Source organism: Agrobacterium sp. 719_389, from assembly GCF_900188475.1.
Taxonomy (GTDB): Bacteria; Pseudomonadota; Alphaproteobacteria; order Rhizobiales; family Rhizobiaceae; genus Agrobacterium; species Agrobacterium radiobacter.
In genome coordinates this window covers 226085-278536 of sequence record NZ_FYEM01000009.1, presented here as the reverse complement: position 1 = coordinate 278536, position 52452 = coordinate 226085, and the positions used below count along the sequence as shown (strand labels likewise).

At 62.5% G+C, this 52452-nt stretch carries 50 protein-coding genes (1 of these 50 running past the window's edge); 38 read left to right on the top strand and 12 right to left on the bottom strand.

From position 1 onward, the window contains the following. A partial coding sequence (locus CFB10_RS18115) for a saccharopine dehydrogenase family protein (protein WP_088567169.1) occupies window positions 1-1040 on the bottom strand: 1040 nt, incomplete at its 3' end. Between the two features lie 145 nt (window positions 1041-1185). Between CFB10_RS18115 and CFB10_RS18110 the strand changes: the two genes are divergently transcribed. Next, on the top strand, window positions 1186-1617 hold the full coding sequence (locus CFB10_RS18110) for an Lrp/AsnC family transcriptional regulator (RefSeq protein WP_003509206.1): 432 nt from the start codon (window positions 1186-1188) through the stop codon (window positions 1615-1617). 117 nt (window positions 1618-1734) lie between these two features. Here the strand turns inward: CFB10_RS18110 and CFB10_RS18105 are convergent, their stop codons facing one another. Next, window positions 1735-2103 (bottom strand): helix-turn-helix domain-containing protein, encoded by a 369-nt coding sequence (locus CFB10_RS18105; RefSeq protein WP_026363504.1) that lies wholly within the window; start codon window positions 2101-2103, stop codon window positions 1735-1737. Window positions 2104-2245: 142 nt separating this feature from the next. Here CFB10_RS18105 and CFB10_RS18100 point away from each other — a divergent pair, with 142 nt between their 5' ends. After that, window positions 2246-3085 carry an SDR family oxidoreductase gene (locus CFB10_RS18100; protein ID WP_020009691.1) on the top strand — a complete coding sequence of 280 codons (840 nt, stop codon included), beginning with the start codon at window positions 2246-2248 and terminating at the stop codon, window positions 3083-3085. A gap of 23 nt (window positions 3086-3108) precedes the next feature. On the opposite strand, the gene CFB10_RS18095 is transcribed toward CFB10_RS18100, so the two are convergent. Continuing rightward, the gene (locus CFB10_RS18095) at window positions 3109-4749 is read right to left on the bottom strand and encodes an alpha/beta-hydrolase family protein (RefSeq protein WP_026363505.1); all 1641 of its coding nucleotides are present in this window, start codon (window positions 4747-4749) and stop codon (window positions 3109-3111) included. 361 nt (window positions 4750-5110) lie between these two features. Between CFB10_RS18095 and CFB10_RS18090 the strand changes: the two genes are divergently transcribed. The 11 genes from CFB10_RS18090 (at window position 5111) to CFB10_RS18035 (ending at window position 13832) form a co-directional block, all read left to right on the top strand. Further along, a complete protein-coding gene (locus CFB10_RS18090) occupies window positions 5111-5623 on the top strand; it encodes a hypothetical protein (RefSeq protein ID WP_020009693.1) in 513 nt (170 codons plus the stop codon). 3 nt (window positions 5624-5626) lie between these two features. Beyond that, the gene (locus tag CFB10_RS18085) at window positions 5627-6886 is read left to right on the top strand and encodes a DNA-packaging protein (RefSeq protein WP_020009694.1); all 1260 of its coding nucleotides are present in this window, start codon (window positions 5627-5629) and stop codon (window positions 6884-6886) included. A gap of 564 nt (window positions 6887-7450) precedes the next feature. Then, on the top strand, window positions 7451-8089 hold the full coding sequence (locus tag CFB10_RS18080) for a hypothetical protein (protein ID WP_020009695.1): 639 nt from the start codon (window positions 7451-7453) through the stop codon (window positions 8087-8089). A 58-nt stretch (window positions 8090-8147) separates the two neighbouring features. Then, window positions 8148-8456: a Dabb family protein gene (locus tag CFB10_RS18075; protein ID WP_003522330.1), complete on the top strand. Its 309-nt coding sequence runs from the start codon at window positions 8148-8150 to the stop codon at window positions 8454-8456. Window positions 8457-8725: 269 nt separating this feature from the next. Then, the gene (locus CFB10_RS18065) at window positions 8726-9892 is read left to right on the top strand and encodes a phage portal protein (protein ID WP_020009697.1); all 1167 of its coding nucleotides are present in this window, start codon (window positions 8726-8728) and stop codon (window positions 9890-9892) included. 194 nt (window positions 9893-10086) lie between these two features. Then, a complete protein-coding gene (locus CFB10_RS18060) occupies window positions 10087-10407 on the top strand; it encodes a DUF6107 family protein (RefSeq protein ID WP_003509186.1) in 321 nt (106 codons plus the stop codon). Window positions 10408-10435: 28 nt separating this feature from the next. After that, on the top strand, window positions 10436-11044 hold the full coding sequence (locus CFB10_RS18055) for an HK97 family phage prohead protease (RefSeq protein WP_020009698.1): 609 nt from the start codon (window positions 10436-10438) through the stop codon (window positions 11042-11044). Between the two features lie 30 nt (window positions 11045-11074). Next, entirely contained in the window at window positions 11075-12343 is a 1269-nt protein-coding gene (locus tag CFB10_RS18050) for a phage major capsid protein (RefSeq protein WP_020009699.1), read from the top strand. 188 nt (window positions 12344-12531) lie between these two features. After that, the gene (locus CFB10_RS18045) at window positions 12532-13101 is read left to right on the top strand and encodes a head-tail connector protein (RefSeq protein ID WP_020009700.1); all 570 of its coding nucleotides are present in this window, start codon (window positions 12532-12534) and stop codon (window positions 13099-13101) included. 3 nt (window positions 13102-13104) lie between these two features. Then, window positions 13105-13440: a phage head closure protein gene (locus CFB10_RS18040; protein ID WP_020009701.1), complete on the top strand. Its 336-nt coding sequence runs from the start codon at window positions 13105-13107 to the stop codon at window positions 13438-13440. Further along, window positions 13437-13832, top strand: a complete 396-nt coding sequence (locus tag CFB10_RS18035) for a DUF3168 domain-containing protein (protein WP_020009702.1) — start codon at window positions 13437-13439, stop codon at window positions 13830-13832. Before CFB10_RS18040 ends, CFB10_RS18035 begins: the two co-directional genes overlap by 4 nt. 7 nt (window positions 13833-13839) lie before the next feature. Here CFB10_RS18035 and CFB10_RS18030 read toward each other — a convergent pair whose 3' ends face one another. Continuing rightward, window positions 13840-15039, bottom strand: a complete 1200-nt coding sequence (locus CFB10_RS18030) for an MFS transporter (protein WP_020009703.1) — start codon at window positions 15037-15039, stop codon at window positions 13840-13842. 90 nt (window positions 15040-15129) lie between these two features. Here CFB10_RS18030 and CFB10_RS18025 point away from each other — a divergent pair, with 90 nt between their 5' ends. The 21 genes from CFB10_RS18025 (at window position 15130) to CFB10_RS17925 (ending at window position 34988) form a co-directional block, all read left to right on the top strand. Next, window positions 15130-15537 (top strand): phage major tail protein, TP901-1 family, encoded by a 408-nt coding sequence (locus CFB10_RS18025; RefSeq protein ID WP_020009704.1) that lies wholly within the window; start codon window positions 15130-15132, stop codon window positions 15535-15537. Further along, on the top strand, window positions 15537-15896 hold the full coding sequence (locus CFB10_RS18020) for a gene transfer agent family protein (RefSeq protein WP_020009705.1): 360 nt from the start codon (window positions 15537-15539) through the stop codon (window positions 15894-15896). Before CFB10_RS18025 ends, CFB10_RS18020 begins: the two co-directional genes overlap by 1 nt. Beyond that, window positions 15893-16102, top strand: coding sequence for a rcc01693 family protein (locus tag CFB10_RS18015; protein ID WP_020009706.1), 210 nt, complete (start codon window positions 15893-15895; stop codon window positions 16100-16102). The genes CFB10_RS18020 and CFB10_RS18015 overlap by 4 nt, the downstream gene beginning before the upstream one ends. A gap of 68 nt (window positions 16103-16170) precedes the next feature. Then, entirely contained in the window at window positions 16171-16752 is a 582-nt protein-coding gene (locus CFB10_RS18010; RefSeq protein ID WP_020009707.1) for a phage tail tape measure protein, read from the top strand. A gap of 48 nt (window positions 16753-16800) precedes the next feature. Continuing rightward, complete coding sequence (locus tag CFB10_RS18005; protein WP_020009708.1) at window positions 16801-17439, top strand: TIGR02217 family protein; 639 nt, start codon at window positions 16801-16803, stop codon at window positions 17437-17439. Further along, window positions 17436-18320 carry a DUF2163 domain-containing protein gene (locus tag CFB10_RS18000; RefSeq protein ID WP_020009709.1) on the top strand — a complete coding sequence of 295 codons (885 nt, stop codon included), beginning with the start codon at window positions 17436-17438 and terminating at the stop codon, window positions 18318-18320. The genes CFB10_RS18005 and CFB10_RS18000 overlap by 4 nt, the downstream gene beginning before the upstream one ends. Further along, entirely contained in the window at window positions 18317-18751 is a 435-nt protein-coding gene (locus CFB10_RS17995; protein WP_020009710.1) for an NlpC/P60 family protein, read from the top strand. The genes CFB10_RS18000 and CFB10_RS17995 overlap by 4 nt, the downstream gene beginning before the upstream one ends. Before the next feature lie 16 nt (window positions 18752-18767). Next, window positions 18768-22568 carry a glycoside hydrolase/phage tail family protein gene (locus tag CFB10_RS17990; RefSeq protein WP_020009711.1) on the top strand — a complete coding sequence of 1267 codons (3801 nt, stop codon included), beginning with the start codon at window positions 18768-18770 and terminating at the stop codon, window positions 22566-22568. A gap of 34 nt (window positions 22569-22602) precedes the next feature. Continuing rightward, complete coding sequence (locus tag CFB10_RS17985; RefSeq protein WP_026363506.1) at window positions 22603-22809, top strand: hypothetical protein; 207 nt, start codon at window positions 22603-22605, stop codon at window positions 22807-22809. Window positions 22810-22946: 137 nt separating this feature from the next. After that, window positions 22947-23201: a hypothetical protein gene (locus tag CFB10_RS17980; RefSeq protein ID WP_003497070.1), complete on the top strand. Its 255-nt coding sequence runs from the start codon at window positions 22947-22949 to the stop codon at window positions 23199-23201. Window positions 23202-23294: 93 nt separating this feature from the next. After that, window positions 23295-23966, top strand: coding sequence for a response regulator transcription factor (locus CFB10_RS17975; protein ID WP_020009713.1), 672 nt, complete (start codon window positions 23295-23297; stop codon window positions 23964-23966). Then, a complete protein-coding gene (locus CFB10_RS17970) occupies window positions 23956-25356 on the top strand; it encodes a HAMP domain-containing sensor histidine kinase (protein WP_020009714.1) in 1401 nt (466 codons plus the stop codon). The genes CFB10_RS17975 and CFB10_RS17970 overlap by 11 nt, the downstream gene beginning before the upstream one ends. A 105-nt stretch (window positions 25357-25461) precedes the next feature. Next, a complete protein-coding gene (locus tag CFB10_RS17965; protein ID WP_020009715.1) occupies window positions 25462-25890 on the top strand; it encodes a lipA protein in 429 nt (142 codons plus the stop codon). Window positions 25891-26050: 160 nt separating this feature from the next. Continuing rightward, window positions 26051-27214: a c-type cytochrome biogenesis protein CcmI gene (gene ccmI, locus CFB10_RS17960; RefSeq protein WP_020009716.1), complete on the top strand. Its 1164-nt coding sequence runs from the start codon at window positions 26051-26053 to the stop codon at window positions 27212-27214. After that, window positions 27211-27723 (top strand): cytochrome c maturation protein CcmE, encoded by a 513-nt coding sequence (gene ccmE, locus CFB10_RS17955; RefSeq protein WP_020009717.1) that lies wholly within the window; start codon window positions 27211-27213, stop codon window positions 27721-27723. Before ccmI ends, ccmE begins: the two co-directional genes overlap by 4 nt. Next, on the top strand, window positions 27720-29711 hold the full coding sequence (locus CFB10_RS17950) for a heme lyase CcmF/NrfE family subunit (protein ID WP_020009718.1): 1992 nt from the start codon (window positions 27720-27722) through the stop codon (window positions 29709-29711). The genes ccmE and CFB10_RS17950 overlap by 4 nt, the downstream gene beginning before the upstream one ends. Next, a complete protein-coding gene (locus CFB10_RS17945; protein ID WP_020009719.1) occupies window positions 29708-30175 on the top strand; it encodes a cytochrome c-type biogenesis protein CcmH in 468 nt (155 codons plus the stop codon). The genes CFB10_RS17950 and CFB10_RS17945 overlap by 4 nt, the downstream gene beginning before the upstream one ends. Window positions 30176-30331: 156 nt before the next feature. Beyond that, window positions 30332-31900, top strand: coding sequence for a Do family serine endopeptidase (locus CFB10_RS17940; protein ID WP_020009720.1), 1569 nt, complete (start codon window positions 30332-30334; stop codon window positions 31898-31900). A gap of 301 nt (window positions 31901-32201) precedes the next feature. After that, complete coding sequence (locus CFB10_RS17935; protein WP_020009721.1) at window positions 32202-32960, top strand: response regulator transcription factor; 759 nt, start codon at window positions 32202-32204, stop codon at window positions 32958-32960. Window positions 32961-32969: 9 nt separating this feature from the next. Beyond that, window positions 32970-34379, top strand: coding sequence for a HAMP domain-containing sensor histidine kinase (locus CFB10_RS17930; RefSeq protein ID WP_034501027.1), 1410 nt, complete (start codon window positions 32970-32972; stop codon window positions 34377-34379). Between the two features lie 183 nt (window positions 34380-34562). Next, window positions 34563-34988, top strand: coding sequence for a thiol-disulfide oxidoreductase DCC family protein (locus CFB10_RS17925; RefSeq protein WP_020009723.1), 426 nt, complete (start codon window positions 34563-34565; stop codon window positions 34986-34988). Window positions 34989-35109: 121 nt separating this feature from the next. Here CFB10_RS17925 and CFB10_RS17920 read toward each other — a convergent pair whose 3' ends face one another. Beyond that, window positions 35110-35973 carry a MipA/OmpV family protein gene (locus CFB10_RS17920; protein WP_020009724.1) on the bottom strand — a complete coding sequence of 288 codons (864 nt, stop codon included), beginning with the start codon at window positions 35971-35973 and terminating at the stop codon, window positions 35110-35112. A gap of 291 nt (window positions 35974-36264) precedes the next feature. On the opposite strand from CFB10_RS17920, the gene CFB10_RS17915 reads away from it, so the two are divergent. Further along, the gene (locus tag CFB10_RS17915; RefSeq protein ID WP_026363509.1) at window positions 36265-39234 is read left to right on the top strand and encodes a bifunctional [glutamine synthetase] adenylyltransferase/[glutamine synthetase]-adenylyl-L-tyrosine phosphorylase; all 2970 of its coding nucleotides are present in this window, start codon (window positions 36265-36267) and stop codon (window positions 39232-39234) included. A 220-nt stretch (window positions 39235-39454) separates the two neighbouring features. On the opposite strand, the gene CFB10_RS17910 is transcribed toward CFB10_RS17915, so the two are convergent. The 3 genes from CFB10_RS17910 to pepN all read right to left on the bottom strand — a co-directional run bounded on the left by CFB10_RS17910 (window position 39455) and on the right by pepN (window position 45134). After that, a complete protein-coding gene (locus CFB10_RS17910) occupies window positions 39455-41791 on the bottom strand; it encodes a PAS domain-containing sensor histidine kinase (protein ID WP_020009726.1) in 2337 nt (778 codons plus the stop codon). Window positions 41792-42029: 238 nt separating this feature from the next. Then, a complete protein-coding gene (locus CFB10_RS17905; RefSeq protein ID WP_020009727.1) occupies window positions 42030-42350 on the bottom strand; it encodes a carboxymuconolactone decarboxylase family protein in 321 nt (106 codons plus the stop codon). 135 nt (window positions 42351-42485) lie between these two features. Then, complete coding sequence (gene pepN / locus CFB10_RS17900; RefSeq protein ID WP_020009728.1) at window positions 42486-45134, bottom strand: aminopeptidase N; 2649 nt, start codon at window positions 45132-45134, stop codon at window positions 42486-42488. A 441-nt stretch (window positions 45135-45575) separates the two neighbouring features. On the opposite strand from pepN, the gene CFB10_RS17895 reads away from it, so the two are divergent. Next, entirely contained in the window at window positions 45576-46511 is a 936-nt protein-coding gene (locus CFB10_RS17895) for a DMT family transporter (RefSeq protein ID WP_020009729.1), read from the top strand. A gap of 282 nt (window positions 46512-46793) precedes the next feature. Here CFB10_RS17895 and CFB10_RS17890 read toward each other — a convergent pair whose 3' ends face one another. The 3 genes from CFB10_RS17890 to CFB10_RS17875 form a co-directional block, all read right to left on the bottom strand. Continuing rightward, window positions 46794-46985, bottom strand: a complete 192-nt coding sequence (locus CFB10_RS17890; RefSeq protein ID WP_003509784.1) for a hypothetical protein — start codon at window positions 46983-46985, stop codon at window positions 46794-46796. Between the two features lie 152 nt (window positions 46986-47137). Beyond that, window positions 47138-48037: a uracil-DNA glycosylase family protein gene (locus CFB10_RS17880; protein WP_020009730.1), complete on the bottom strand. Its 900-nt coding sequence runs from the start codon at window positions 48035-48037 to the stop codon at window positions 47138-47140. A 43-nt stretch (window positions 48038-48080) separates the two neighbouring features. Continuing rightward, the gene (locus CFB10_RS17875; protein WP_026363510.1) at window positions 48081-49379 is read right to left on the bottom strand and encodes an Hsp70 family protein; all 1299 of its coding nucleotides are present in this window, start codon (window positions 49377-49379) and stop codon (window positions 48081-48083) included. A gap of 301 nt (window positions 49380-49680) precedes the next feature. Here CFB10_RS17875 and CFB10_RS17870 point away from each other — a divergent pair, with 301 nt between their 5' ends. After that, window positions 49681-50658, top strand: a complete 978-nt coding sequence (locus CFB10_RS17870) for a diguanylate cyclase (protein WP_020009732.1) — start codon at window positions 49681-49683, stop codon at window positions 50656-50658. A gap of 22 nt (window positions 50659-50680) precedes the next feature. Here the strand turns inward: CFB10_RS17870 and CFB10_RS17865 are convergent, their stop codons facing one another. Further along, a complete protein-coding gene (locus CFB10_RS17865; protein ID WP_020009733.1) occupies window positions 50681-51469 on the bottom strand; it encodes an SDR family oxidoreductase in 789 nt (262 codons plus the stop codon). Window positions 51470-51651: 182 nt separating this feature from the next. On the opposite strand from CFB10_RS17865, the gene CFB10_RS17860 reads away from it, so the two are divergent. Then, on the top strand, window positions 51652-52452 hold the 5' portion of the coding sequence (locus tag CFB10_RS17860; RefSeq protein WP_026363511.1) for a cation diffusion facilitator family transporter. Its footprint extends 120 nt past the window's final position; 801 of the gene's 921 nt are visible here — the first part of the coding sequence; its start codon is at window positions 51652-51654; its stop codon lies off the right edge, out of view.

Sequence of the window (52452 nt, the reverse complement as noted above, 5' to 3'; positions counted from 1 at the left end):
AATTTCGGCAGGGCCACTTCCTCCTGTCGAACGAAGCCCTTCTGCGGCAGGGCGCCTTCCGCGAGCAGGTCGAGAACCGTGCAGATGCCGGCGGCGGTGGTGATCTGGATGGCGCTCATCATGCGGCCGGAAACCGGGCCGGCATAGACCTTGTTGGCGTAGGTTTCCTGCAGGAAGCGGCCGTTGCGGGTGCCGCAGACGGTGACGAAGACGATGACCACATCCTGCATGGTGCCGGGCAGGGCGTTTTCGAACAGGTCCTTCAGCACATCGCGGCGATTGCGCAGGTTGAGGTCGTTCAACAGCGCCTTCATGATCGCCACATGGCCGGGATAACGGATGGTGCGGTAATTCATCGTCCGCACCTTGCCTTCCAGCGTCGCGCAGAGCGTGCCGAGACCGCCTGACGTGTTGAACGCCTCGTAGGTGACGCCGTCGAGCGAGAATTCCTCGCGCTCCTCAAGGGCGGGAACGGCGGTGAGGCGGCCTTCGACGATCGCTTCGCAGGGCTCGATATATTCGTTGATCAGCCCGTCCGTGCTCCAGGTGAGGTTGTAATTGAGCGCATTGGACGGATATTGCGGCAGAGCGCCGACGCGCATGCGCACGCTGTCCAGCTTGTCGAACTTGGTGGCAAGATCGGCGGCGACGATGGAGATGAAGCCGGGCGCAAGGCCGCATTGCGGGATGAGCGCCGTCTCGGCCGTTTCCGCCAGCGCCTTGACCCTACGGGTGGATTCCACGTCTTCGGTGAGATCGAGGTAATGCGTGCCGACGGCAACGGCCGCTTCGGCAATGCCCGCCGTCAAGTGGAAGGGGGCGGCGGAAAGCACGGCGAATTTGCCTTTCAGCAGTGCTTCCAGAGCGGGACGGTCGGTGATGTCGACGATTTCGGTGTCGACGCGCTCATGCGCCGGCACATTGGCCAGCTGATCGGCCGAACGGTCGGCGACGGTGATGCGATAATCGCCTGATGCGGCCAGCATCCAGGCGATTGCCGAACCGATATTACCCGCGCCGATAACGACAATGTTCTTCATGTTTTTGTTCCCCGCAGTAAATTCGCATGTCTGCGCACCGGATGCGCTTCAAAGACAGAATGCCAGCTTTTTTTGACGATTCGCAGCTTCACTATGTGCGGATAGCGGGTTAATATTGAGCAATTAGACGACAGGATTGGTCACTATGACGATTGCCGACAAGGACCGGGCGCTGCTCGCCCTGCTTTCCGAAAATGCCCGCATGCCGGTGGCGGAACTGGCGCGCAAACTCGGCCTTTCCCGCACCACGGTACAGGCCCGCATCGAGCGGCTGGAGGCGGACGGGGTGATTGCCGGTTATGGTCTGAGGCTTTCGGAAAGCTATCTTTCCGGGCTGGTGCGCGCCCATGTGCTGATCACAATCGGGCCGAAGGCGCTACCCGCCGTCACCGCCGCGCTTTCCGCCATCAAGGAGGTGACGACGCTGCATTCGGTGAGCGGAACGTTTGATCTGATCGCGATTTTGGCGGCCCCTTCGATCCTCGACCTCGACCGGTTGATCGACAGGATCGGCGCGCTTGACGGTGTGGAGCGGACGCTGTCGTCGATCATTCTGTCGACGCGGATTTCGCGGTAGGGATTTTGGGGAGTGCGGTGGGCGCAAAGGCCGGTGGGTGCGCGTGATACTCTCTTCTTCCCTCATCCCTGTGACAAGCACAGGAATGAGGGGCGCATGGGTATGCCGCGCCTCGATTTAAACCGTCGCCCGCCCATCATAAGCCCTCTGCGCCGCCATCACCGCGTCGATATTGCCCTCCGCCCAATGGGCAAGCGCCGCCACCGTGTCGGTCAGCGTGCGCCCCAGCGGCGTCAGCGAATATTCGACCGTCACGGGCACAGTCGGGAACACCTGCCTCGAAATCAGCCCGTCGCGTTCGAGCTTCTTGAGCGTCTGCGACAGGACCTTTTGCGAAATGCCCTTGATTTCCCGCCGCAGCAGGTTGAAGCGCACCGCCTCCACCCGCAGCCGGTCAAGAATCAGCAGCGCCCATTTGTCGGCGATCCTGTCCAGCACCATGCGGGTGGGGCAGCGGTCTTCATAGACGTCATAGATACGTTCCATGGGTTTGTTCCGTTGTTTCAGGGCCATCCCGGTTTCCGCGAGGATACCAGATAACCGAAAAGTGCTCTCTTTTCATGATTTCGCAAACGCAGTACCTATGTTTTTGAAACATGGTTTCCATTAGATACTACGGAGATTTGAGATGACAGGCAAGATACTCGTAATCGGTTCGACAGGCACCATCGGCACGCCGCTGGTGAAAGCGCTGCTTTCCAAGGGCGAAAGCGTGAAGGCGGCTTCGCGCAGCGGCAACGCCATGGGCGGCGCGGAAGGCGTTCGTTTCGATTATACCGACGCATCGACCTATGCGGATGCCTTCGACGGCGTTGACCGTCTGTTCCTCATCCTGGCGGGCGGCCGTCTGGACGCCATCGACGCGCTGACGCCTGTGGTTGAAGAGGCCGCGCGCCGCAAGGTGAAGATCGTGTTCCTCAGCGTCCTCGGCGTCGATGCCGATGATTCCATCCCCTATCGTCAGATCGAGTTGAAGATCATCGCTTCGGGCACGCCTTATGTCATCCTGCGCCCGAACTGGTTCGCGGACAATTTCCACAGCTACTGGAAGGCGGGCATTGAACACGGTCAAATCGCCGTTCCGGCAGGCGAGGGCAAGTCGAGCTTTATCGATGTTCGCGATATCGCCGACAGCGCCGCCGCCGCGCTGACCTCTGACGCCTTCAATGGCAAGGCTTTCAACCTGACGGGTCCGAAAGCCCTGGGTTACGGCGAAGCGGCCGCGCTGATTTCGCAGGCGATCGGCAAGCCGGTTTCTTACGCTGCCGTTTCGGATGAGGTCTTCATCGGCATTCTCACCGGCGCGGGCGTGCCGCAGGACTACGCCTCGTTCCTCGCCTCGATCTTTTATCCCGTGCGCGAAGGCTGGACGGCCGTGGTGACTGGCGATGTCGAAACGTTGACCGGCCATGCTCCGCGTTCACTGGAGACCTATATCGCCGACAATCTGGACCGGCTGAAGGGCTGAAGCTCCAGGCGAGCCCGCCGCGCTCACGCCGGATCGGTGGAACCGCGGCGGGCTTTGAAGAGCATCTTCAGCCGCTGAATCTCGTCCGCGTTCCAGCCCTGTGGCTCGGTCACCTCCGTCCATGCATCGATATAATGTTCCGGCGCATAGACATGGCCGTAACCGATCGGTGCGGTGGTGGCGGCGGCGACATCGAGACCGAGCTGCAGCAGGGTCACCACCGGGAACCAGCGGAAGGATGTGGAAACGTCAGGCCCGTGATGCACCATCCATTGCGGCCGCCGGTAAAGTGAGGCGGCCTCGAAGAAGGTGATGGGGTCGCTGGCATATTGCAGATAGACGATCCGCATCGGCCCCCATTCCGCATCGGGCATATGGGCGGTCGTATATTGGTTGGCGAAGCGGATGACGGAGGAATCGCGGAAACGCGGCAGCCATTCCGGCGTGCCCTTCACCCGGCCATTGGTGGCCATGCGCCATGTGGGGCTGGAAAAGGGCGGGCCGCTCCACAACGCGCCCTGGAAGGGATCGGAGAGCACATCGTAGAGATCCGAGGATTTCTGCGAGTTGAGCGAACCGAGGCTGAGGCCATGCAGGTAAAGCTTTGGCCGCGTTTCCTTGGGCAGCGTGGTCCAGTAGCCATAGACGGCCTCGAACAGGGCGCGCGCGGTCTCGACACCGTAATCCGGCTCCGTCAGCAAGGCGATCCAGCTGGAGAGATAGGAATATTGCACGGCGACGCTGGCGATATCGCCGTCATGAAGATATTCGACCGTATCGAGCGCTTCCGGATCGATCCAGCCGGTGCCGGTCGGAATGACCACCAGAAGCACCTTGCGCTCGAAACCGCCGACCCGTTTCAATTCCTCCAGCGCTAAGGCCGCTCTTTCTTCCGGCGTCGAAGCCGAGTTGAGGCCCGCATAGACCCTGAGCGGTTCCTTTGCCGGGCGATGGGTGAAGGCGGATATGTCTGCGCCATCAGGGCCTTCGGCGACGAATTCGCGGCCGCGTCGGCCGAGCGATTCCCACGCCATCAGCGAGGCGCTGCTGCCGGTCTTGAGCGGATCGGAAGGGCGCGGCACGTCAGGCTCGATCAGCGCATCCACCTGTTTCAGCGAAGAATCCGCAAATCTGAGACCGATATCGAAGATCAGCCCGTTCAGCAGCATCCATGAGAGGACGATTGCTGCCGCGATGCCGAGCACATTGGCAAGTCTGCGCGGCAGGAAATGACCGCTGCGCGCCGCAAAGAACCGGCGGATAAGCTGGAAAAGCCGGCCTGCGCCGATAAGGATGGCGGCGACCAGCACGGCAAGGCCGCCGGTCTTGGTGGGGTGGGCGCTGGGCAGCGGATCGAGCTCCATCAGAACGCGGATGGAATTCTGCCAGTCCTTCGCCTGCCATAAAAACGCGATTGCCGTGATGGCGGCGGCGAGCGCGATGAGAAAGCGAATGCCGCGCATATTGTGGCGCGAGGGCTCGGGCAGTTCCAGATAGGCCCAGACGGCATGCAGGGCGACACCGATCAGATAACCGATGGCGAAGGAAAAGCCGCATAGCACACCTTGCATCAGCCAGGTGCGCGGCAGGAGCGACGGGGTAAGTGAGGCGCAGAACAGAATAGTGCCAAAGACGATGCCGGTTGCCGAAAGGCCCGCAAACAACCGCCCAACCCATTGTTTCACCAACTTGACCCGCCCCTTCTGCTCACCATCTGGCATTGAGTGTAATATGTGACGGACGAGGGTGCAAATCCCGCGGGAAGGATAAAAATCACAGAGATAGGAAAATAATCCTTTACAGCGTGACGGTGGTTTGATAGTGTTTGGCTACGGTCGGAGATTTGCGGCTGGGCCGCGGTTGGTTCTGAAATATCAGAGCGCTGGATTTTACGAATACAAGGCTTTGCTCTCTTCCCTCATTCCTGTGCTTGTCACAGGAATGAGGGCTGTGGGGAGGCGCCGCCCGCAAATGAACCGCGTCGCATGCCCATGTTCATCTCCATTTCCCTCCCAGGCCAATCTGATGACAAATGTTCATAATTGCGACCCGGCGCTCTACGGAGCCTGGCCGGACAGGCCTGCTTATGCGGATGAGGCCGCGCCTGAGATCAAATCGCGGGCAGACAGGCTGGCCGCCGAAGATGCGGCGCGCAACGGCAGTCTGCGGCAATTGCTGAACGAGCTGACGGAGGAGATGCGCGATCAAGTCTGCCTGTATCGCAATCTTCGGCAGTCCGGCGAGGCGGGGCTTTTGCCTGATGCCGACGACACGGAAGGCAAGCAGGCCCGTGCCGATGTGAAAGTTGCAACGGATCAGCTGTCGCTCATCGTCCGCACACTGGAGCGGATCGACGCCCTGCAACGGGTGCTGGCGGAAGAACGGCAGGCGCTTATGGGCGAGGATGAAAACGATACGCAGGATTATGAGGCGGCGGTGGCGCATTTCCTCAAACGCATCGATGAGCTGGCCGAGCAGAAATGCCGCGAGAGGCTGGAGGCGATCGCGGCGTCCGGCACTTCGGCAGGGTCTGACTGAGGCATGGCGAACGTTTTGACCGAAGCGCGCCTTCACGCGCAGGTCTTCAACCTCCTGCGCGACTGGCGCTTCATCGGTAACCTGCCGCAGCAGCCGCCGGAAGGCGACTGGCGGACATGGCTGCTGATCGGCGGGCGTGGTTCCGGCAAGACCCGCGCCGGGGCGGAATGGGTGCATCATGTCGCCTCCGCCGGCAAGCAGTCGGATTTGCGCATCGCGCTTGTTGCCGAGACGCTGGGCGACGCCCGCGAGGTGATGATCGACGGCATTTCCGGCATCTGCCGCATCGCCCGCCGCCATCGCCCCGCCTTCGAGGTGTCGCGGCGGCGGCTGCTGTGGCCGAATGGCGCGATGGCGCAGGTGTTTTCGTCGGAAGACCCGGAAAGCCTGCGCGGCCCGCAATTCCACATGGCCTGGGCCGATGAGCTCGGCAAATGGAAATATCCGCAGGAAACCTGGGACATGCTGCAATTCGGCCTGCGTCTGGGTGAGGCCCCCCGGCAATTGGTGACTACCACGCCGCGGCCCATTCCGCTCTTAAAGGCGCTTCTCGCCGATCCCTCGACGCGGGTGGCGCGGATGCCGACGGCGATGAATGCGCGCAATCTCGCGCCCGGGTTTCTGAAAGCCATGCAGGACCGTTACGGCGGCACGCGGATGGGGCGTCAGGAAATCGGCGGCGAATTGATCGATGAGCGTGAGGGCGCGCTGTGGAAACGCGCCGATCTGGAAGCGATCATCGAGGCGGGAGATGAACCGCTTGCTCGCATCGTGGTGGCGGTGGACCCGCCCGCGGGCGTCGGTGAACATTCCTGCTGCGGCATTGTCGTGGCGGGGCTTGGCATATCCGGGCGTCTCAGCGTGCTGGCGGATTGTTCGGTGGAAGGTGAAACACCGGCCGGCTGGGCCCGCGCCGTCGTCGCCGCCTTTCGCCGCCACGAGGCGGACCGGGTGGTTGCGGAGGTCAATCAGGGCGGCGAGATGGTGCGCGCCATGCTGCAAAGCATCGACGCCAACCTGCCGCTGACGCTGGTGCGCGCAAGCCGCGGCAAATTCACCCGCGCCGAGCCGGTTGCGGCACTTTATGAGCAGGGCAGGGTGGGGCACGCGGCACGGTTTGAAAAGCTGGAAGACCAGATGACGGATTTTGGACCTGATGGTCTTTCGTCCGGGCGTTCCCCGGACCGGCTGGATGCGCTCGTCTGGGCGATAACGGCGCTGACGACGATGGTGGTGAGTGAACCGAAGGTGCGGGGGATGTGAGGCCGGCGACTATCGGCTCCCGCGAATGAGAGCCAATTACCGGTCGAGCGGATACCGCCTGTTTCTTCTCCCCGCCGGGGAGAAGGTGGCGCGCAGCGCCGGATGAGGGGGCCACGGTCAGGATTTGCGTAGAGGTAGAGGCATGCGGAGAGGTTACCCCCTCATCTGACCCTTCGGGCCATCTTCTCCCCGGCGGGGAGAAGAAAATTGAGGCAACCTCACCGCCTGAAATCAGACGTCTGGCGGCTGTTACTTCTTGGGGGATTGCGCCGGCTTCGGCTGGGAACCGGTTTCGCGCATCTGGCGCCACTCGTTTTCGAGACGGTCATAAACGGTCTGGGGGATTGTCGCTGTCATGGCATTCCTCCTTGAATGGTTAACGCTGCAGGATTGCGCGGTGAATGGAGTTAGCGCGCTAAGGTTCCGGAATTCAAGGAATTTTTTACCCCAAAACCACGGGGTGCGGATTAAAATCGATTAAGGTTTTTTCAAATCGATTTAGTTCCGGCGACTGTCATGTGGAAAAACCCGGCGTCATATCGCCCATCATTTTCAGGAGCAGTCATGGCTTATGACGAGGCGCGATTCTTTGCGTCGGCGCGGATTTCCATTTTCGGCGGTCGCCTGCGCACCGCCCAGCTTGCCGGCACGAAAACGATGCTGGCAGGGTTCGAAAAGGCGATGCCGGGCGGCGATCCGCGCTGGCTCGCCTATATGCTGGCGACGGCCTTTCACGAGACGGCGGCGACCATGCAGCCCGTGCGGGAAACCCTGGCGGCAAGCGACGCGGAAGCGATGACAAGGCTCGACCGCGCCTTTGCGGCGGGCAGGTTGCCCATGGTGCGCAAGCCCTATTGGCGGCCGGACACGGAGGGTAAAAGCTGGCTGGGTCGTGGCTTCGTGCAGCTGACGCATCGGCGCAATTACGAGGCCATGTCGGTGCTGACTGGCGTCGATCTCCTGGAACGGCCGGAGCGGGCCATGGAGGCGGAGGTGGCCACCGCGATCTTGATACACGGCATGGCGGGCGGCGGCTTCACTGGCCGCAGGCTCTCCGATTTCTTCAGCGACGGTCGTGAGGATTGGGATGGTGCGCGCGCCATCATCAATGGCGGCGACAGAGCCCGGCTTGTGGGCGGTTACGGGCGCGCATTTCATCAAGCGCTTGTCGCTGCCCGGATTGAACCCGGGCGGGCCAGATGATAACCCGTTACCCGGTGCCGAAAAGGCCGCCTTTTAAGTTTGCATGACAGGTGACACCGTGATCCGCCATATCGTCTTTTTCACCGTTCCCGAGGAAAACCGCGACGCCGTGCGCAGGGGGCTTTCCGGCCTGACCGCGATACCGCATTCTCTGAAGCTGGAAATCGGCGAGAACGTGAAGAAGGACCAATGGGGCAACTCGGTCGATTTCATCGTCTATGGCGAGTTTGAAAACGAGGCGGCGCTCGCCGCTTACAAAGCCGATCCCGCCTATGATCTTTCGACCCGCACGGTAAAGCCGTTGCGCGAGACCCGTGTTGCCGCCGATTTCGACAGCGATACGGCGGTGAAAGCGCCGATCCGGTAAACGTCCGGTTTCGCTGAAGTCGGCGCGAGATATTGCTGCTGTACGGACAGGGTGTCTCACGCGCGACGTCATCCTTGGGCTTGTCCCAAGGATCTGATCACGTCCAATAAAATCGAGACGTTGCAGATGCTCGGGACAGGCCCGAGCATGACGAAAGAGAGTTTTCAGGACTTCGTCAGAAATTTCAGGGTCTAGCCTGTCGGTGAAAACCCCACGCGGGCGACGCCGCAGGACTCGACGCCGCGCGCCATCAAAACAAGGACAACTCCATGCGATTTCCCTTTTCCCTGCCGTGGCTGCGCCCGGCGGATGGCAGAGCCGTGCCTGAAAGCCGGAAAATGGCTGATGGCTTCATGGCGGTCGCGGTGCAGGGCGGGCAGGCCTTCTGGTCGGGCCGGTCCTATGCCGCACTTGCCCGCGAGGGCTTCATGAAGAACCCGGTGGCGCACCGGGCCGCTCGCATGGTGGCGGAGACCTCGGCTTCCGTCAGCTGGCTGCTTTATGATGGCGAAGAGGAACTTACCGATCATCCGCTGCTGGTGCTGCTTTTAAAACCGAGCGCCCATATGGGCGGGCCGGATTTTTTCGAGGCGCTTTATGGCCACCTCATGCTGGCCGGAAACGCCTATATCGAACCGCTGACGGTGGGCGGGCGGTTGCGTGAACTGCATCTGTTGCGGCCCGACCGGGTGAGCATCGTCGAAGGGCCGGATGGCTGGCCGGTGGCCTATGATTACCGCGCCGAGGGCCGGGCATCCCGGCGCATCGCCGCCGATCGCGACGGGCTGGGGCTGCTGCATCTGAAACTCTTTCATCCGCTCGATGACCGGTCGGGTTTTGCGCCTCTCGCCTCCGCAGGCGCCGCGCTCGATCTGCACAACGCCGCGAGCCAGTGGAACAAACGCCTGCTCGACAATTCCGCCCGGCCTTCCGGGGCGCTGGTCTACCAGCCGAAGGAGGGCGGCAATCTCTCCACCGAACAATATGATCGGCTGAAGCGTGAGCTGGAGGAGGGCTATCAGGGGGCGATGAATGCCGGCCGTCCGCTGCTGCTGGAAGGCGGGCTGGACTGGAAGGCCATGGGTCTTTCGCCGCGCGACATGGATTTTCTGGAGGCCCGCAACGGCGCGGCGCGCGATATCGCGCTCTCGCTTGGCGTACCACCGATGCTGATCGGCATTCCCGGCGACAATACCTATGCCAATTACCAGGAGGCGAACCGCGCCTTTTATCGTCTGACAGTGCTGCCGCTCGTTTATCGCACGGCGGCAAGGCTCTGCGGCTGGCTTTCTCCGGTCTTCGGCCCGGGGTTGAGGCTCGAACCCGATCTCGACCGGATTGCCGGGCTTGCCGGCGAGCGGGATGCGCTCTGGGCAAGAATCGGCGCAGCCTCGTTCCTGAGCGACGACGAAAAGCGCGAAGCCGTCGGTTATTGATCGCCGCCTGGCGCGATCGAAGCCCCGGTTTCCTGTTCAATCATTTTCTGAAGAAGCGGATTCTCCCTGTGAGGTCTTCCGCCCAAGCGATTCCGAAGATTCGGAAAATCACCCATCGCAGGCGCGCAGAAAGCGCCTGCGTGCGACGCGGCGCGTCCGCCCGATAACAACATCCTAGAACGGAATGATTACCCATGTCTGAATTCGCCAATGAGGCCGGCATCTGGGCCGCCCGCATCACCGGCGCCGTGGCGGGCGCGGGTGTATCGCTCGTTTATCTCCTGCCGAAAAGCAAACGTGAGGCCGCGAGCCGTTTCATCACCGGCGTGTCCTGCGGCATGATCTTCGGCGGGCCGATCGGCCTGTGGATCGTGCAGCAGCTCGATATTGCCGGCGCGCTTTCGGGCCGGGAAATCATGGTGGCGGGGTCCGCCGCCGCCAGCATGGGGGCGTGGTGGGGGCTGGGCGTGCTGGTGCGCATCGCCGACCGTTACAGCGCCCGCCCGCGCGCCTGACACTTCCTTCACATCGCAGGAGTTTTCCATGCACGTTTATCGCGGGCCGCGTCCCGCCACGCGCAAATTCGCCAATCTGGAACTGCGCGGCATTGCCAGCGACGGCACGTTTTCCGGTTATGCCAGCGTCTTCGGCGAGGTCGATCTCGGTCAGGACGTCATCGAACGCGGTGCTTTCCGCCGCTCCATCGAGGAGCGGGGCGCGGCCGGTATCCGCATGCTCTATCAGCACGACCCGGCCGAACCCATCGGCGCCTGGCGCACCATCCGCGAGGATGAGCGCGGCCTTTATGTGGAGGGCGTTCTCGCACCCGGCGTCGCCCGCTCCCGCGAGGTGCATTCGCTGATGAAGACCGGCGCGCTGGACGGGCTGTCGATCGGCTTTCGCACCGTACGTTCCAGTAAAGAGGGGCGTTCCAGTAAGGAGGCGCGCGCCGGCAAGGCGGCCGGCTCAGGCGTCCGGCGCATTCTGGAAGCCGATCTCTGGGAAATCTCGGTCGTCACCTTCCCGATGCTGCCGTCCGCGCGGGTTTCCGACGTCAAGCACGCCCGCTTTTTCCGCGACCGCGAGACCGAGCTGGTGCGCAGCATGCGTCGCGCCGCCCGCTCGCTGTTCGACACGACCTTCAAACGCTGACTTCCGGACAATCACCCACAAGGAAACGACATGACAGACCAGATGACGAAACCGGCCCCGATGACCGTCGCGCCGCAGGTGAAGGCCGTGCCCGATACGGTGACCGCCGCCTTCGATGAGTTCATGGAAGCCTTCGAGGCCTTCCGCGAGACCAACGACCAGCGGCTTGCCGATATCGAGCGCAAGATGGGGGCAGATGTCGTGACCCGCGACAAGCTCGACCGCATCGACAGGACGCTCGACGACAACCGCAGGATCATGGACGATCTGGCGCTCAGGAAAGCGCGCCCCGCACTTGGCCGCAAGGAGGCGCTTTCCCACGACGCCGAGGAGCACAAGGCCGCTTTCGAGGCCTATATCCGCCGTGGTGAGGAAGGCGCGCTGCGTGATCTGGAGGCAAAGGCCCTTGCCGGCTCGACCGGGGCTGATGGCGGCTTCCTGCTGCCGAGTGAGACGGATGGCGAGATAGGCCGGCGTATGACGGCGATTTCGCCGATCCGCGCGCTGGCGACCGTGCGGCAGGTTTCCGCCGCCGTGCTGAAAAAACCCTTCTCGCCCGGCGGCATGACGACCGGCTGGGTCTCCGAAACGGCGGCGCGCCCGCAGACGGCAACGCCGCAGCTTGCAGAGCTTTCCTTCCCGACGATGGAGCTTTACGCCATGCCGGCGGCCACGCAGGGCCTGCTGGATGACGCCGCAGTCGATATCGAGGCCTGGATCGCCTCCGAGGTGGACATCGCTTTCGCCGAACAGGAGGCCGGCGCTTTCATCGCCGGCGACGGCGTCAGCAAGCCCAAGGGTTTCCTCTCCTACACCACCGTTGCCAATGATGGCTGGAGCTGGGGCAACATCGGTTATGTCGCGACAGGCGTTTCGGCCGGCTTTGCTTCCGCCGGGCCGATGGATGTGCTGCTCGACGCCGTTTATGCGCTGAAGGCCGGCCACCGCCAGAACGGCGCCTTCCTGATGAACCGCAAGACGCAAGGGGCGCTGCGCCGCTTCAAGGATACGAGCGGCGCCTATCTGTGGCACCCGCCCGCCGCCGCCGGCCAGCCGGCCTCGCTGATGGGCTTCCCGGTGACGGAGGCGGAGGACATGCCGAATGTGGCGGCTAACAGCTTTGCCATCGCCTTTGGCGATTTCCGCGCCGGCTATCTCGTCGTCGACCGTACCGGCGTGCGCATCCTGCGCGATCCCTATTCGGCCAAACCCTATGTGCTGTTCTACACCACCAAGCGTGTGGGCGGCGGCGTGCAGAATTTCGAGGCGATCAAGCTGGTGAAATTCGGGGTGAATTGATCGCCGACCTTGCGGCCCTTTCTTCTCCCCGTCGGGGAGAAGATGCCCGAAGGGCAGATGAGGGGGCAACGTTGCCGAATATCTCTACCCTTGCCCCCTCATCCCGCTGCCGCGGACTTCTCCCCGGCGGGGAGAAGAAACAAGCGGTGCCCGCTCGCTAATGCGACTACCTTTCTTCCGGAGACCCCATGACCTATGCCCTCATTCATCCGCCGCAGGCGGAGCCGCTGACGCTTGCCGAGGTCAAGGCGCATCTGCGTCTCGACAGCGGCGACGAGGATACGCTTCTTGCCGCAATCATCCGCACCGCCCGCGAGCATCTGGAACGCACGACAGGGCTTTGCCTCCTCCGTCAGACCTGGCGGCTTTATCTTGACCGGTGGCCGCAGGTGGGCGTGATTCTGATTGGCAGGACACCGGTGCAAGCCATCGAAACGATTCTGGTTTTTGACGGTGAGGGGCGTGCGGCAGACATCACCGCCGGTGAGAAATTGCTCGACGGCGCGGCGCCGCCGGCAAGGCTGTGGCTACGCGATCCGCCGGCCCCCGGCCGGGCGATGAACGGCATCGAGATCGATTTCATTGCCGGTTACGGCGAAGCGGGAACGGACGTGCCCGACACGCTGAAACGCGCCATGCTGATGCATGTGGCGCAGATGTTCGCCTTTCGCGGCGCAGTCACCCCGGAAAACCAGCCCGCGGCCGTTCCCGCCGGTTACGAGCGACTGGTGGCTCCTTTCTGCCGTCTGGGGCTTTGAGACATGAACCTTGTTTTTCTCGATCCCGGCAAGCTGACGGCGCGGCTGGAACTGGACGTGCGGACCGAAACGCCGGACGGGCAGGGTGGTGCAGCGGAAAGCTGGGATTTCCTGCGGTCGCTCTGGGCCGCGATCGAACCCGTTTCGGAGGCGTCCCATGAAAGGGCCTCGGCCGAGGGCGTGACGATCACCCACCGTGTCTGGCTGGCTTACCGCGCAGACATCATTGCAGGCATGCGCTTTCGCAAGGGCCGCCGCATTCTGGCGATCCGGGCGGTGATGGACCCGGATGAGACATGTCGCTTCATCGTCTGCCGCTGCGAGGAGGAAAGCCGATGAGCGCCGCAAACCCGCTTCTTCAGGCGATTTTCGCGCGGCTGACCGGCGATGCGGTGCTGACGGCGCTCATCCCCGGCGGCATCGTCGACCGGCTTCTGCCGCGGGCGGTTATGCCTTGCATCGTTATCGATGATCTCGAAAGCAGGGATTATTCGACCGCCACGGAAAAGGCCGAGGAGCATTTCCTGTCGCTGCAGATCTGGAGCGATGCCAATGGCCGCAAGGGTGCGGGAGAGATCACCGCTAGTGTCATGAGCCTGCTCGATGATGCGGCGCTGCCGATTGCCGGGGTCGATCTCGTCAATCTGCATCTTCTCTCCAGCCGCTCGCGTCGCGAGGCGAAGACCCGGAATTTCATCATCGAGATGCGCTTCAGGGCGGTGACGGAGTAGTGCCGTTTCAGGCGTTCTGCCTGTGCACGGTTTTCCACAGGACGATCAGGAGCACAAACGAAATGGCGATCAGCACGGCGGCGACACCAAGCATGGCCGCCACCCCGCCGCGATCCAGCGCCAGCGTGAAAATAACAGGTGCAACGGCAATGGCGAGGTTCTGCGGCAGGGAGATACGCGCGGCCTGAAGGCCATATTCTTCCGGGGAAAATACCGCCAGCGGCAGCACCGCCCGGCTGACGGTGAGCACACCGGCGCCGAAACCGAAAAAAATGATGAAACCGATGAAAGCCGGCATGGCCGGGGCAAAGCCAAGCAACAGCAGCAGCGACAGCAGCAGAAGACAGAAGCCGATCATGGCGGTGAGGAAGGGGCTGCCGCGTTTCCCAAGCAGGAAATCCAGCCCGCGCGCCGTAATTGCCAGCAGGCTGCGCGCCGATGCCAGCTGCACGGCAAGCGATTGCGTTGCGCCCGCCTGGACGAGCAGCAGCGGCAGCAGCGGTGACAGGCCGAAGGTTGTAAAGGCGCTGATCGTCGTCATGGCCGCCAGAAGCAGGAAGGCGCGGCGTGTATCGACCGGCGAGGGCGAAAGCGCGTCGGCTTTCTGCCGTGTTGCTTCCTTGCGGGCCGGACGGCCGGGAAGGACGAAGAGGTAGAGCGGCAGAAGCACGAAGAGCTGCAGACAGGCATAGAGCAGAAGTGTGCCGCGCCAGCCGAGATGCTGTTCCACAAGCGCGGTGACGGGCAGGAAAACCGCCCCCGAAAGCCCGGTAAACAGCATCAGAAGCGTCAGCAGCCGGCCGCTTTCCGCGCCCACACGCTCCACCACGGCGGTATGGGCAGCCGTCGTCAAGCCGCAGGTTGCGGCCAAACCCATCACGCCCCAGCCGAAAAGATAGCTCGTGACACCGCCCGAAAAGGCGAGCACGGCAAAACCGGCGGCAAAGAGGAATGAGCCGGCCACCAGCACGGGCGCCGCGCCGCGACGGACGAGCATTCTTCCCAGCAGCGGGCCGCAAAGCGCGCTGATCAGCATCATGATGGTGAGGCCGGCAAAAACGATCTCGTTGCCGATCGCCAGTTCGCCGCCGATCCGTGGCGCCAGAATGGCCAGCATGTCGAAACCGGAACCCCAGCTGATGATCTGCCCAAGCGCCAGCACGCCGATAAGGCGCACGCGGGACGTCATGGAGGCGGCGTCGGACATGGTGAGATCGCGGGGTGCGAGGTGCGGGAAACCATTTGGTAGCAGGCCCGCCGCACCCCCGCAACCGCAATTGAAACGAAAGGAAACAACATGGTGGCGCAGAAAGGCAAGGACCTGCTGCTGAAGATCGACAATGCCGGCGCCTTTGCGACCGTGGCGGGGCTCAGAACAAAACGGCTGGCCTTCAATGCGCAGGCCGTCGACGTGACGGATGCCGAAAGCGCCGGGCGCTGGCGCGAGCTTCTCGCCGGCGCGGGTGTGCAGCGGGCATCGCTCACGGCCTCCGGCATCTTCAAGGACCAGGCGAGCGATGCGCTGGTGCGCGGCGCATTTTTTGCAGGCGGCATTCCCGGCTGGCAGATCGTCATTCCCGATTTCGGTGTCATTGCCGGACCGTTCCAGATCGTCGCGCTCGAATATTCCGGCCGCCACGATGGCGAAGTGCAATTCGAGATCGCGCTGGAATCGGCCGGTCTTCTCTCATTCGGAGCGCTGTGATGCCGCAAGGGTTGCGTTACGGGCGGGCGAACCGCCATCGCGGCGAGATAGAAGCGCTGATAGACGGTGAAAGGCGCATCCTGTGCCTGACGCTCGGGGCTCTCGCCGAACTCGAAACCGCCTTTGAAGCCGATGACCTCACCGCGCTCGCCCAACGTTTCGCGAGCGGGCGCATGAAGGCGGCGGACATGATCCGGGTGATCGGCGCGGGCCTGCGCGGCGCGGGCAACGTCTTTTCCGACGAGGATGTGGCCGCCGCCACGGTGGAAGGCGGCATTGCCGGCCATGCCGCGATCGTCGCCGATCTTCTGACCGCGACTTTCGGCGGTTTGAAAGGCGAAACACCGCCGGACCCTTGAATGCCGCAGCAGGCGAAGCGACGTCGCGCCCATTCCCCTGGGACGCGGTGATCCATACCGGCCTCTTCCTGCTGCGGCTTTCCCCGGAAACCTTCTGGCTGATGACCCCGAGGGAATTTTTCGCGATGACGGGCGGCAACGCCGTTTCGCGCGGTCCTGACCGTCAGGCGATGGAGAGGATGATGCGGCGGTTTCCGGATGGCTGAGTTGATCTCAAAAACGAATGACATTTCAAAATTTTGCGGCTCCGGTTTGAATCAGAAAGGCAAGCGCGATGGCGGGCGAAAGATCGATTGCGGAGAACCGGGAAGAGGCGGAGGCGCTCTCGGAGGTGATGGGTGATCTCGAGCGGCGATCCGAGCGGTTCGGTGCGGCCTTGTCCACGGCCCTGCAGGCGGCGGCGACCGGCGGCAAGGGGCTGGACGATGTGTTGCGCGGGTTGGGACAGCGGCTGTCCGGCATGGCGCTTTCGGCCGGGCTGAAGCCGCTGGAGAGCATGATCGGCGATGCCGTCGGCGGGCTCTTGAACGGCGGCGGTTCGCTGTTCGCCTTTGCGGATGGCGGGGTGCCGGGGCGCAGCATCACGCCTTTTGCCGATGGCGGCGTGGTCTCCAGCCCTGCCTTTTTCCCGATGGGCGGCGGGCTTGGCCTGATGGGTGAGGCGGGGGCGGAAGCGATTTTGCCGTTGAAGCGCGGTTCCGACGGCGCTCTCGGCGTTGCCGCACCTGCGGGCGGCGGCGGGGCGCAGATCGTGTTTAACGTGACGGCGGCGGATGCTGGGAGTTTCCGGAAAAGCGAAGGCCAGATCGCCGCCATGCTGGCGCGCAGCGTCGGGCGCGGCCAGCGCGGATTGTGACGCGCGCTCACCTTCCCAGACCATTGAAAAGAATCCAGGAACAACGACATGGCGGCATTTCATGAAGTGCGCTTTCCGCTGCGGCTTGCGCTCGGCGTCAGCGGCGGGCCGGTGAGGCGGACGGATATCGTCAACCTGTCCAATGGCCGCGAGAGCCGTAACCAGCGCTGGAGGAACGCCAGGCGCAGCTATGACGCCGGATCCGGGATCCGCTCCGTCACCGATCTCTATGAGGTGCTCGCCTTTTTCGAGGCGCGGCGCGGCGAGCTTTACGGCTTTCGTTTTCGCGATCCCGTGGATTTCAAATCCTGCCCGCCGGGAGAGACGCCCGCCGCGACCGATCAGAGGATCGGCACCGGCGACGGAGTGGCGGCGGGCTTTCAGTTGCTGAAGACCTATGCCGATGCCGGCGGCTCCTTCACGCGGCGGATAGAAAAACCGCTCGAAGGTTCGGTCATTGTGTCGGTCGAGGGGGTGAAGGCGGAAGCGGCCGCTATCTCGGTCGATCACACGACCGGCATGGTGACCTTCCGGGCGGGGCGGGTGCCGCCCGCCGGCGCTGCAATCCGTGCCGGTTTTGAATTCGACGTGCCGGTCCGTTTCGCGATCGACCGTATCGACGTGAACCTGACTGCTTTCGAGGCGGGCCGCATTCCCTCCATTCCACTGATGGAAATATCGCCATGAAAACCATTCCCGCCGCCCTTGCCGAGCATCTCAAGGGAGATGCGACGACCACATGCCATTGCTGGAAGGTGACATTGAAGGATGGCGCGGTGATCGGTTTTACCGATCACGACGAGACGATCGTGTTCGGCGGTACGTCCTATCTTGCCGCCAGCGGCTTTTCGGCCAGCGATAGCGACAGTGAAACGGGGCTGGGCGCCAGTGCCGGGGAGGTGGCGGGCGGTTTTTCGAGTGAGGCGATTGCGGAAGACGATCTGGCCGCCGGGCGTTTCGATGGTGCCAGGGTGCAGCTTTTCCTCGTCAATTGGCAGGCGACGGACCAGCATGTGCTGCTGAACATGCGCGAGATTGGCGAGGTGACACGGGCGGGAGGGTCGTTTCGCGCCGAGCTGCGCAGCCTTGCCCATCGCCTCGGCCAGCCGCAGGGCAGGGTCTATGGGCGGCGCTGCGATGCGGCGCTCGGGGACAGGCGTTGCGGTGTCGATCTGGAGCCGTTTACCGGCCGTGGCGGCGTTGTGGCGGTGGATGCCTCGGGTGGCCTGCTGGTCTCCGGGCTCGATGTTTTCGCCGATGGTTTCTTCAGCCGGGGAAAGCTGCGCTTTATGGCTGGCCCGCTCGCCGGCAGGAATTTCGACCTCGACGGCCACGAGCGGCGTGACGGCGGCGTGCACCTGTCCTTCTGGCTGCCGCCGGAACGGCTGCCTTCGCCGGGAGATAGGTTTTCCGTCACAGCCGGCTGCGACAAGAGTTTCGCCACCTGCCGGGTAAAATTCGCCAATCATCTGAATTTTAGGGGCTTCCCGCATCTGCCGGGGGCGGATTTCGCCTATTCCTATGCGAGCGGCGGTGAGAGCCATGACGGTGGGGCGCTGTTTCCATGAGTGATACCGGTGCAAGAGTGCTGGTGCTGGCGCAAGACTGGGTCGGCACGCCCTATCGGCATCAGGCCTCGTTGAAGGGTGTCGGCTGCGATTGCCTTGGCCTCGTCAGGGGCATCTGGCGCAGCGTTTACGGCCACGAACCGGAATTGCCGCCGCCCTATGCGCCCGATTGGGCCGAACGCGGCAGCGAGGACAGGCTGATGGCGGCGGCAAGACGCCATTTTCTGGCGGTTCCGCGCATGGAGGAGGCAAGGTCGGGAGACCTGCTGCTGTTTCGCTGGCGGGCCGATGCGGCGGCCAAACACCTCGGCATTCTGGCCGGGCCGCAGCATTTCATCCATGCCTATGAACAGGCGGCGGTGGTGCGTTCGGCGCTGGCGCCGGGCTGGAGGCGGCGCATCGCCGGTATCTTCCGTTTTCCCGATCCCTGAAAATTTCGAGGCGAGCATGGCGACAATCGTTTTTCAGGCGGCGGGTGCGGCGCTCGGCGGCATTTTCGGCCCTTTGGGTGCAATGATCGGCCGGGCGGCCGGGGCGCTGGCGGGCAATGCCATCGACCGCACCCTTCTTTCGAACGGGCGGACGGTAACGGGCGCACGGCTTTCGACGGCGCGCATTCCGGGGGCGGATGAAGGCGCGGCGATCAGCCGGCTTTATGGCGCCGCAAGGATCGGCGGCACGTTGATCTGGGCGACGCGTTTTGAAGAAAGCGTCGAGGTGGAGCGCCGTGGCGGCAAGGGCAACCGTGGCCCGAAGGTCGAAACCTTTCGTTATTTTGCCAACGTCGCCATCGGCCTGTGCGAAGGTGAGGCGGCCATGGTGCGGCGTGTCTGGGCCGATGGGCGGGAGTTGGACCTGAGCGCCATCGAGATGCGTTTTTATCCCGGCAGCGAGACGCAATTGCCCGATCCGTTGATCGAGGCGAAGCAGGGGGCGGGCAACGCGCCGGCCTTTCGCGGACTGGCTTATGTCGTTTTCGAACGCCTGCCGCTCGATAGTTATGGCAACCGCATTCCGCTGATGCAGTTCGAAGTGGTGCGGCCTGTCGGACGGCTGGAAAAAGCCATTCGCGCCATCACCGTCATCCCCGGGGCAACGGAGCATGGCTACGCCACCGTGCAGGTTTCCGAACGTACGGGCATCGGCCAAAGCCGCATCATGAACCGCAATGGTTTGACCGCCGCGACGGACTGGCAGGCGGCAATCGACGAATTGCAGGCGCTCTGCCCCGCGCTTGAGAGCGTGGCGCTGGTGGTGAGCTGGTTCGGCACGGATATGCGGGCGGGTGAATGCCGCATTCTGCCCGGCGTGGAGGTGGCAGGCCGGGATGGGGAAACGATGCCATGGTCCGTCGCCGGCCTTTCGCGCGGCGCGGCGCATCTCGTCAGCCATCACGGCGGCGGCCCCGCCTATGGCGGTACACCCAACGACGAAAGCGTGCTGCAGGCCATAGGCGATCTCAAGGCGCGGGGTCTGCGGGTATGCCTTTATCCCTTCGTGATGATGGATGTTCCCGTCGGCAACGGTCTTCCCGACCCATATGGCAAAAGCGAGCAGGACGCTTATGCCTGGCGCGGGCGCATCACCTGTTTTCCCGCACCCGGCAGGGCCGGTTCTGCCGATCGCAGTGCGGGCGCGCGGACGCAGGTTTCCGCCTTCTGCAACCGCGATGAAGGTTACCGTCGCATGGTGCTGCATTATGCGGCGCTGGCGGCGCAGGCGGGCGGGGTGGACGCCTTCCTGATCGGCTCGGAGCTGCGCGGGCTGACGGCGCTGAGAGACGAGAATGATGCCTTTCCCTTTGTCGAGGAACTGGTGCGGCTTGCGGGCGATGTGCGGGCCATGATGGGGCCGGCGGTGAAGCTGACCTATGCGGCGGACTGGAGCGAATATTTCGGCCACCAGCCGGCAGACGGTTCGGGCGACGTGTTCTTCCATCTCGACCCGCTCTGGGCGAGCCCTGATATCAATGCTGTTGGTATCGACAATTACATGCCGCTCTCCGACTGGCGTGACGAGGATGCCGCGAACGGCAATCCCGATGGCATGACCGGCCCGGATGATGCCGCCGCATTCCGTTATACCGTCACGGCAGGCGAGGGCTTCGACTGGTATTATGCAAACGATGCCGACCGTGCGGCGCGGCAGCGCACGCCAATAGCCGACGGACTGAAGGGCAAGCCTTGGGTGTTCCGCTACAAGGATATCAGGAACTGGTGGGGCAACCTCCATCACGACCGGGTGCGGGGAGTGGAGAAATCCACGCCGACCGCATGGGTGCCGGGCTCGAAGCCGATCTGGTTCACCGAACTCGGCTGCCCGGCGGTGGACAAGAGCGCGACACGCCCCAATGTCTTTCCTGATCCGAAATCGGCGGAAAACGCCTTTCCCTATTTCTCCCGCCGAAGCCGCGCCGACAGCCAGCAGCGGCGGTTTCTGGAGGCGCATCTCGACCATTGGCGCAAGGCCGATGCAGCGATGATCGATGCAGACAGGATCTATCTGTGGACCTGGGATGCACGGCCTTTTCCCGCCTTTCCGCAGAACGGCGCGGCTTGGAGCGATGGGGCGAACTGGCGCACCGGCCACTGGCTGAATGGCCGGCTGGGAACGGCAACGCTTGCCGATACCATCGCCGCCATCCTCACCGATCACGGCTTTTCCGACTTCGACGTTTCCGCCGTCAGCGGCGATCTGGGAGGTTATGTGCAGGGCGACGTGACCTCGGCCCGCAACCTGCTGGAGCCGCTGATGGCGGCGTTCCAGGTGGATGTGGCGGAAGATGGCGGAACCCTGCGCTTCCGCTCCCGCAACACCGCGGTTTTGCCGGTCCGCGATATTGCCGTGCTCGCCGATCTGGAGGATGAGCCGCTCTGGTCGGACAATCGCGGCCATGACAGCGATTTCGCCGCCGAGGCCGTGCTGACGTCTTTCAACCCCGCCTTCGACTACGAGCAGGGGAGTGCAAGGTCCCGCCGCATCGACAATGCCGGCAGCAGGGTCATGCGGCTTGATCTCAATGCCGCCCTGCCTGCGGAAACGGCGGAAGCTTCGGTCGAGGTGATGTTGCGTGACAACCGGCAGGCGCGGCGCAGCCTGCGCTTTGCCCTGCCGCCTTCCGAAATCACCCTTGAACCGGGTGATTGCATCCGCCTGCCGGACGGCGCCTTTCCGCAGGCCCCTTCCGGGCGGTTTCTGGTCAGCCGCATTGAGGACGGCGCGGTGCGGCAGGTGGAGGCGCGGGCCTTTTCCGCCGCCTTTTCGGTTTTCGCTGGTGGTGCGGAGGAACGGCGCAGCAAAGGCGCAAGCGGTGCGGAAGGGTTCGCGCCCGAGGTACTGTTTCTCGATCTGCCCTACCATGACGGCGCCGCGCCGGAGGATTCGGCGCGGATTGCCGCCCTCGCAAAGCCCTGGCGGCCCATCATCATTTCCGCGTCGCCGGGTATGGAGGCTTACCGGCAGCGCGTGCTGCTTGACCGGCCGGCGATGATCGGCGCGCTGGCAATGCCGCTGATATCAGGCCCTTCCGGCCGTTTCGACCGAAAAAACACCATCCTCTTCGACCTGCCCTTCGGTGAAGTGTCGTCCGCCCCGGAGCTTTCTGTGCTGAACGGCGAGAACCGTCTTGCCGTCAAGGCCGCAAACGGCGTGTGGGAAATCGTCGCTTTCGCAAAGGCCGAAGAAATCGCGCCTTCGCGCTGGCGGCTTTCCTCTCTCCTGCGGGGGCTCGCCGGCACGGAAGACGCACTGGCCGCAGGCGCGCCGAAAGGTGCGCCGGTGGTGGTTCTGGATGCGGCGGTGCAGCCGCTCGGCCTTGCCGCGAGCGAGCGCGGACGGCGCCTGAACTGGATCGCGGAAGCGGCGGGAGTGGCGGGCGCAGTGAGCGGGCCTTTTGCCTTCGAAGGCGGCTTGCGGGCGCAGATGCCGCTCGCGCCGGTCCATTTTTCCGCCGAACGGCGCGGGGATGGCGTGCTGTTCTGGTGGAAACGGCGGGGCCGGGTGGAGGCCGACGTCTGGGATGCGAGTGACATACCGCTGGACGAGCCTTTCGAGCTTTATCGCGTCGAGGTGCTGGACGGCGAGACCGTGCGGCGCATGGCGGAGGTTTCAGAACCCGCCTGGTTTTACCCCGCCGCAGACGAACTCACAGATTTCCCGGCCTTGCGGGATCACATTTCCGTGCGTGTCCGCCAGCTCGGCCGCGCGGTGCCCTCGGGCGTGGCGGCCAAGGCCGTTCTGCCGATCTGACATGTGCCTGAAAAACAACGCAAAGGATGAGATTATGGACAGTACCAAAGAATGGTATCAATCGCGCACCATCTGGGGTGCTCTGGTCGCGGTTTTCGCACCGCTTTTCAACATTGCCGGCCTTGAACTGCCTGCCGGTCTGCAAGGAGAACTTGCGGAAGGGCTGGTGACGGTCGCGGGCGGAATTGGCGGCCTGATCGCACTTTACGGCCGCCTTTCGGCGACCCGCGCCATTCGCTGACAGCACGCGTAAAGACGCCGCTCCCGCGTCACGCCCTTGCGGCGGGGGCGGCATTCATTTGCCATTCAGACGCTTTGCGCTACATATTCGGTCACAATACGGTTCGAGACGCACCCGGTTTTTTGGAAGTTTGTGCAATGGCATCACCTCTCATCATCGCGACGCTTGCAGCCGGGCTTTCCGGTTTCACGGCGCCCGAGGCTGATCTGCAGGGCCATTACATACTGGCGGCGAGCGACTGCGGCGCAGCCGTTGCCCGCGTCGTGCGCGAAACCGGTGGTCAGCTGCTTTCGGTCTATCCCTCCGGCGACGGTCAGTCCTGCGTCGTCACCGTTCTCGTCCAGGGCAATGGCGAGCGCCCGCGCAAGGTGACAATGCGCGTGCCGATGTAGCTTGCCCGCATCGCCGAAATATCGGAAAACAATCCGACACATCTAGCATGACCGGCCACGCGCGCGGGCCGGGACGGAAGGAAAGGGCTGATAATGCGTATTCTCGTTGTTGAGGACGATGCCAATCTCAATCGTCAGCTGACCGACGCGCTGAAAGAAGCCGGTTATGTTGTCGATCAGGCATTCGACGGCGAGGAAGGCCATTATCTCGGCGATACCGAGCCCTATGACGCCATCGTTCTCGATATCGGCCTGCCGCAGCTCGACGGTATTACCGTCGTCGAAAAATGGCGTGCGGCCGGCAAGGCCGTGCCGGTGCTCATCCTCACCGCCCGAGACCGCTGGAGCGACAAGGTCGCCGGCATCGACGCCGGCGCCGATGACTACGTCACCAAGCCTTTCCATGTCGAAGAGGTTCTCGCCCGCGTGCGCGCGCTCATCCGCCGCGCCGCCGGCCACGCCTCCTCCGAACTCGTCTGCGGCCCGGTCCGGCTCGACACCAAATCCTCCAAGGCGACCGTCAACGGCACGACGCTGAAGCTCACCTCGCACGAGTTCCGGCTGCTGTCCTATCTCATGCACCACATGGGCGAGGTCGTGTCGCGCACGGAGTTGGTCGAACATATGTACGATCAGGATTTCGACCGCGATTCCAATACGATCGAGGTGTTTGTCGGACGTTTGCGCAAGAAGCTCGGGGTTGATCTGATCGAGACGATCCGTGGTCTCGGTTACCGGATGCAAGCGCCGGCAGATGCGAAGTAATTCTCTCACCGCCCGCGTTCTGCTGCTCGCCTCGCTCTGGTCGGTGCTGGCGCTGGTGGTGATCGCCGTCGTGATCTCGACGCTCTACCGGCAGGGGGTGGAGCGCAGCTTCACCGATCTTCTCAGGGCGCAGCTTTATAACGTCATCAATTCCGTGACGATTTCCAACGAGAATACGCTGGCCGGCAGCCCGCAGCTCGGCGATCTCCGCTTTTCGCAACCCGATACGGGCTGGTACTGGGTTGTCGAGCCGCTCGGGAATTTTCAGACTGCGCCGCTTGTCTCCTCGTCGCTCGGCGTCTCCACCCTGCCGGTGCCGAGCATTCTCGATGCGCCCTTCGACAACCGCTATGAGCGCTTTTATGCCGTGACCGACGAGGCCGGCAATCAGGTGCGCGTGGCGGAAACCGAAGTCGTGCTGGATGGCGAGGGCCGTGCCGCGCGTTTCCGCGTTTCCGGCAATCTGAACGTCGTGGAAGACGACGTGCGGGATTTCTCCAACAGCCTCTATCTGGCGCTCGCCGTCTTTGGTGTGGGCAGTCTCGTCGTCAACGGTCTTGCCATCCTTTACAGTCTGCGGCCGCTCGATCAGGCCCGCGTGGCGCTCGGCAAGATCAGGGGCGGGGAGGCGGAAAGCCTCGAAGGTGAGTTCCCGCGCGAAATCCAGCCGCTGGCCAATGAGGTCAATGCGCTGATCGACAGCAACCGCCGCCTCGTGGAGCGGGCCCGCATGCAGGTCGGCAATCTCGCGCATTCGCTGAAGACGCCGATCGCCGTTCTTCTGAACGAGGCGCGCACGCTGGACCCGCAGCATGGCGATCTGGTGCGGGCGCAGGCGGACGCCATGCAGGCGCAGGTGCAATCCTATCTCTCCCGCGCCCGTATCGCCGCGCAACGCGGCTCGATCCTTGCGCGCGTGGAAGCGGAACCGGCGCTGGAACGGCTGGTGCGGGTGATGCGCCGCCTGAACCCCGACAAGCAGTTCCTCCTGAATTTCGAGCAGGCCGGCGCCGTGCTTGGCATGGAGCAGCAGGATCTGGAGGAGGTCGTCGGCAATCTTCTGGAAAATGCCGCGCGTTTTGCGCAGACGCGCGTGGTCATCACGCTTGCGACCGGCACGCACCCATCGTCCGACGCCGAAATCGCCCGTCGCTCCTGGGTGGAGCTGACTGTCGAGGATGACGGGCCGGGGCTGGAGCCGGGACAGATCAGCGAAGCGATGAAGCGCGGGCGGCGGCTGGACGAGAGCCGGCCGGGCACGGGCCTCGGATTGTCAATCGTTTCCGAGGTGGTGTCAGAGTACCATGGCCGGTTTTCGCTGTCGCGCAGCGCCATCGGCGGCCTGAAAGCCGATCTGATTTTGCCGGGCCTTTCGAAAGAGCTTGCGTGAGGCAAGAAAAAAGGCAAGAAATTCAATGCCGGTATATTAGGTGCAATGCGGTAGGAAAGAGGACAGGGTTTGGTTGACGTGTATGATGGCTGCCGCTCCGTGACAATGCGTTCGCTGGTGTCACGCCCGGCACTTCTCTCGATCCTGTGCGTATCGATGCTGAGCGCCTGCACCACCACGGGCACCCGCCCGGCGGGCGGCGGCCTGTTCGGCCGCTCTGCGCAGCCCTCGACGCCATTCCTTGCCAATCTGGAAGGCGGCATTGTCGGGCGAAGCGGCGTTGAGCTTGACAGGGGTGACCAGACCAAGGCGCTGGAAGCCGAATATAAGGCGCTGGAAACGGCCCCGGTCGGCACGCCTGTCACCTGGACCGGCGATGACGCCAGGGGCCAGGTGGTCGCCAATGCGCCCTATCAGGTCGGCAATCAGAATTGCCGGCAATATTCGCATACCCTGACGGTTGACGGACGGGAAACCAGGGCGCGCGGCGCAGCCTGCCGCAATGCCGATGGAAGCTGGTCGCCGCTGACGTAACCAGTTTGACGTAAATCAAGGTCACGGGCCTTTTGCGATGACAAGAAGAGGCATAGCGGTGCAGCCGGGAGAAGGCCTGCGGTGCGGCGTGATGTCTCAAATTCGCGTCATCCCCGCGCTTCATGTTTCCATGTGCCGCGCATTCGAGTAATTGAGCCTTATGTTCTGGATTGTCGTTGCGATATTGACGGCGGCTGTTGCCATCGTCCTGATGTACCCGCTGATGCGGAAGACCGAGGCGCCGCAGACGCGCCGCGACGGTGAGGTTGCCGTTTATCGCGACCAGCTGGCCGAACTCGACCGCGAACGCGCCGCCGGCCTGATCGGGCAGACCGAGGCGGATTATGCCCGCGCTGAAATCGGCCGCCGGCTTCTCGCCGCCGCCGAGACGGAAGAGCGGCCCGGCAGGGAGGCGCGCCCGCTGCGGCACAATCTCGCCGCCAGCCTCATCACCGTTCTCCTGCCCGCGCTCGGCCTCTGTCTTTACATCTGGAACGGCAGTCCGGAGGTGCCGGACATGCCGCTCGAGGCACGTCTTGAAAAGCCCGGCAACGACATGAACCTGCTGGTCGCGCGGGCCGAAAGGCATCTGGCGCAGAACCCGGATGACGGTGCGGGCTGGGATATTCTTGCGCCGATCTATTTCAAGACATTGCGGCTTGGCGACGCCGAGCTTGCCTATCGCAATGCGCTTCGTATTCTGGGGCCGAGCGCCGAACGATTGACCGGCCTTGGCGAAACGCTGGTTGCCGGCAATGACGGTATCGTCATCGAGGCCGCGCGCGATGCGTTTGCGCAGGCCGAAGAGCTGAAACCCGGCAATCCGCGCGCCCGCTTCTATCTGGCGCTCTCGCTGGAGCAGGCGGGCAAGGCGGAGGAAGCACGCGCGGCCTTTGCAGCGCTGGCGGCCGATGCGCCGGCCGGCGCGCCGTGGCTGCCGCTGGTTCAAGAACATATCGCCCGCACCGGCGGCGCGGCGACCCCCGCCGCACCCGGCCCGACGGCGCAGGATATGGCGGCGGCCAACGACATGACGGCTTCCGACCGGCAGGCGATGATCGAAGGCATGGTGTCGAGCCTCGATGCCAAGCTCAAGGAAAACCCCGCCGATTTTGAAGGCTGGATGCGGCTTGTACGCGCCTATTCGGTGCTGAAGAACGAAGCCAAGGCCGGAGAGGCCCTGCGGGCGGGGCTGAAGGCTTTCCCGCCGGAGGGTGAACAGGGCAGGCAGCTTCTGGCGCTGGCGAAGGAACTTGGCGTTTCCGCCGGGCCGATCCGTACGAACGGGCAACAGGATGCTGCGCCGCAGGGAGTGACGCAATGACCCGCAAACAGAAACGTCTCGCGATCATCGGCGGCGGCATGAGCTTCATCGTTGCAGCCGTGCTGCTCGTCATGTTCGCCTTCGGCCAGTCGATTGCCTATTTCTACATGCCGGCCGATCTGGAAAAGACGCCCGTCAACCCCGGCACCCGCATCCGCCTTGGCGGGCTGGTGGCGGAAGGCTCGATCAAGCGCGGCGAGGGCCGCACGGTGAGCTTTACCGTGACGGATGGCGAGGCCAATGTGCCGGTCAGCTATACAGGCATCCTGCCCGATCTTTTTCGCGAAGGGCAGGGCGTGGTGACCGAAGGCATGTTCGATGCCGCCACTCACGGCTTCGTGGCCGACAGTGTGCTTGCCAAGCACGATGAGAACTACATGCCGAAGGAAGTGGCAGACCGGCTGAAGGACAAGGGCCTGTGGCAGCATGGCGGAGAGGGTGAGGAACCCGCCGCCGCGACGCCGTCGGCCAGTGCTGCTTCGCCCGACAAGACCGGAGCAACCAAATGATCAACGAGATCGGCCATTACGTTCTGGTTCTGGCGCTTGGGGTGGGGTTGATCGTTTCCACGCTGCCGGTCATCGGCGCGCGCCGCAACGACCGGGCGCTGATGGATGTCGCCTCGCTCGGCTCGGTCCTGATGTTCCTGCTCGTTGGTTTTTCCTTCGCGGCGCTGACGCGGGCCTATGCCGTCTCGGATTTTTCCGTGCGCAACGTCTGGGAAAACTCCCATTCGCTGATGCCGATGATCTACAAGCTGACCGGTGTCTGGGGCAACCATGAAGGCTCCATGCTGTTGTGGCTGCTCATTCTGGTGTTTTTCAGCGCGCTCGTCGCCGCCTTCGGCCGCAACCTGCCGGAAACGCTCAAAGCCAATGTTCTTGCGGTGCAGGCATGGATTTCGGTCGCCTTCCTGCTGTTCATCCTGCTCACCTCCAACCCGTTCCTGCGGCTGGAGCCGGTTCCCGCCGAGGGGCAGGACCTCAATCCCATTCTTCAGGATTTCGGCCTCGCCATCCATCCGCCGCTGCTTTACCTCGGTTATGTCGGCTTTTCCGTCTGCTTTTCCTTCGCCGTCGCAGCGCTGCTGGAAGGGCGCATCGATGCCGCCTGGGCGCGATGGGTTCGCCCGTGGACACTCGCCGCATGGACCTTCCTGACCGCCGGCATCTCCATGGGTTCCTACTGGGCCTATTATGAACTCGGCTGGGGCGGCTGGTGGTTCTGGGATCCGGTGGAAAACGCCTCCTTCATGCCGTGGCTTGCCGGCACCGCGCTGCTGCATTCGGCGCTTGTCATGGAAAAGCGCGAGGCGCTGAAGATCTGGACCGTGCTTCTGGCGATCATGACCTTTTCGCTGTCGCTGCTCGGCACCTTCCTCGTCCGCTCCGGCGTTCTCACCTCCGTGCATGCCTTCGCCACCGATCCGAGCCGCGGCATCTTCATTCTTGGCATTCTGACGGTCTTCATCGGCGGCGCCTTCGCGCTCTTTGCATGGCGCGCTCCCTCGCTGAAGGCCGGGGGGCTGTTTGCGCCGATTTCGCGTGAGGGATCGCTGGTTCTCAACAACCTCATCCTCACGGTGTCCACGGCAACCGTGCTGATCGGCACGCTTTACCCGCTCATTCTCGAAACCCTGACGGGCGAAAAAATCTCGGTCGGCGCGCCTTTCTTCAACCTCACCTTCGGCCTCCTGATGATCCCGATCCTGATCGTCACGCCCTTTGGCCCGATGCTCGCCTGGAAGCGCGGCGATCTGCTCGGCGCATTCCAGCGGCTTTATGTGGCCGCGGCGCTTGCGGCTCTCGCGGGTCTGACGCTCTGGTACATCGAAAATGGCGGTCCGGTGCTGGCCGCACTCGGCATCGCTGCGGGCTTCTGGCTGATCTTCGGGGCGCTTGCCGATCTCTGGTATCGCGCCAATTTCGGCAAGCTGGCCTTCGGCATCGCATTTCGCCGCCTGAAGGGCCTGCCGCGTTCGGCCTTCGGTACGGCATTGGCGCATATGGGGCTTGGCGTTACCGTGCTCGGCATTGTCATCGTCACCACTTTCGAGACGGAAACGGTGCTGGAGATGAAAGAGGGCATGGTGGCGGAAGCGGGCGGCTACAGCCTCACCTTCGACGGCATCCGCCACGCCGTCGGCCCGAACTTCACCGAGGATCGCGGCCATTTCACCATCCGCAAGGCGGGTGTCGAAGTGGCCGATGTGTGGTCCTCCAAGCGGCTCTATACCGCGCGGCGCATGCCGACGACGGAAGCGGGTATCCTGACCTTCGGCCTCAGCCAGCTTTATGTCTCGCTCGGCGATCCCATGACCGATGGCGGCATGGTGGTGCGCATCTGGTGGAAACCCTTCATCCTCTGCATCTGGGGCGGCACGCTGTTCATGATGGCGGGCGGTTTCATCTCGCTCTCGGACAGGCGTTTGCGGGTGGGCGCGCCGACCCGCAAGGCGAAGTCGGTGCGGGCCGCCATGCCGGAGGCGGCGGAATGAGGGAGTTTGTGGCAGCGCTCGGGCTTCTTCTCACCCTCATCTTCGCTGCGGCCTCTCCAGCCTTCGCGTTCAACCCCGACGAAGTCCTCAAAGACCCGGTGCTGGAACAGCGCGCCCGCAATCTCACGTCTCAACTGCGCTGCATGGTCTGCCAGAACCAGTCGATCGACGACAGCAATGCCGAACTGGCGCGCGATCTGCGGGTCCTGGTGCGCGAGCGGCTGGTTCAAGGCGACAGCGACAAGGCCGTTATCGATTACGTCGTGTCGCGCTACGGCGAGTTCGTGCTCCTGAAACCGCGTCTCAGCCTTCGCACCGTGCTTTTGTGGGGCGCGCCGATCGGCCTCACCCTTGCGGGAATTTTCGCCGTCTTCGTGTTTTCCCGCCGCCGCGCAAGCCAGGAACAGCCACAGAAGCTGAGCGCGGACGAAGAAGAGCGAATCCGCAATCTCATTGAAAAATAACCGGTTTCCATTTCAGTCCCCGGTTCTTTTTCAACATTACGGATTTTTCATTCGTCAGACACTTCGCCGTAAGGTGTCGCCTCCTATATCTTCATCATCCACCGCTTCTCCCCCGGTCAAACGGGGCCCAGTCTGAATGAAGAAAGAAGGTACACCATGTCTCATTCGCAAAACGGCCATTCCTCGCTGAAGACGGCCTCGCTGAAGACGGCTCTGAAGGCCACGACCGTTGGCGGCCTTGCGGCGCTGATGCTTTCCACCGGCATCGCCGCCCCGATCCTCCATTCGTTTGCCGCCCCCGTCGAGGTGAATGCGCCGCAGGTTCCAAGCTTCGCCAATGTGGTCGATGCGGTATCGCCCGCCGTCGTCTCCGTTCGCGTACAGTCGAACGTGCAGCCCGCTTCCGATGATAGCAGCAATTTCTCCTTCAATTTTGGCGGCCGTGGCCTCGACCAGCTGCCTGATGACCATCCGCTGAAGCGCTTCTTCAAGGAATTCGGCGGTCCGAACCAGGATCGCTCCGAGCGTGGTCCAAATCGCCACCGTGACGGCAAGGGTCCGCTTCGTCCCGTCGCTCAGGGCTCCGGCTTCTTCATCTCCGAAGACGGTTACATCGTCACCAACAACCATGTCGTCGATGACGGCTCCGCCTATACGATCGTCATGAATGACGGTACCGAACTCGACGCCAAGCTCGTCGGCCGCGATCCGCGTACCGATCTTGCGCTCCTGAAGGTCGATGTGAACCGCAAGTTCACCTATGTGAAGTTTGCCGATGACAGCAAGATCCGCGTCGGTGACTGGGTCGTCGCCGTCGGTAACCCCTTCGGCCTCGGCGGCACGGTGACATCAGGCATTATTTCGGCCCGCGGCCGCGATATCGGCTCCGGCCCCTATGATGATTACCTGCAGATCGACGCCGCCGTGAACCGTGGCAACTCGGGTGGCCCGGCCTTCAACCTCAATGGCGAAGTGGTCGGCATCAACACCGCCATCTTCTCGCCGTCGGGTGGTAATGTCGGCATCGCCTTCGCTATTCCGGCCTCCGTCGCCAAGGATGTGATCGCCGACCTGCAGAAGGACGGCAAGGTCGAACGCGGCTGGCTGGGCGTGCAGATCCAGCCCGTTAGCAAGGATATCGCCGAATCGCTCGGCCTTTCCGAAGCCAGCGGCGCGCTGGTTGTTTCGCCGCAGTCCGGTTCGCCGGGCGACAAGGCCGGCATCAAGCAGGGTGACATCATCACCGCCGTCAATGGCGAGCCCGTCAAGGATGCCCGCGATCTGTCGCGCCGCATCGGTGGCATGGCGCCCAACGCCAAGGTTGAAATCTCGCTGTGGCGCGGTGGCAAGTCGCAGTCGGTAACGGTGACGCTGGGTGATCTTACAAGCGACGACGCCTCCAAGGCGACGCCGACCCAGAATGACGACAAGGGCAGCCAGTCTTCCAGCGAGAAGGTCCTGTCCAGCCTCGGCCTGACGGTTTCGCCCGCCGATGACGGCAACGGCCTTGCCATCACCGATGTCGACCCCGACAGCGATGCCGCTGCCCGTGGCCTGAAGACGGGTGAGAAGATCACCTCGGTCAACAACCAGCAGGTCGCTTCCGCCGCCGATATCGAGAAGATCCTCGAACAGGCCAAGAAGGATGGACGCTCCAAGGCGCTGTTCCAGATCCAGACGGACGATGGCAGCCGCTTCATCGCTCTGGATATCGACCAGGGTTGATAACTCGAATGGCGATGCCGGTTCTTTTGGGAGCCGGCGTCGTATCCCGCTCTTGAGATGGGGCGGTTGAGTATGGCAGGGCGTTGCGGCCCGTTTCTTCTCCCCGCCGGGGAGAAGATGGCCCGAAGGGTCAGATGAGGGTGCAACCTCTCGATCTATCGCTAACGTCGCCCCCTCATCCCGCTGCCGCGGACTTCTCCCCGGCGGGGAGAAGAAGCAAGCGGCACCCGCCTGATCCATAGGCGATTGTTCCGTCTGGAAGCGCGATGGTGTTTAAGGCCCGATCTTCGGAGGAAATTCCATGGAAAACAAGGTTCAGGAAGTCTCTCCCGCATCTGTTTCCGGTTGTGCGGAAAAGGGCGAGGGGGCTATTGTCCCGCACATGAAGATTCTAGTCATTGAAGACGACCTCGAGGCTGCGGCCTATATGACCAAGGCGTTCCGCGAAGTCGGCATCGTCGCCGATCACGCGAGCGACGGTGAGAGCGGCCTGTTCATGGGCTGCGAGAATGCCTATGACGTCATGGTGATCGACCGCATGCTGCCGCGCCGCGACGGGCTTTCCGTCATCAGCGAGCTGCGCCGACGCGGTATCGAGACGCCGGTTCTCATTCTTTCCGCGCTGGGGCAGGTGGATGACCGTGTAACGGGCCTGCGCGCCGGCGGCGATGATTATCTGCCGAAACCTTACGCCTTTTCCGAACTGCTCGCCCGTATCGAGGTGCTGGGTCGCCGTAAGGGCAAGCCCGAGCAGGACATGATCTACCGGGTCGGCGATCTCGAACTCGACCGGCTGTCGCATGATGTGCGCCGCAACGGTAAGGAAATCCTGCTGCAGCCGCGCGAATTCCGCCTGCTGGAATATCTGATGAAGAATGCCGGCCAGGTCGTAACCCGCACCATGCTTCTGGAAAATGTCTGGGACTATCACTTCGATCCGCAGACCAATGTCATCGACGTGCATGTTTCCCGCCTGCGCTCAAAGATCGAGAAGGACTTCGAGAAGCCGCTTCTGAAGACCATCCGCGGCGCCGGCTACATGATGAAGGACGAGGGCTGATTGGCGAAAATGGCCCGCCTCAGAATAGTGTTCCGGTCGACAGCGGTGCGCCTTTCGGCGCTCTATATCCTGCTGTTTGCGCTCTGCGCCGCCTTCCTGGTCTTTTATGTCACCGCCCTTTCCGAACGGCTGCTGAACCAGCAGACGCGTGATGCGGTGCTGCAGGAAGTCTCGGATGTGCAGCGGATCTATAATCGCGGCGGCATCAACCCGCTTCTCAGGATGATGGAGCGCCGCGCCCGCCAGCCGGGTGCGAGCCTTTATGTCATTGCCGGGCCGAATGGTGAAATCCTTGCCGGCAACGTTGCCTCCGTTCAGCCCGGTGTTTTCGACAAGGAGGGCTGGACGGGCTTTCCGTTCCGTTACGAGCGTTATTCCGAAAGCGGCGACAGCGTGCAGCATCTCGCCACCGCCAATATCTTCATGCTGGACAACGGCCTGCGCATTCTGATCGGCCGCGATCTCGGCGAGCCGACCAAGTTCCGGGCGCTGGTGCGCAATGCGCTGATGGTGGCGCTCGCCATCATGGGCGGCGGCGCGCTGCTCATCTGGTTCGGCATCGGCCGCAATGCGTTGAAACGCATCGACCGCATGTCGGCGGCGACCAAGAAGATCATGGCCGGCGACCTTTCCCAGCGCCTGCCGCAGGGCCGGTCCGGTGATGAATTCGACCGCCTGTCCGGCTCGCTGAACGCCATGCTCGGCCGCATCGAGAAGCTGAATGAAGGCCTGCGCCAGGTCTCCGACAATATCGCCCACGATCTGAAGACGCCGCTGACACGACTGCGCAACAAGGCGGCCGCAGCCCTTGACGACAATGACGAGACGAAACGGCGCGCGGCCCTTGAAGGCATCATCGCCGAGTCAGACCAGCTTATCCGCACCTTCAACGCGCTGCTGATGATTTCCCGCGTCGAGGCCGGTTCGATCGCCGCGGAAATGACCGATGTCGACGTCTCGGCGATTGCCGCCGACAGCGCCGAACTTTACGAACCTGTCGCCGAGGATGCCGGGCTTGCTCTGGAAGCCGAAATAGAGGCTAACCTTTCGGTGAAAGGCAACCGTGAACTGATCGGCCAGGCGCTCTCCAATCTCATCGACAACGCCATGAAATATGCCTGCGAGGGCGAAGGCGACAAGAAACTCGTCGTCCGCCTGGCAAGGGAGCCGGAGGCGATCGTGCTTTCCGTCGCCGATAACGGTCCCGGCATTCCCGCCGACAAGCGCGGCGAGGTGCTGAAACGTTTCGTCAGGCTGGATGAAAGCCGCTCCAAGCCGGGAACCGGGCTCGGCCTGTCGCTGGTGGAGGCCGTCATGGAACTGCACGGCGGATCGCTGGTGCTATCGGACACGGATGCCTCGAATGCGGCCTGCCCGGGGCTGACGGTTTCGATGGTGTTTCCCATCCCCAAGGCGTAAGCATCGTTGACTGATGGTGCCAGTGGGTTTCCGCACCGGTGAGTTTCGGCGAATGAGCGGGATTTTCCGGGAAATGACTGTTTTCAAGACTATATTGAAAGATAATCTGGAGAACGGTTCCGTTGATTGACGCAATGGCTCTGTTCGGAAATCGCGTGCGATGGACGAAAGGATGTGTGACGGGTGGCAGATACGGTTCCCCTGATCGACGACGGGCATGGCCCGATCATTCTGTTCGATGCGGAATGTGTCTTGTGTTCCGTGAATGCGCAATTCGTACTGCGGCATGACAGGGCCGGATATTTCCGCCTGGCCTCCATGCAGAGCGAGATCGGCGCTGAAATTTACCGTCGTTACGATATGGACCCGAAAGATCCCGTCAGCATGCTGGTCGTGGATGACGGCAGGGTGCGGCAGGACAGCGATGCTGTTCTGAGCATATATGAGGCGCTGGGCATGCCCTGGCGACTGGTTACCGTATTGCGCATCATTCCCGCATTTCTGCGCGATCCCGTTTATCGCTTTGTCGCCCGCAATCGCTACCGCTGGTTCGGAAGGCGTGACGAGTGCTGGGTGGCGCCGCCGGAATACAGGGACAGGATTCTTTGAATATGGCGGCCCAGTGAAACGCCTCGCGGCGTTTCACTGGATGAGGAGGCGTGAGGGCAGGGACGCCTTTCCTCATGGGGATGGTGGGCGGGTTCGCGGCCGCGTACTTCTCCCGCGCGGTTTAGAACGTGTAGGCCACGCCGATCATGGCGAAGGGCTGGATATCCTTTTTCACCACCGGACTGTCCTTGGCGTCGCCCAGCAGGAAGCCGACGCCGCCGGTGCCTGTGATCATCCAGTTCTCCGTCACGAGATAGGAAACCGAGGCGCTGGCGTCGATGCGCTTGAAGCCCGCTTTGGCGTCATAACGGCGCAGGCCGGAGCGGGCGGATTGGGCAGACGTGACACCGAAATAGGATTTCATGTGGTTGTCGTCCGCCCAGGTGGCGGAGAGATCCGCACCGAAGATGAACTGGTCGACTTTCTGCGAGACGCTTGCACCGACAGTGGCGGTCAGGCCTTCGCTGCCGCCGATGGTCTTGTCCACCTTGGCGTAGATTTCAAAGGGGTCGACTCCATAGGCGATGACGCCGCCGATCACGCCGCCGGCCTTGATGTCGCCCAGCCCGCGCAGGTTCTTCTTGTCATCCTTTTCCTTGCGGCCCGCTTCCCAGCCACCCTTGACGCCAAGCCGGAAGCCGTTCTGGTTCAGAAGATTGACGGTAACGCCGCTGAAATCGATACTCAGCGTTTCCCCATACTGGACGGAAACCAGCGGAACGGCGCCCACTTCCAGCTTGTCCGAACCTTCATATTTCGGGGCATAGGCCGCACCTGCGCCGAGCGTGATCTTCCACTCGCTGGAACTGCTGTAGCGGGCATTGTCGAAATTGCCCTGCGGATCGGCCAACCTGTCCGATTTGCCGATATCGGCGGCGAAGACCGGTGTGCAGATCGCCTGCGCGGCGGGCAGCGTCGTCAGGCAAAGGGCCATCGCGCGCAGGTTCTTTTGCCATTTCACTGTAAAAATCTGTTTCATGATCATATCCGTTGCAGCATCGAGCGTCGGAAAACCGGGGAGTCGGGTTTCGTTGAGGATGACGCTACGCGGGCACAATTGCGGAGACATTACGCGGTGCGGCGCTTTGGAAAACATCGCCACCGGCGGTTTTCTGATCGCAAAGCGGCCCGCATTTGTTACAACGCCAACTGCATGCGCCGGGAGGCTTCGGCAAAGGTGCGGCGGCAGGGACGTTTCGGATGCGGTGCATCCGGTCCTGAAAGCCGGGCACGGTCGAGGAGCGGCGAGAGAATAGGCGGAAGAGGGAGAGAGACAGTGACGAAACGGGAAACCGCTGAAAGGCGGCTGAGCGAGGTTCTGCCGGGGATGATCCGCCCCTATACGCAAACGGAACTGAAATCCGTTCTTTCGACGCTGAAGGATATCGGCAAGGGCGAGCCGGCGGTGGCCGCGCTGCTTGCCGGGGAAAGCGCACTCAAAGACTTTATCGCCGCGGCTTTCACGCTGTCGCCCTATCTTCGCGACATGGCGTCGGCGGATGAGGGGCTTTTATCGCTGGCGATTTCGAAACCGCTTGAGCCGCTGCTGACCGGTCTCGTCCGTGAGGCGCGCGATTGCTGGAAGCCCGGGGAAGAGGGCGGCATTCCGAGCGAAAACGAGGTGATGTCGCGGCTGAGAGTAGCCAAGCGGCGGCTCTCTTTCATCGCCGCACTCGCCGATCTCGCCCGCATCTTCACCGCGCGCGATACGACCCGCTGGCTGAGCGACATGGCGGATGCATCGCTCTCCGCCGCCATCGATCACCTGCTGCTGTTGGCTCATGAGAGCGGCAAGCTGAAACTGAAGAATGCCGCAGCCCCCAGCGAAGGATCGGGCCTCATCGTGCTCGGCATGGGCAAGCTCGGTGCGCGCGAACTCAACTATTCCTCCGACATCGACGCCGTGGTGTTTTTCGAACCCTCCGCCGGCATCATGGACGATCCCTATGATGCGACGGAGAATTTCGGCCGGATGATGCGTCGTCTGGTGCGCATCATGCAGGAGCGCACGGCCGACGGTTATGTCTTCCGCACCGATCTGCGGCTGCGCCCCGACCCCGGCTCCACGCCGCTTGCTATCCCCGTCGAAGCGGCGCTGCTTTATTACGAGGGCAGGGGGCAGAACTGGGAACGCGCCGCCTATATCAAGGCGCGGCCGGTGGCTGGTGACATCAAGGCGGGCGAGAACTTCCTGCGGGAGCTGACGCCTTTCATCTTCCGCAAATATCTCGATTACGCGGCGATTGCCGATATTCATTCCATCAAGCGGCAGATCCACGCGCATAAGGGCCATGGCGCGATTGCGGTGAAGGGTCATAATGTCAAACTCGGACGCGGCGGCATCCGCGAGATCGAGTTCTTCGCGCAGACGCAGCAGCTGATTGCCGGCGGCCGCATGCCGGCGCTTCGGGTGCGGGCAACGCAGGAGGCGCTGGCGGCTCTGACCGAGGCGAAATGGATCGACGCCGAAACGCGCGACAGCCTGACCGACGCCTACTGGTTCCTGCGTGAGGTGGAGCACCGCATCCAGATGGTGCGCGACGAGCAGACCCATGTGCTGCCCGACACCGAAGCAGAATTGAAGCGCATTGCCTTCATGCTGGGTTTCGAGGACACCAAGGCCTTTTCGGAAAAGCTGGAAGAAGTGCTGCGGCTGGTGGAGCGGCGTTACTCTGCGCTGTTTGAGCAGGAAACGAAACTCTCCGGCGAGGCTGGCAATCTGGTCTTTACCGGCCAGAAGGACGATCCCGATACGCTGAAGACGCTCTCCGCCCTCGGCTTCGAACGGCCGGAGGATATTTCGCGCGTTATCCGCACCTGGCACAATGGCCGTTACCGGGCCACCCAATCGGTCGAGGCGCGCGAGCGGCTGACGGAGCTGACGCCGGACCTGCTGCGCGCCTTCGGTGAAAGCAAGCGGGCGGATGAGGCGCTGCTGCGTTTCGATAATTTCCTCTCCGGCCTGCCGGCCGGAATCCAGTTGTTTTCGCTGCTCGGCAACAATCCGGCTCTGCTCGACCTGCTGGTGACCATCATGTCGTCAGCCCCCCGCCTTGCGGAAATCATCGCCGCCCGCCCGCATGTCTTTGACGGCATGCTGGACCCTGCTTTGATGAGCGACATCCCGACACGCGATTATCTCGCCCACCGCATGGGCAATTTCCTCTCCAACGCCCGCCATTATGAGGATATTCTCGACCGGCTGCGCATCTTTGCCGCCGAACAGCGGTTCCTGATCGGCGTTCGGCTCCTGACCGGCGCGATCCGCGGCGAGGTCGCCGCCCGCGCCTTCACCCATCTTGCCGATCTGGTGATCGAGGCGGCGCTCAATGCCGTTCTGGCGGAGATGGAGGCGGCGCATGGGTCTTATCCGGGCGGGCGTGTGGCCGTCATGGGCATGGGCAAGCTCGGCTCCTTCGAGCTGACGGCAGGTTCGGATGTCGATCTCATCCTGCTTTATGACTACGATGATGCCGCCCATGAATCTACCGGCGCAAAACCGCTTGATGTCGTGCGTTATTTCACCCGCGTCACGCAAAGGCTGATTGCCGCGCTGTCTGCGCCCACGGCCGAAGGCGTGCTTTACGAGGTCGACATGCGGCTTCGCCCCTCCGGCAATAAGGGGCCGGTGGCGACCCGTATCTCCGCTTTCGAGAAATACCAGCGCGAGGAAGCCTGGACCTGGGAGCACATGGCGCTCTCCCGCGCCCGCCTGATCTGCGGCGATGCTTCGCTGATGGAAGATGCGCGCCGCATCATCGCCTCCATCCTTTCGCAAAAGCGCGATGCGGCCAAGGTTTCCGTCGACGTGCTGGACATGCGCAACCTCATCGAGCAGGAAAAACCGCCGGAAAACAACTGGGACTTCAAGCTCATCAATGGCGGCCTGATCGACCTTGAATTCATCGCCCAATATCTGGCGTTGGTGGGGCCTGTGAAGGGGCTTGCCGCACACGAGCCGGGCCGCAATACGGCCGAGGCGCTGCAGGTGCTCGCCGCGCCTGTCATGGAGCCGCAGGCTTTCGATGACTGCATGGCGGCGATGGGGCTTTATACGGAAATCTCGCAGATCGTGCGGCTGTGTATCGATGGGGCGTTCAATCCGAAGGAAGCGCCGGCGGGTCTGATCGACCTCGTCTGCCGGGCGGGGGATTGCCCGGATATCTCAACGCTCGAAGGTGAGGTGAAGCGGCTGGCGAAAGCGGTGCGGAAAGCGTTTGTGGCGGTGGTGAAGAATGGCGGCTGATGTCGGTGGGTGCGGCTTACCCCCCTCTGCCCTGCCGGGCATCTCCCCCTCAAGGGGGGAGATCAGCTGGGAGCTAACGCTCGCTCATTCGCAACGTTAAAGATGGGCTGAAGAGCGCCGCGTATCGATCTCCCCCCTTGAGGGGGAGATGCCCGGCAGGGCAGAGGGGGGGAAGCCGCCCCCTCCAGCGCAAAGGGGTGCACGCGAAACCCACCAAGCTTCAATGCACCGTCCCACAGCACCCCGCCGTGTGCGGAATAATGATCGTCACCACGGTGCCGCGGCCCTCACATGAGCGGATCTTCATCGTCCCGCCATGCAGTTTCACGAGCGAGCGGGAAATCGCAAGACCAAGCCCGGAGCCGCCCTGGCTTTTGGCGTATTGGCTCTGGACCTGCTCGAAAGGCTGGCCGATCTTGTTGAGCGCCTGCGCGGGGATGCCGATGCCGGTATCGGCGATGGTGAGGATCATCGCTGCTTCATGGACATGGGTGCGCAGTGCGATACGGCCGCCATTGCCGGTGAATTTGACGGCGTTGGAGAGCAGGTTGAGCATGATCTGCTTCATGGCGCGGCGGTCGCCCTGCATGGTCAGCCCGGCGCAGACCTTCTGCTGCACGGTAATGTTCTTCTGTTCCGCCTGAATGGCCGTAAGGCGCAGGGTTTCTTCGATGAGCGGCGCAAGATCGATCGTCTCGCGATTGATGCGCATATGGCCCGCCTCGATCTTCGACATGTCGAGAATGTCGTTGATGACGTTGAGCAGGTGTTTGCCGCTATCGTGGATATCGCGGGCATATTCGGAATATTTAGGCGAGCCGACCGGACCGAACATCTCGTTCTGCAGGATTTCGGAAAAGCCGAGGATGGCGTTGAGCGGTGTGCGCAGCTCATGGCTCATATTGGCGAGGAATTCCGATTTTGCCCGGTTGGCGGCCTGCGCGCGCTCTTTTTCGGCGAGATAATTGGCATTGGCGTCGGAAAGCTCCGTCTTTTGCCGTTCCAGCTTGTGCTGCGAGGCGGAGAGGTCGCCGATCGTTGCCATCAGCCGGCGTTCGGAATCGCGCAGCCGTTCCTGATGGCGCTTCAGAAGGGTGATATCGGTGCCGACGGAGACGAGGCCGCCGTCACGGGTGCGGCGCTCGTTGATCTGCAGCCAGCGGTCATCGGCAAGCTGCACTTCCATGGTGCGCGACAGGCCGGATTGGTCCGGATCGGCAACGCGGCGTTCAACCACGGGGCGGGCTGCTGCGGCATGGACCGTACTTTTTTCCGTGCCGGCCACCAGCACGCTGTCAGGCAGGCCATAGGCCTTCTGGTAGTGGGTGTTGCACATCACGAGGCGATCGTTCTTGTCCCACAGCACGAAAGCTTCCGAGGTGGATTCGATGGCGTCGGCAAGGCGCTGGTCGGCCTCGGCATAACGCTGGGCGAGGCGGTGCTGTTCGGTGACATCCATGGCGATGCCAATGACACGCGGGCCGTTATTGGTGCGGATGACCTGGGCGCGGGCGCGCAGCCAGACATAATGGCCCTTGGCATGGCGCATGCGGAAAATCTGGTCGATCTGGCGAAGGTTGCCGCAGCCGACGGCGCGGGCAAGCTCGTAGAGATTGCCGTCTTCGGAATGCATCATGCGGGCCGCGTCGGAAAAGGAAAGCGGTGCTGCCTTCGGCGGAAGCCCAAGAATTTCGTAAAGCGAACCGGACCAGAACATGCGACGGCTGGAAAGATCGAAATCCCACAGGCCGCAGCGGCCGCGCGACAGCGCCGTTTCCACCCGCAGGTTGGATTCGGCGAAGATGTCGTCGGCGTCGCGGGCGCGCTTCACCTGCATGTAATAGGCGTAGAGCACAACGAGCAGGATGGAGGAGATGCCGGCGAACAGCGTCACGTTCATGGCGATTTCGCTGCGCCAGAAGGAGCGGATCGGCTGCAGCGAACGCGCCGCGATCACCATGGCGCCGTCATCACCGAAGGGGATCATCGTCGCATAATGCTGCTGGCCATCGATGTTGGTCTCGATGGTGCCGGGCGAGCCGGGGAAACGCTGCACGATGGCGATTTCGGGAAGCAGGGCAGGCAGTGACGTGCCGATATAAAGCATCGCCTCCTTGCCCGCGCCCGCGAAGATGCGGCCATTGCTGCCTGACAGCAGCACCATGGTGCCATCGGCAAGGCTGCCCGACGGCAATGCGGCGACAAGGCTCGCCTCGGCGCGGGTCCGGTCCTGCGCGGTGAAAACGATACCGTTGTTAACAAGGGCCGCTTTCGCTGTCAGCGCCGTCAGCGCGGTGGAGTGGCGGGCGGCCTCTTCCATGCGGCTGTATTCGGCAACGATGCCAAGCATGCGCGAGGCGGCGACAACGACAAGAAAGGCGAGGATGAGAATGGGGATGAGGCGTTTCAGCAGGGTCTCGACCTGCGGCGCCGGGCGGTCGGAGCCATTCATCAAACCCATCAGGTCGCTGGAAAGCCTTTCGCCCCAGGCCGCAAGATCAGAAAATTTGGCATACGGCCGCTCATCGCCCGCAGTCGCCCGCCGCACGTTCGTCATTGTCCCGCCTTTTAGATGTCCCCAGTGATTCGAAGCGCCGCCGCTCGAATATCCCTAATGAATCAAATGCGATTCGCCGTGTCCAGAGGCAAAAGTTAAAAGAATTTTAACCCCTTGAACCGACTCCGTATTTTTTCGGGACAATATGTTCCCGCTTCGGGAAAAGCGGGATTCATGAAGAAAAACAGTGAGCCTGCACTAGAATTCCGGCGGTTTCGGGATGCCTCGTTGAACGGGTTCAGGCTCCGTCGAAGGCATCTAGGGCAGGGCCAAGCGCGCTGATCACGCCATTGCCGGCGGCAGGAAGACCGGTCAGCACCGCGCTGATGATATCCTCCCGGCTGGCACCGTGCGCCTTGGCTTCCGTTACATGAAAAGCGATGCCGCTTTCCAGACGCAGGGCGGCCAGAATGCCGATATAGATCAGGCCCTGCGTCTTCACATCGAGTGAGGAGGCTGCCCCCAGACCCTGCACGGCCTGCAGCCATGCGGCCTTGTGGGCCGGGGCGTCGGTCATGAAGCGTTGAAACGAAGCGCTGGTTCTGGACATGTCCGTCATCTGAAGTTCCTATCTGATCCCGAGCCAATGTCGGCCCTTCGTACACAAGGATGCCGCGCAATGCGCGACGCCGCCTTGATGGAAATCAAGACGGCGTCGCGGCATGGATCAGAATGGTGGAGCTTCGGCGGACGATCAGCCCTTGAGGATACGCCCGACAATGTCGCTCACATCCGTCGACAGGTCCTTCGCCTCGGCGATTGTCGAAAGCGCGGCTTTCGCATGGTCGGCGCGGCTTGCCTCCAGCGACCGCCAGGAGCGCATGGAGGTCAGAATACGGGCGGCCAGCTGTGGATTGCGCTTGTCGATGGCGATGATCTGCTCGGCAAGGAAACGATACGCCGCGCCATCGGCACGGTGGAAGCCGGTGGGGTTGGAAAAGGCAAGCGTGCCGACCAGCGAACGCACCCGGTTCGGATTGGTGGCGATGAAATGTTTCGATTTCATCAGCGCCTTGATGCGATCCAGCGCGCCTTCGCCGGGAATGGCGGCCTGCAGCGAGAACCACTTGTCGAGAACGAGCGCATTGTCGGCAAAGCGCTTTTCGAAGGCGGCAAGCGCTTCCTTTGTTTCCGTGCTTTCCGGGAAACGCTGGGTCAGGACGCTGAGCGCATGGGCGAGATCGGTCATGTTGGTGGCGTCGGCAAAGGCCTTCGCCGCCCGCTCCGGTGTTCCCTCGGCAAAGGCGAGGAAGCTCAGGGCGCCATTGCGCAGTGAACGGCGTCCGGCGCTGTCGGCGTCGGGGCTGTAGGCCTCGCCACTGGCGGCGCCATCGGCAAGCCGCCGCAGCGTTTCTAGACCGGCCGCGGCAATCGCCTTGATGGTGGCGTTGCGCGCCTTGTGGATGGCATCGGGATCGGTGTTGCCGCCGAGTTCGCGGGCGATATCCGTCTCGCTCGGCAAGGCCAGCGCCTGCGCCCGGAAGGCCGGCTCCAGCGCGTCGTTGCCGATGATTTCGATGAGCGTGGCGGAAAGAGCCGCATCCGTTCGTATCTCCTCGCCCTTCTGCACCGCCCTGGTGGCGACAATCAGCGCCGGCAGGGCGAGATCGGTCAGCGCCTGGAAACGCGCGAACATGTCAGTCTCATGCCGGGCGATCTGCACCAGATCGGCCGCATTCTGGTCGAAATCCAGATTGATCGGCGCCGAGAAGCTGCGGTTGATCGACAGCACCGGCCGCGACGAGATGCCGGTGAAGGAGAAGGTCTGGTTGCGTTCGGTCAGATGCAGCACGCCATCGCGATACTCGCCGCCTTCGACGGCCTGCGGTTCGGCGATCTGGCCATTGTCGAGGATCAGCGCCAGCGATAGCGGAATATGGCGCGGCTGCTTCACCGGCTGGCCGGGCGTCGGCGCCACGGTCTGTTCCAGCGTCAGCCTGAAGGTGGCATTGCCGGCATCATAAGCCGATGAGACGGAGACGAGCGGCGTTCCCGCTTCCGTGTACCAGCGCGAAAACTGCGAGAGATCGCGACCGCTGGCGTCAGTGAAGCTCTTGACGAAATCCTCGACGGTGGCGGCTTCGCCGTCATGGCGCTCGAAATAGAGGTCCATGCCCTTCTTGAAATCGTCAGCGCCGAGGATCGTGGCGATCATGCGGGTGACTTCGGCGCCCTTTTCATACACGGTCGTCGTGTAGAAATTGTTGATTTCGCGATAGGTATCCGGGCGCGGCGGGTGCGCCAGCGGGCCGGAATCCTCGGGAAACTGCTCCGATTTCAGGTGGCGCACATCGGCGATGCGCTTGACCGGCCGCGAGCGCATGTCGGCGGAAAATTCCTGATCGCGATAGACCGTCAGGCCTTCCTTCAGGCAGAGCTGGAACCAGTCGCGGCAGGTAATGCGGTTACCCGTCCAGTTATGGAAATATTCATGGGCGATGATGCGCTCGATATTGGCGTAGTCAGCATCGGAGGCGGTTTCGGGGTCAGCCAGCACGAATTTGTCGTTGAAGACGTTGAGACCCTTGTTCTCCATCGCGCCCATGTTGAAGTCGGACACGGCGACGATCATGAAGATATCGAGGTCGTATTCGCGGCCGAAGCGCTCTTCGTCCCATGTCATGGAACGCTTCAGCGCATCCATGGCGTAGGCCGCGCGCGGCTCCTTGCCGTGCTCGACATAAATCTTCAACGCCACTTCGCGGCCGGACATGGTGGTGAACGTGTCTTCCACCACGCCGAGATCGCCGGCGACGAGCGCGAAGAGATAGCTGGGTTTCGGATGCGGGTCGAACCAGGCCGCGAAGTGACGGCCCTCGTCGTAATTGCCGCCGCCGAGGAAATTGCCGTTCGAGAGCAGCAGCGGATTGCCTTCCTTCGCCGCGATGATCGTCACCGTATAGGGCGCCAGAACATCCGGCCGGTCGGGGAAATAGGTGATACGGCGGAAACCTTCCGCCTCGCATTGGGTGCAATAAACGCCATTGGTGCGGTAAAGCCCCATCAGCTGCGTATTGATCTGCGGATTGATGTAATTGGTGACGCAGATCTCGAAGGGAGCTTCGGCCGGCAGATCGCGGATGGTCAGGCTGTCGGGCGTCGCCTCATATTGGCCGGCGGGAAGCTCCACCTGGTCGAGCAGCAGGCCGGAGAGCTTCAGCTCGTCGCCATCGAGAACGAGCGGCGCCTGCCGCTCAGCGCCTTCGCGCCGGTGAAAGATCAAACGGGCTTCGACCTTGGTATTCTTGGGGTCGAGTTCGAAGGTGAGATCCACCCGCTCCAGAACGAAATCGGTGGGGCGGTAATCTGCCAGGTGAACGATCTGGCCCGTGTCTGTTCGCATGACTGTCCCTGAATAACTTGGCGTGGTCTTCCCGGCATCATGTCGCCATAAGTCCCGGATGTAAAATGGGTAGAGTATTCGTCACGTTCATGTGCGCGTCGGAGGACGTTCTGTCCCGCGATGGAAAGCTTTGCCGGCCATGCAGACAATCCTCCCGCCGCCGGACCCGTGGACCATGGCAGCAAATGTTGAACGATTGCTGAAATTATATTTTATTTTCTTCAAATTTTAGCACGCGTCGCTTTTCGTCTGCGATCGTTCCCTGAGCCCATGATAACGAACCCCAGCCAGATCAACGGAATTCATGAGTGAATAACATTTTTTGTTGTAAAGCCCCGGAAGAATGCTCTAGCCTTGGGACATCCACTTCCCCTGCGTCGTCCTCTCCCGCATGAAAATCTCCCGATGGCGTGTTTGCGCAGCCGATATGAGTAACTGCCAATGAACGCCGAACCGATGAATCCCTTTCGCGGGATTAGCATGAAGCTGATTTCGGTCGGCTTTTTTCTTGTCATGCAGACCTGCATCAAGGCCGCAGGTGACGTGCCCGCCGGCCAGATCACCTTCTTCCGCTCGGCTTTCGCCATCATCCCGATCGTCGTTTATCTCGCCTGGCTGCATGCGCTGGCAAGCGCGCTGCACACCAATAATCTCGTCGGCCATTTCAAGCGCGGTTTTCTGGGCATCCTCTCGATGGCTTGCGGTTTTTATGGGCTGACCATGCTGCCGCTGCCGGAATTCATCGCCATCGGTTATGCCTCGCCGCTTCTCGCCGTCGTTTTCGCCGCCTTCATCCTGCATGAAAAGGTACGTATCTATCGCTGGAGCGCGGTGTTTGTCGGCATGACGGGCGTGCTGGTGATTCTGTGGCCGAAGATGACGCTTCTGAGCGAGGGCGGCTTTGCCGCGGGTGAGGGGCTGGGGGCCATTGCCGTGCTATGCGGCGCGGCGCTGGGTGGGCTCGCCATGATCCAGGTGCGGCAATTGGTGGAGACGGAAAAGACGCCGACCATCGTTCTTTATTTTTCGCTCACCGCCACCTTGTTATCGCTCATCAGCGTTCCGTTCGGCTGGAATTCGCTGAGTGTGACGCAGGCCATGCTCTTGATCACCAGCGGCATCTGCGGCGGCGTCGCGCAAATCTTCCTGACGGAGAGTTACCGCCATGCGGAGGTTTCCGTCATCGCGCCCTTCGAATACAGCTCCATCGTCTTCGGGATCGCTGTTTCCTACATTCTGTTCGGCGATATTCCCACCGTCACCATGTTGATCGGCACGGCGATCGTGATTCTCGCCGGTATCTTCATCATTTTCCGCGAGCATCAGCTGGGATTGGCGCGACGGGCGGCGCGCAAGGCCTCGACGCCGCAGGGGTGAGGGAGGTTGCTACTCCCGCGGTATGTTAAGTCGGCGTCGATAACGAAGGGAAATTTTTCCCTCGACGTCATCCTCGGGCTTGTCCCGAGGATCTGCCAACCTCTTGATTTTGACGAGGTGATTAGATCCTCGGGACAAGCCCGAGGATGACGTCAGACGGCGTGGCCATCATCTCGACGTCCTGCTGCAAAACGCCCACAAAAGCAAAAGGCGCCTTCCCGAAGAAAGACGCCAGCGCGCAATCATATCTATGAGCCAGTGCTAGACTGGCCTGAGAGCTTCTCAGCGCTCGCGGAAATCCGCGAAGACTGCCGAGGGACGCGTCACGCGGACCTGCTGCATGGCAGCGCGTGCGGTCATCTGTTCGTTTGCGGCAGCGCCGAAACGATGGTAGCCCTGACTGGAGCGAGGGCCGAGGCCCGCCAGGCGGAGCGTTTCAAAGCCGGAATGTACCGGACGGAAGCGAGTGGTCATTGCCTTGGTTCCTTAAACCGAATTCCTCCCAAGACATGGTCGCTATATCGCAGCGCAGCATGGATTCGGCAAGCCGGCCAAATGCGCCGCTGTTATGCGTAATGCGCATGGCTTTTTTCATAATTCATTTACATTGAGTAGGAATGAGGCAGTCAGCCCTGGGTGATCTTGGCCTGAAAAGCCAATAAATCCTGCCATGCCAAGGACTTACTCGCTGGCGCGTTCAACAGCTCCTGCGGGTGCAGGCTTGCCAAAGCCGGTAAAACAAGGTGTCCGGCTGCGACATCACGCCACTGTCCGCGCAGCGTATGGATGGTGCCGGTGCCGCCAAAGAAGAAACGTGCGGTGAAGTTGCCAAGAAGCAACAGCTGTTTCGGCTCGGCAAGGGCGATCTGCCGCTCGATGAAGGGGCGGCAGATATCCATCTCTGCCTGCGTCGGCGGGCGGTTGCCCGGCGGCCGCCAGGGCACGACATTGCCGAGCATGATGGTGCTGCGCTCAAGCCCGATGGCCGCCAGCATGCGGTCGAGCAAAAGCCCGGTCTTGCCGGCGAAGGGAAGGCCCTCACGGTCGTCATCCGCGTCAGGCATCGGGCCGATGACCATGATGGCGGAGGCGGCATCACCTTCGGTGAAAATCGTATTGCGCGCGCTGTTCTTGAGGTTGCAGCCGCTGAAACCCTCAAGCGCGGTTTTCAGCTCGGCAAGCGATCTCGCGCTTTCCGCCGCAAAACGCGCCGCCGCCACGGCCTGCTCGTCCGGCATGGCGACATTCTGCTGAATGGCGGGGGCGGCTGGCGCGCCACGCGCCGGGGCGCTGCGCGTTGCCGCCTGCCGCTGAGGCGCGTCGGTACGGCGATCCGCAGGTCTTTCAGTCTGGCGCGCCGATGTCACCGCATCCTGCGCCGGCGCGGATCGGGCAGGGCGGGCGGCGGCGAATTCGGCGAAACGATCGATCGGGGTCTCTTCCAGCATCCAGTCCACGCCCGCATCCGCATGGAAATGCAGGAGGGCGGCGAGTTCGGCCGGGGAGAGGTCGTGGGCGGCGATCATGGGCGGAAACTACCCCATGTTCCCCGCCCGGGGAACCCGTAAATCACGCTGTCCAGCGCTGAATGTCGCCGCTTTCGCCGATCATGGCGAGACCATGGGCGATGGAGAGCAGCTCGCCGCCGCTTTCGATACGGTCGGCGTCGAAACGGCGGGTGAAAAGCTCCCGCACCGCCGGCACAAAGGAGGTGCCGCCGGTCAGGAACACCTTGTCGATCGCCTCGGGCGCAACCTTCGTCTTTTCCAGAACCTCGTCGAGCGCTTCTTCTATCTTGGCGAGGTCGTTAGCGATCCAGTTGTTGAAATCGCTGCGCTTCACCATCTTGCGGCCAGCCTTGCCGAGCGGCGAGAAGTTGAATTCCGCTTCTTCCGAAGAAGACAGCGCCATCTTGGTGGCGGAAATCGCCTGATAGAGCGGGTAGCCCTCGTCGTGGTCGACCAGGTCGACGAAGAGTTCGAGTTTTTCCGGCTCCAGCGCCGAGCGCACCAGCGATTTCAGCGCGGTGAATTCCTTCGAGGTCTTGAAGATCGACAGCTGGTTCCAGCGGCCGAAATTCACGTAATAACCCGAGGGTACATCCAGCACCTTGTCGAAGCTCTTGAACTTGCTGCCCTTGCCGATCTCGGGCGAGACCAGATTGTCGATCATGCGGAAGTCGAAATGGTCACCCGCTACGCCGACGCCGGAATGGCCGATGGGGGTGGCGGAAAGCTTGCCGGCATGGGTTTCGAAACGGATCAGCGAATAGTCCGTGGTGCCGCCGCCGAAATCCGCCACCAGCACATTGGCGTCCTTCTTCAGGCTCTGGGCGAAATAATAGGCGGCCGCCACCGGCTCGTAGACATAATGGATATCAGGGAAGCCTGCCCGGGTGAGCGCCTCGTTGTAACGGGCGAGCGCCAGCGCCTCGTCCGGATTGCTGCCGGCGAAACGCACCGGCCGGCCCGCGATGACGGTGGAGACGTCACCTGGCCATTCCTCGCCCGCATAGGTCTTCAGCTTGCGCAGGAACACGTCCATCAGGTCTTCGAAGCTCTGGCGCTTGGCGAAGATCAGCGTGCCCTGGAACAGCGGCGAGGCCGCAAATGTCTTGATCGACTGCAGGAAACGGCAGTCGCCGGCATTGTCGATGAACTGGCGGATGGCGGCATGTCCCGCTTCCACATGCAGGGCGGCCGCACCAAGGCCAGCATCCTTCATGAAGGAGAGCGCGGTGCGCATGCTGTCATCCGTGCCTGCGCTGCTGGTGAAGCGCATGGAACGGCTGTCGCCGCCGCCGTCGGAAAGAGCCATGACCGTGTTGGTCGTGCCGAAATCGAGGCCGAGAGCCCGCTTTTGCGTCATCGCCATATCCTTGTCGCCGATAGAAGAACCGCCCGGCCCCAGGGTGGCCCGGCGTGAAAATAAGGGATGCTCTTGGCGCCCCGATGTCAGAGGAGGGCGGTTGATTGCACAGGGCCGACGGAATGGCAAGCACCTGCACCCGGGTTTATTGTGAAATTTGCATGAAGTAATCGCCATGGGTGGAAGGCCGCCCTGCTGCCCGCATTAAATATTCTTTCGCATAAAGCGAGTATAAGGCTGAACTATAGCGTTAAAGAGCAGATTTATTTTTGTATTTGTTGTGTTTGCAGACGGAGCCCCGATGTCCCGAAAGCCGGCCCGTTCCACCCTTGAAGACGTGTCGCCGGCGCGAAACGCCCGCGTTCGCGGCGATGCGGACAGCTTCAACCGCCATCTCATGGACCTGATGGAGGCGTCGCAGCAGGGTTATGCGCTTTTCGACGGCGGCGATGAACTGCGTTTCGCCAACACGGCATTCCGCACGGCGCTCGGCCTCGGCCCGGACGAGTTTCCGACATGGGTTGATCTCATGCGCAGCGGCTACCGTAACTCCGCCGGCACGGCCATCGAGACCTCCGATTTCGAACTGTGGCTGCGCTCCGCGAGAACGAGGCGCGGCAAGCTGCCCTTCCGCACCATCGAGACCGGCCTCAATGACGGGCGCTGGATGCTGACGACCGAGACGACGCTGCCGGGTGGCTGGATGCTGTGCGTCGTCACCGATATTTCCGAACTCGGCGTCGAATTGCGCGATCTTCGCCAGGAGCGGGACAGGGCGCTGAAATCCGCCCTGAGCGACGAGCTGACCGGTCTCGGCAACCGCCGCTACGTCATGGATATTCTCAATCACCGGCTTGGCCCCAACAAGGCCGAGGCGCTTGCCGTCATCATCATTGATATAGACCATTTCAAGTCGGTGAACGACCGCTTTGGCCATGCCTGCGGTGATCTGGTTCTGAAAGATTTCGCCGCCCGGCTTTCCGCTGCGGTCGCCCGCGACGATCTGGTCGGGCGGATCGGCGGCGAGGAGTTCCTGCTCGTTTTCGGCGGTTCGCGCATGCTGAGCGCGGAGATCATCATGCAGAAACTGCTGTCGTCTTTGACCGAGGCATCGCCGCTGAGCGACGTGCCGGATTTCCGCTATAGCTGCTCGGCGGGCATTGCCTTTGCAAATCCGGGCGAGACCGCGAGCGAGGTCCTGCGCCGCGCCGACACGGCGCTTTACGAAGCCAAGAATACCGGCCGGAACCGCTACGTGATTTACGGAGCGGCCTCCTGACCGGATTTGTGTTTATTCGGCGTCAGTTCGACTTCGCCGCGCCGCCATCCACTCTCAGCATCGTGCCGGTAATATAGCTTGCGGGAACCGAGCAGAGGAAGGCGCCGGCGGCGGCGAATTCCTCCACCGTGCCGAGGCGGCCGGCCGGGATGCTTTTGACGGAGGCCTCGCGGATTTCCTCGACGCTCTTGCCGAGACGCTTGGCATTGGCGCCATCCAGCTCATCGATGCGGTCGGTATGGATACGGCCGGGCAGGAGCAGATTGGAGGTGATGCCGAAGGAGGCCACTTCGGAGGACAGCGTCTTGCTCCAGCCGACCAGCGCGCCGCGCAGCGTATTGGAAAGGGCGAGATTGGCGATCGGTTCGAACACGCCTGACGAAGCGACGGTGAGGATGCGGCCGAAACCCTGCTCTTTCATCTCAGGCAAAAGCGCATTGGTGAGCGTGATGACGCGCAGGACCATGGACTGGAAGAAGGTATCCAGCTTGTCGGTGGTCATCTCCTGGGCAAGGCCCGGGGTCGGACCGCCGGTATTGTTGACGAGAATATCGATGCCGCCGAGCTTGTCCTTGACCGCCTGAACCATGGCGTCGACGAAATTGTCATCGGCAAGATCGCCCCAGACCCAGTCGGCCTTGCCCTTGCCGAGCGCATTGATCGCCTTGCAGTTTGCCGCCAGCTTTTCGCCGCTTCTGCCGACGAGAAGGACATGCGCGCCTTCTTTCGCCAGCGCCGTCGCAATGCCGAGCCCAAGGCCGCGAGAGGAGGCGAGAACGAGGGCGCGTTTGCCGGAAATGCCGAAATCCATGGGTTTTGTCCTGTCTTGTGAGTGCGCTATGTGCTGTTTATAGAGCATTTCCAGGAAAAGTGGACCCCGGTTTTCCGTACGGAAATGCGACAAAACAAAGAGTTAGAGTATTTTCGCGATTCGAAGAAAGGCGAAAACCCTCTATGAAGGCAGCGCCCGGTTTTGAAGGAAAAATACACATCATGACAGAACAATCCCTGCTGAAATTCTCCATTGCCGTCACGGTTCTCCTGGCGCTCTTCGGCATCGGCGCGGGGCTGTTCTCCGGCTCCTTCGCGGTGGTTTTCGATGGTGTCTATGCGCTGACCGACGCTTTCATGACGGTGCTGGCGCTGCTGGTCGCGCGGCTGATCGCCGCCTCGGCAGCGCCTAGGCCAGGCGGCCGGCTGGTGGAGCGTTTCACCATGGGTTTCTGGCATCTGGAGCCGATGGTGCTCGGCCTCAACGGCACGCTTTTGATGGGCGCGGCCATCTATGCGCTCATCAACGCCATCGACAGCCTGATGGATGGCGGCAGATCGATCGAGTTCGACTACGCCATCATCGTCACCTTCCTCAGCTTCGCCGTCTCTCTCGCCATGGCATGGTTCGTCAAAAGGCAGAACCGCCGGCTGAAATCCGCCTTTGTGGCGCTGGATGCCAAAAGCTGGCTGATGAGCGCGCTCTTGAGCATCGCGCTCTTTATCGCCTTCGCCGCGGGTTACGGGCTGACGGGAACGTCGCAGGCATGGCTGTCGCCCTATATCGACCCGGCCGTGCTGGCGCTGGTCTGCCTCGTCATCATCCCCATGCCGCTCGGCAATGTGAAGCAGGCGCTCGCCGACATCCTTCTGGTGACCCCGCTGGAATTCAAGCAGCATGTGGACAAGGTGGCCGCCGAAACGGTGGAGAAGTTCGGCTTTGCGTCGCATTATTCCTATGTCGCCCGCGTCGGCCGCGGCCGTCAGATCGAACTCTTCTTCATCGTGCCGAAGAACTGGCCG

Excerpts from the sequence above, each read along its gene's own strand:
- CFB10_RS18110 (WP_003509206.1), top strand. The coding sequence starts at position 1,186 with ATGACGATTGCCGACAAGGACCGGGCGCTGCTCGCCCTGCTTTCCGAA.
- CFB10_RS18105 (WP_026363504.1), bottom strand. The coding sequence starts at position 2,103 with ATGGAACGTATCTATGACGTCTATGAAGACCGCTGCCCCACCCGCATG.
- CFB10_RS18100 (WP_020009691.1), top strand. The coding sequence starts at position 2,246 with ATGACAGGCAAGATACTCGTAATCGGTTCGACAGGCACCATCGGCACG.
- CFB10_RS18090 (WP_020009693.1), top strand. The coding sequence starts at position 5,111 with ATGACAAATGTTCATAATTGCGACCCGGCGCTCTACGGAGCCTGGCCG.
- CFB10_RS18085 (WP_020009694.1), top strand. The coding sequence starts at position 5,627 with ATGGCGAACGTTTTGACCGAAGCGCGCCTTCACGCGCAGGTCTTCAAC.
- CFB10_RS18080 (WP_020009695.1), top strand. The coding sequence starts at position 7,451 with ATGGCTTATGACGAGGCGCGATTCTTTGCGTCGGCGCGGATTTCCATT.
- CFB10_RS18065 (WP_020009697.1), top strand. The coding sequence starts at position 8,726 with ATGCGATTTCCCTTTTCCCTGCCGTGGCTGCGCCCGGCGGATGGCAGA.
- CFB10_RS18060 (WP_003509186.1), top strand. The coding sequence starts at position 10,087 with ATGTCTGAATTCGCCAATGAGGCCGGCATCTGGGCCGCCCGCATCACC.
- CFB10_RS18055 (WP_020009698.1), top strand. The coding sequence starts at position 10,436 with ATGCACGTTTATCGCGGGCCGCGTCCCGCCACGCGCAAATTCGCCAAT.
- CFB10_RS18050 (WP_020009699.1), top strand. The coding sequence starts at position 11,075 with ATGACAGACCAGATGACGAAACCGGCCCCGATGACCGTCGCGCCGCAG.
- CFB10_RS18045 (WP_020009700.1), top strand. The coding sequence starts at position 12,532 with ATGACCTATGCCCTCATTCATCCGCCGCAGGCGGAGCCGCTGACGCTT.
- CFB10_RS18040 (WP_020009701.1), top strand. The coding sequence starts at position 13,105 with ATGAACCTTGTTTTTCTCGATCCCGGCAAGCTGACGGCGCGGCTGGAA.
- CFB10_RS18035 (WP_020009702.1), top strand. The coding sequence starts at position 13,437 with ATGAGCGCCGCAAACCCGCTTCTTCAGGCGATTTTCGCGCGGCTGACC.
- CFB10_RS18030 (WP_020009703.1), bottom strand. The coding sequence starts at position 15,039 with ATGTCCGACGCCGCCTCCATGACGTCCCGCGTGCGCCTTATCGGCGTG.
- CFB10_RS18025 (WP_020009704.1), top strand. The coding sequence starts at position 15,130 with ATGGTGGCGCAGAAAGGCAAGGACCTGCTGCTGAAGATCGACAATGCC.
- CFB10_RS18020 (WP_020009705.1), top strand. The coding sequence starts at position 15,537 with ATGCCGCAAGGGTTGCGTTACGGGCGGGCGAACCGCCATCGCGGCGAG.
- CFB10_RS18010 (WP_020009707.1), top strand. The coding sequence starts at position 16,171 with ATGGCGGGCGAAAGATCGATTGCGGAGAACCGGGAAGAGGCGGAGGCG.
- CFB10_RS18005 (WP_020009708.1), top strand. The coding sequence starts at position 16,801 with ATGGCGGCATTTCATGAAGTGCGCTTTCCGCTGCGGCTTGCGCTCGGC.
- CFB10_RS18000 (WP_020009709.1), top strand. The coding sequence starts at position 17,436 with ATGAAAACCATTCCCGCCGCCCTTGCCGAGCATCTCAAGGGAGATGCG.
- CFB10_RS17995 (WP_020009710.1), top strand. The coding sequence starts at position 18,317 with ATGAGTGATACCGGTGCAAGAGTGCTGGTGCTGGCGCAAGACTGGGTC.
- CFB10_RS17990 (WP_020009711.1), top strand. The coding sequence starts at position 18,768 with ATGGCGACAATCGTTTTTCAGGCGGCGGGTGCGGCGCTCGGCGGCATT.
- CFB10_RS17985 (WP_026363506.1), top strand. The coding sequence starts at position 22,603 with ATGGACAGTACCAAAGAATGGTATCAATCGCGCACCATCTGGGGTGCT.
- CFB10_RS17980 (WP_003497070.1), top strand. The coding sequence starts at position 22,947 with ATGGCATCACCTCTCATCATCGCGACGCTTGCAGCCGGGCTTTCCGGT.
- CFB10_RS17975 (WP_020009713.1), top strand. The coding sequence starts at position 23,295 with ATGCGTATTCTCGTTGTTGAGGACGATGCCAATCTCAATCGTCAGCTG.
- CFB10_RS17970 (WP_020009714.1), top strand. The coding sequence starts at position 23,956 with ATGCGAAGTAATTCTCTCACCGCCCGCGTTCTGCTGCTCGCCTCGCTC.
- CFB10_RS17965 (WP_020009715.1), top strand. The coding sequence starts at position 25,462 with ATGCGTTCGCTGGTGTCACGCCCGGCACTTCTCTCGATCCTGTGCGTA.
- ccmI (WP_020009716.1), top strand. The coding sequence starts at position 26,051 with ATGTTCTGGATTGTCGTTGCGATATTGACGGCGGCTGTTGCCATCGTC.
- ccmE (WP_020009717.1), top strand. The coding sequence starts at position 27,211 with ATGACCCGCAAACAGAAACGTCTCGCGATCATCGGCGGCGGCATGAGC.
- CFB10_RS17950 (WP_020009718.1), top strand. The coding sequence starts at position 27,720 with ATGATCAACGAGATCGGCCATTACGTTCTGGTTCTGGCGCTTGGGGTG.
- CFB10_RS17945 (WP_020009719.1), top strand. The coding sequence starts at position 29,708 with ATGAGGGAGTTTGTGGCAGCGCTCGGGCTTCTTCTCACCCTCATCTTC.
- CFB10_RS17940 (WP_020009720.1), top strand. The coding sequence starts at position 30,332 with ATGTCTCATTCGCAAAACGGCCATTCCTCGCTGAAGACGGCCTCGCTG.
- CFB10_RS17935 (WP_020009721.1), top strand. The coding sequence starts at position 32,202 with ATGGAAAACAAGGTTCAGGAAGTCTCTCCCGCATCTGTTTCCGGTTGT.
- CFB10_RS17930 (WP_034501027.1), top strand. The coding sequence starts at position 32,970 with ATGGCCCGCCTCAGAATAGTGTTCCGGTCGACAGCGGTGCGCCTTTCG.
- CFB10_RS17920 (WP_020009724.1), bottom strand. The coding sequence starts at position 35,973 with ATGATCATGAAACAGATTTTTACAGTGAAATGGCAAAAGAACCTGCGC.
- CFB10_RS17910 (WP_020009726.1), bottom strand. The coding sequence starts at position 41,791 with ATGACGAACGTGCGGCGGGCGACTGCGGGCGATGAGCGGCCGTATGCC.
- CFB10_RS17905 (WP_020009727.1), bottom strand. The coding sequence starts at position 42,350 with ATGACGGACATGTCCAGAACCAGCGCTTCGTTTCAACGCTTCATGACC.
- pepN (WP_020009728.1), bottom strand. The coding sequence starts at position 45,134 with ATGCGAACAGACACGGGCCAGATCGTTCACCTGGCAGATTACCGCCCC.
- CFB10_RS17895 (WP_020009729.1), top strand. The coding sequence starts at position 45,576 with ATGAACGCCGAACCGATGAATCCCTTTCGCGGGATTAGCATGAAGCTG.
- CFB10_RS17890 (WP_003509784.1), bottom strand. The coding sequence starts at position 46,985 with ATGACCACTCGCTTCCGTCCGGTACATTCCGGCTTTGAAACGCTCCGC.
- CFB10_RS17880 (WP_020009730.1), bottom strand. The coding sequence starts at position 48,037 with ATGATCGCCGCCCACGACCTCTCCCCGGCCGAACTCGCCGCCCTCCTG.
- CFB10_RS17875 (WP_026363510.1), bottom strand. The coding sequence starts at position 49,379 with ATGACGCAAAAGCGGGCTCTCGGCCTCGATTTCGGCACGACCAACACG.
- CFB10_RS17870 (WP_020009732.1), top strand. The coding sequence starts at position 49,681 with ATGTCCCGAAAGCCGGCCCGTTCCACCCTTGAAGACGTGTCGCCGGCG.
- CFB10_RS17865 (WP_020009733.1), bottom strand. The coding sequence starts at position 51,469 with ATGGATTTCGGCATTTCCGGCAAACGCGCCCTCGTTCTCGCCTCCTCT.